The sequence below is a fragment of the Segatella maculosa DSM 19339 = JCM 15638 genome, assembly GCF_000382385.1.
GTDB lineage: Bacteria > Bacteroidota > Bacteroidia > Bacteroidales > Bacteroidaceae > Prevotella > Prevotella maculosa.
The window spans coordinates 1-57671 of sequence record NZ_KB908331.1 but is presented as its reverse complement, the minus strand read 5'-3'; the positions used below and the strand labels follow the sequence as shown (position 1 = coordinate 57671).

Sequence of the window (57671 nt, the reverse complement as noted above, 5' to 3'; positions counted from 1 at the left end):
CTTATGCAGAAAACTGCCGACCGTAGCAACAGCCACACGTGCGAAAATAATTCAGTTACCTATTTTTTCTCCGTCGTTACCTGTGGCAAAATTGGGTAACGCTCTGGTAACTGAACTTTTGCTTAAATCTGCATATTATTACCCTTTTTGAAAAGAGCACTTCCATGCAAATCATTCCGTTTCCTATTCATTATCAGTCAGTTTACACCAACTTCGATATTTCTTCATTTTCGTTGATTAGTTGCCGCACAATATGACTGATTTCACCACCCAATATGGCCCATATTGCGCGGTGAAATGGCCGAGATTGCAATGCAAGGTGCAAGTCGTTGGTTATCAACGTGAATAATGTAGGGACATACGGCTCGTGCGTCCACTCCAACAACCCTGCGCCTACGCTTGCAATTCCACTTGAACGGACGCACGAGCCGTGCACCCCTACGTCACCGTCTCTACCTTGTTGCATGGTAAAATGATTCATGTTGGAAACCGACTTCATATACCTTATAAAACGATATAAAACAACAAGCGTAAGAAACACTAAACGATAAAGTCGTCTCAACAGGTGGATTAAAATAAAAAGCGGGAACTCTTAAATAAGAATTCCTGCTTCGGGTGGAGGGTGGGACTCGAACCCACGACATTCAGAACCACAATCTGACGCTCTAACCAACTGAACTACATCCACCATTTTAAGTGATTTGCTATTGTTGTTTAGCGGGTGCAAAGATAAAAGAAAAGTTTGTAATTGCCAAACTTTTCTCTTACTTTTTTGTCATTTTTATTTGGCTGGAGTCTGAGGCATTTGCGGAACCTGCTGGCTTGCACCAAATCCCTGTGTATTGGTCGGATTTGTGGTCTGTGTTTCAGTAGCGCTTCTCTCCATGACACTTTGCTCTGTTGATGCTTGTGGAGCCACATAAGCGCATGCTATGCTGAGGATTACCATTGCAATAGCCACTCCCCATGTTGTTTTTTCCACCACATTGGTTGTCTTGCGAACGCCCATAATGGCATTAGATGATGAAAAGTTTGAAGCCAAGCCTCCCCCTTTTGATTCTTGAATCAGCACGACGAGTATCATCAAGATGGCCGCCAAGACAATCAATACTACGAATAATGTGTAAGTCATTTCTTTATTATTTGTTTTTATTGTTTATAATCAATTTCTCTAAGAAACGTATTTGGTCTGCAAAGTAAGCATTTTTTTTTGGATTATTCAAATTTAAACGCTTAATAATTTCCAAAGCTTTCTCATACCGTCCCTGTTTAATATAAATGCGCGCCAGCGTCTCTGTGAAATAGTCTTTATCTTCCTCGGTTTCTGCTTCGGTGTTTGAATGGTCTATGGCTTCTGCTGCGGGAGCCTCTTCCTCTAAGTCCTCTACTTTATAGCTTGTCGGATAGTTCCTTTCCTGCTCGTCTTCGTCATCAGTCTGTAGGTTAAAGCCTCCGTCTTCCATGAAACTGTTGATCAGTGTCGTCGTACGATCCTGCTCCTTGTGCTGCTTTTGTTCCAATTCTTCTTTCTCGAGCCTGAGCAAATAAGACACATAGTCAACAGTGGCATCTGCAGGAGTGGGATGATGTTGCTTTTCCACGGGCTCTCCGTCGGTACCTTCAGGAATTGAATCAAGAAACGTGTCGATAAGGTCTGTCGTTCGGTCTTCATGCTCGCTTGTCACTTCATGCAGCTGCTGCCGGGTTTGTGTCGCCTTTTCTGCATACACTTTATAATGGGCAGCTTCTATCATGTTGAAGAGAATGTGACGGTCGGTAATGCATATTGCAGTCTTCCTCAATTCTTCATCAAACGCAGGGTCATGCAGGATATAAAGGTTTTGCAATAACAGAATGCGTGCCGTCTGATAATAAGGATGGAGCGCAACAAGACTGCGAAGCTCGTAAAGAGTTTCACGGTCCATGTATTCGGGGTGCTGTATGAGGCGCTTTATATCCATTCGTTTACCAGTTGGCTACGGTTGCATTGAAAATCTGGTCTACAAGGTCTTTTGTCATTTGCATGACAAGTTCTTCCTGAACCGAGTTCAGACTCCTTGTCGTCTCGTAGGAAGCAGTTGCAGTGAATTGCTTTTCGAAGTCTTCCGCATGGTTCTTGGTGTTCGTGAACCTGACATTCACCGTCATTGAAAGTTCGGTTTGTGCCGAAGTTCCTTCACTTGTAACCGCCTTGTTACGCTGCGTGTATTGTGTAATTTCACCTTCAATCTTCATGTCACCGTTCCGTTTCACCTGAATCAACTTCGTATGGTCAGCAAACTGGTCTTTCAAACGATTGTTGAAAAGCGGTCCCATCGGTCCCCACACATAGCTTGACCGGATTGGAAAGTCGGCAATCTGTATCGTTTTCGTCTTACTGTAGTCGACACTTGCGCCATTGAACTTGTAGCCTTTGAAGCTACACGACGCAAGCAAGACAAGCGGACAAGCGAGCAATATCAATTTCAGTCTCTTCATTTGCTAAGAATTATCGGGAAAAGTAATTATTCCAGCCCATATTGTTTGATGCGTCGATAGAGTGTCCGGTCCGAAATGCCCAGTTCCTGCGCAGCCTTCTTGCGGTTCCCCCCGTTACGTTCCAAGGCTTTCTCAACCATCTGTCTGCCCAAATCATTCAGATTCAGACTTTCCGGTTCGCGTATTTCCTCGGCAAAGGCATCATAAGCCGCCGCTTGGGGTTGCCGACCGGCAGAGTTGAGAATGGCATACGGACTTTCATCTGCCCTGCGCACAATCGCCGTTTCCTGCGGTGTGGCAAATCCCTGTGCACCAGACAAGGCACGCGCCTCGTCAAGCTGCTTCTTGAGCACATTCATGTCGCGTTTCAAGTCGCTGACATTACCCCTCAACTCATATAATATCTTATACAGTATCTCGCGTTCCGTCTCATAAGAGTGCTCGCCGGGTTTGCCTATGATGGCCAACTGCGTGCTCTCCGTGTCTTTAGGAATAAAATGCAACAGTTCGCGGGCATCTATCTCGCGCTTCTCACTGAGCACGGACATCTGTTCCGTGATATTCTTCAGTTGCCTCACGTTGCCTGGCCACTTGTATTGCAGCAGCAATTGCTTGGCCTCATCGTTCAGCGTAATCTTCGGCAAATGGTATTTCTCAGCCATCTGCATGGCAAACAGTCTGAACAAGAGAACGATGTCTTCGCCTCTGTCTCTGAGTGGAGGCATCTGGATAGGAATCGTGTTCAGGCGATAGAACAAATCCTCACGGAACCTACCCTCACTGATGGCCTTGCGCATGTTCACATTCGTTGCTGCCACGATGCGCACGTCCGTCTTCATGATCTTTTGCCCGCCCACACGGATATACTCACCCGTTTCCAACACACGCAACAGCCTTGCCTGCGTGGCAAGCGGCAGTTCGCCCACCTCGTCAAGGAATATCGTTCCCTTGTTTGCCGTTCCGAAGTAGCCCTCGCTCTCGCCCACGGCACCCGTGAACGACCCTTTCTCATGGCCGAACAGTTCGCTGTCAATCGTTCCTTCAGGGATAGAGCCACAGTTGATGGCAAAGTATTTCTCGCGGCGGCGCGGCGAGTTGTCGTGAATGACGCGAGGGATAATCTCTTTGCCGACACCACTTTCGCCCACAATCAACACCGACAAGTCCGTAGGAGCCACTTGCAGCGCGATGTCCAAGGCCCTGTTCAACCCGTCACAATTACCTACGATATTGTAGCGTTGTTTTATTCTTTGCAGTTCAGATGTATTCATTGAGTGGCAAAATTACATATTTTATTCCACAAATGCAAATAGACCTTGCAAACACTTTGGTTCACAAGGTCTATTTTTTACTTTTTTACCTTTTTTCCCTTTCCCCTTTATGGTCAACCATCTCGCAGCTCCCCCTCCCTCGGGAGGGGTCGGGGGTGGGCTTTCTCCCCCTCCTTCAGAGGGGTTGGGGGGGTGAGCCCTTCAATTCCCGTGCTGCCCAATCCCTCCTTTACTCTTTTTCTTCTCTTCCTTCCGCTTCGGATTATCCACCTCCACCTCGATCTTTTTCAGTGCCTCGGTGATGGCCGACTTCCAGCGTACGATGACGCGGGGGCGTTTCAGCACGGCGGCCGTCACATCTTCCTCCTTATCCACCATTTTTGAGGGAATGGTGGTGCGCAAGGAAAATATGTCGCCCAAGTCGAGCGATCCACCCATTTTTACCACTTCAACGATGATGTTGCGTAGCGTTATCAACACGTTGCGCACGTCGCCCTCGCTTAACGATGTTTCGCGCACGATGCGTTCCACGAGCCATGTGGCTGAGAACTTCATCGGAGCTTTCTGCATGGCATTGAATGCCTTTTGCCCTTTCTTGGGGCCAATCCTGTGGATAGTCTCCACTACTTTGAAAATCAGCATAATTGTTTGATATTTAGTTTATTAATTAGAGCCTCCCTTCTCCGTTTGGCTCCGTTGATTTTTTTCTTATAATAAGGAAATCGCATTCCTTATATCAAGGCCTTTCTGTTCCTTATATCAAGACAATCGTATTGATTATATCAAGACTTCGGTGTTGATATAATGAAGACCGTCGTGTTGATATAAGGAATACAGCGGTCTTCATATAATGAATGTTTCTCTGCTGCTTTTGGGAAAGCTACAAGATAGCCAATACCGATGATATGACTTATCTGATAACATCATTGCACAGAACTGATTTGTCATCATATTCATTCAAACGGTTGCACATAGTACGCAAGCCCACGGTAAAGTGTCATAATATATAAACGGTCTTCCGGACCTCCATTTATCATCATCAGCCATACCCTATCATCAGTATTCATGAATGGGCTTGATGACGGTATGATATAGCCATAGCTCTGAACGATTAATTTTCCATTATAATAATATGGCATTCTCGGCACAAAGAAATAGTCGTCTTTGTTGTCAGGGTTTTTGTTTTCATACAATATCTTATTACCTCCTTTGAAATCATCCAAACCGGAAGCATGATTACGCCAATCATAGCTGTCGTATCCCGATTGCATTTCGGTAGCCGTGACATGATACTTGTCCATGAACTTGGCTCGCTTCATAAACCACAGGCCGCCTTGATAGAGGTGCCCCATAGTTGTCCACAAGGTATCTCTTTTACCCATGAAGCCTTTGTGCTTGATATACCACACCATCTCGTTAACATTGAGTAGGCTGGCTGCGCTGTGGCTGGCCTGTGTCATTCCACCATCATTCACGGTGTTATACCAGCGCAATGGGTCGGCTGTCTGACTTTGGGGGCAATCCGTGGTGTTGGCTGTATTGGGTTCGGTGGGTTGCTTAGGGTCGGCACTGTCGAACTCATGGTTCCACCAATAGTTTTGCTGTGCGTCCCACATATAGAACCGTGGATGAGCATAGTTGTTCAGGTTGAGATTGGCTGTCATGTCATAATAGTTGTTTTCTTCATAGTTGAATGAAGAGAGCTTTTTGGTGATGGAGCCGCCAGCACCTGTTGCGGGGTCTACAATCCAATAGCGCACGGTGAGCTCATGCACGCCGGGAGCTATCACCATGTAAGCACCGTTCTTGGCTCGGTCTGCAGAAGTAGTCAGCGGGAAACCATTTGTATAATCTCCACTTCCTCCTAAGCTTATTGTAACGATCTTGCTACTTCCCGTACCCGTGAGTTTTTTCGTAATAGGGTCGAGCGTGTAGTTGCCGGCAATATTGTTGTTGGAGGTAACTTCTATTCGTTGGACATAACAACTCGTTAATGCCGCATTGCTGTTGTAGGGCTGAAAGACGAGGTAGGCTGTTTTGTGGTCTATCCAAAAAGGGAATATATTTCTCATTTTGTTGGCAGTGGCAAGTCCACAGTCGCCAGCCACACCGAGATGCTTGGTTGAATTGGGTGTGTCCTGTGCCTGTGCATTGTCTATAGTCACTTGGTCGTTGGTTCCGTTCTTCCCGGGGTAAAACACAGTGTAACTTGTTCCAGTAAAGTTGCCTGGAAGTTGGAACTTAAAGAAGTCCGTCGTATTCTTGTTCACTGCGCTTGTGCCTGTTCGCCATATGCCACCGTCGTCTTTCACAAAGATATTGTCTCCCTGTTCCCAAAAGAAGTTGCCTGTGTTATAGTCGAGTGAGGTACGGGTCTTAGATTGTTCCGTGCCGATATCTTCCTTTCCTGCTACAAAGACGGCATAAGTATCTGTTTCTTTCTTTTGATTATTGTTTTGGGCAGTGTCTTCGCTTGCGCAACTCACCGATAATAGCAGCGTGGCTGCCAGCCCAACAAATGTCTTGATAGTTTTCATCTTCTTTTCCTTTCTGCTTTTAATGCTTTAATAACGCTCTATGCCCCAAGAGTTCTCTTCTGTTTCGGCGGAGTTATCCTCTTCTTCGTCCTCTTCATCAAAATCAAACCAACCCTGCTTGGCTGAGCTGGGGCCTGTGCCGTGATGTCCTGGGTTATGTTGGCCGCTGGCTGGTTGCAACAATTGTTCTTGCGGCATAACAATGACTTTAATTGCAGGTCGTATATAGGCCTGTTTCCTGAATTGTTTTCTATTCATATCTATATTGTTTTTGAGTGAAAATCCGTTGTTGTTTTCCTCTTGCACGGCTTGGCAAAAGGGCATAAAAACACGAACAAAGGGAACTCCGAGAAGCCCTTTGTTTATTGGGGTTGCGCGCTCTTCGCGCGCGCGTACGTGAAGACGTTTAAACGCCAGGTGCGCTAAGTGTGTGTGTGTGTGTGTGTGTGTGTGTGTGTGTGTTAGCAAATTATTTGGATTAACCAAATAATAAGCGTTAAAAGATGCAGAGAAATCAAAGTTTCTTTGCATCGTGCTTATAACCTTATTATCATCAAATGCTAACATCATAACGCCGGCAAAGGTAAAACTAATTCTTCAAACAGCCAAACTTTTCCTCAAAAAAAGCCTCCCCCAACCCCTCCGAAGGAGGGGAGTACGAACTTGCGGGAAGCCTCTCCCCTCCTTTGGAGGGGTCGGGGGAGGCCTCTCATCCCTCCCTTTGGAGGGACTGAGGTAGATGTTAAGGCGGGTGTTATAGCAGCGGACTCAGCAGTCTGACAATACTCTCCCAAAGCCGAAGGAGGAACGAGCGGTGAGTGAAGTCGCGTATCTCTTCGATATCGACACAGTTCTGTTCGTCACGCAGATAAATGGCTTTGATGCGCAAGGCCATGTCTTCATCGTAAAAGAAGATGTTGCACTCGAAGTTGTTCTCAAAGCTGCGGAAGTCGATGTTGGTGCTACCGCAAGTGCACAAATGGTCGTCGCTGACCATCAGTTTCGAGTGATTGAACCCGGCCTTATAGAGGAATACCTTGGCTCCGGCCTCTACAATTTCGCCCAAATACGACTTGCATGCCCATTCCACGAGTTTGGCATCACCATGCATCGGTATCATCAACCGCACATCGACCCCCGACAATGCTGCCGTACGAATGGCAAAGAGAATGGGTTCGGTCGGCAGGAAATAAGGGCTCTCCATATATACATAGTGCTTTGCTTCGAGCAGGATACGCACATAGCCCTGCATGATGTCGGGCCAAGGCTGGATAGGACTGCTCGTGACAATTTGGGCAAGGCAATTGTTTTCCTTGACGTGAGTGTTCTCGGGATAATAACGAGGGTCGGACAGCAGGGTACGGTCAACAAAATACCAGTCGATGAGGAATGCACGTTGCAAGGAATAGACTACCCCACCCGTGATGCGCATGTGAGTATCGCGCCACGGCCGACCTTTCACACCTTTTATATAACGCATGGCGATATTCATGCCGCCGATGAAGCCCGTCTCTCCGTCGATGATACAAAGCTTCCGATGATTGCGATAGTTCACTTTGCCCGTCAATGCCGGGAATCGTACAGGAATGAAGGGCCTGACTTCGACACCCTCGCGTTTCATTCGGTTGAAGAACTTATCGCGGACATTCCAGCAACCCACGTCGTCATAGATGACCCTCACTTCAACGCCTTGCCTCACCTTGTCTATCAAGGCATCGGCAACAAGCATTCCGAGTGCGTCGTCGTCGATGATGTAGGTGTCGATATGAATATGATGCCGTGCACTTCCGATGGCATGGAGTAGTGCAAGGAAGAAATCACTTCCCTCGGTATAGATTTCAACGTCGTTGTCCTTGAACGGTAACGCCATGCTCTGATTGGCAAAAAGGTGCATCAGCTGACGGCCCTTCTCGGGCAGGTGCAGATTGCGTTGTTCGGCAAATTCGAGCATGCTTCGCTTGGTCAGTTCGTCCAGACTACGTTGACTGATGAAGCGTTCCTTGCGAAAATTCTGCCCGAAGAAAAAGTAGACGATAATGCCAATGACCGGAATAAAGCACAGCACCATAACCCAAGCAACCGTCTTTGCCGGCTGCCTGTTGTCCATCAGTACGGCTATCATGGCCAGTACAACAGTAGCAATATAGAACGTTATTATGATCCAATGAATGTAAAACATCTACTTGAAGCCAATCATTTTGTGGGTTTGAAGACTCAAACGCCATTTGGGGTGTGATATAATATAATGTATACAAGCCTGCGTAACGGCTTTATTCTGTACATCGTCGCCCGTGTCGCAAGGTTGTAGGTAATAATAGTCGGCCTCGATACCGAAGTCGTCTACGGGCTTTCGGCCGTCAAAGATACATTTCAATTCATTGCACCTTGTCACGACCGGCCGTACTTTCGGCGACACAGTAAGCCAATCGAGACCGGGTGGCGGCTGCTTGGTCCCATTGCTTTCCATAGCCACGCAGAAGCCTTCTGCATGCAAACTATCGATGAGCTTTTTGTCTGCTTGCAATGCAGGTTCACCGCCTGTGAGCACGACAAAAGCAGCCTGTTTCCATTGACGGATAGCAGCAACGATATCTTCGACCGACATTTCGCGGTATGCATCGAAGTCGGTATCGCAGAAAGAGCACTTCAGGTTACAACCGCTGAAACGGATAAACACTGCGGCCCGACCGGTATTCCTACCCTCCCCTTGCAATGAATAGAATATTTCGTTGACTCTATACATCTTCCTCATATGTAGCGATATTACCGTCGCTTTCCTGCACCGTCGCCTTGTAACAAGTCGGTATCTGCTCGGTAATCCAGCGGGCGATATTCTCGGCCGTAGGGTTAAAGGGTAGCACTTTGTTGAGGTCTGCATGGTCGAGCCGCCCATGTATGAGCCGCTTCACCTCCGAAAAGTCGGCCACCATGCCATCTTCATTCAGCTCACGTGCTTTGCAGTACACCGTGATGTGCCAGTTGTGCCCATGCACATTCGTGCATTTGCTCTTATAGGAGAGCTTCAGGTGATGTGAGGCCGATACCTCAAAACTCTTTTGTATGTAATACATATCCAAATCTTTCAAGTGGTTTATACGATAATATTATTGCCCAACCGCTTTGCCAAGTCGTTGCGCATGGCCGTCATTTCCTTGTATTCGGCCATGAGTTGCAGTAAATCGTCGGGCGAGGCCTTGGCTATCTGCTGTTTCAACAAGCGCAGATGCTTCTCGGCATATTCCATTTTGAAGTCGAGCATCAGGTGTTCGATGCGGTTGCGCAGACTTTCGTCGTCGTTCGTCATTTGCTGACTCTCTGAAAGTTTGAACCTTTCTTCGGTCATATTGACAGCCAATTGACTAACATGAATGTCTTGATGGTGCACGAAGTAAGGCTCAGCGCGGAACGAGCGGTCGCGCCCTCGCTCTACAGCCTCCTGCAAGATCTCATTATAGACCGGAGTCTCAAATGCCAAACCATCGGCCGAGAGGAAGTAATCGATATATTCGGCAATCGACAGCTGAATGGGCTCCCCGCCGTCGTTGCCGATATGGTTAAAGACAACACGGTCGCCGTATTTGATGACCATCTGCACCATGAGATGCTCGACCTTTGATTCCACATGGGCTTGCCCCACAGGCTGACCGACTTGATGTGCCTGTTGATTTGGGACGACCTGCTGAGGCGACATTGAGCCAGTGGCCTTCCTTTCGCGTATCATCGTGTTCATTTGATTGATGAGCGTGGCTTCGTTGATACCCATACGTTGCGAACAATCGTGCAGATAGGTGTCGCGCAGAATAGGGTTCTGCACCATCGAAATACTCGTGACAATCGAATTGATAGCCTCCGAGCGTTTCAGCGGGTCGGTCTCGTTGTCGAGCAACAAAGCCGTCTTGAAACGAATAAAATCGGTGGCATGCTCTTCGATGTAGCTTTTGAACGCTTCTACCGTGTGTTTGCGGGCGAAACTATCAGGGTCGTCATTGTCGGGCAGGAGCAACACTTTCAGGTTCATGCCCTCCATGAGCAGCATGTCCGTTCCGCGAAGGGCGGCATGAATGCCTGCAGCATCGCCGTCGTAGATCAGGGTGATGTTGCCGGTGAAACGGTGGAGCGTATGGATTTGGTGAATACTCAAGGCCGTCCCGGAGTTGGCCACAACGTTCTCAATACCGCACTGGTGCATGGAAATCACGTCAGTGTAGCCCTCGACCATATAGACGCGGTCTTCCTTCGCAATGGCCTTCTTGGCCTGATAGATGCCATAAAGCTCGTGGTCCTTGTGATAGATATCGCTGTCGGGCGAGTTGACATACTTCTGATTGACGCCTTTCGTGCGCGAATCGAGCACCCGCCCGCCGAAGCCCACCACCTTGCCGCTGATACCAATCCACGGAAAAATGACGCGCCCCGAATAGCGGTCTATCATTTCCCCGCCGTCGTTTCGATAGCAAATTCCGGTCTTGAGCAAGAATTCGTCCTGATAACCCTTCTGCCGGGCCGTACGACCGAGGGCGAGGCGGTCGGTCAGATCGAAGCCCAATCTGAACTTGCGGATAATATCGTCGCGGAAACCACGCGTGCGGAAATACTGCATTCCCACCGCCACACCGTCGACGTGATGATGCAACACGTCCTCGAAATAGCTTGCGGCCCACTCGTTCACGATGAACATACTCTCGCGCAGGCTCTGCTCCTGCTTTTCTTCATCGGTCAACTCGCGCTCTTTTATCTCTATATGATACTTGCCGGCCAGCCACCGCAGCGCCTCGGGATAAGTCATCTGCTCGTGCTCCATGATGAAACCGATAGGATTTCCGCCCTTTCCGCACCCAAAACAATGGCACGTGCCACGAGCCGGAGACACATAAAACGACGGCGTTTTCTCGTTGTGGAACGGACACAAGCCCTTATAGTTGCTGCCGCTCTTGCGCAGCGTAACAAACTCCGACACCACATCAACGATGTTCGCAGCCTCCTTGATTCGTTCAACTGTCAATCTGTCTATCATAGATAGGGCAAAAGTAATAAAAATCGGCGAAACAACAAAGCGCACCCGCATAAAAATGCTTCCGTCCATTCCGTTCACCCGGCTGTATAGGACACTCGTCGGGAACGGAGCGAAATAAAAAAACTGCCGGACGTTTCGCTCGCCGGGCTGTATAAGACGCTCCACCCGACAGTACAGGACGCCCATCGGGAACGGAGTGAAATAAAAAAACTTCCGGACGTTCCGCCAACCCACGCACGCTCGGCTCATGCACGCAACCGCTCTTTCTGATGACATTTCTTTTACAAACACCCTCTCATAGCTCGCTTTTTCTCAACCGAGGCCTACTTTGGCCCGAAATACGCGAGTTTTGCGACCCTTTTTGCAAGTTATTGTGAGCCAAAAGATTGTGTCATTTTTACCGAAAAGTATAATCGTTTTACTTGAAAAGTACGATCGTTTTTCATAAAAAGTACTATCATTTTTAGTAAAAAGTACGTATGTTTCATCTAAAAAGTACGTACCTTTTATAAAAAAGTATATACCTTTTGCCTAAAATATATATACTTTTTGCCTAAAACGTATATACTTTTTACCAAAAACCACTGTTCCTTATGAAAAAAATCGACGAAACGGCCAAAAAAAGGTCATTTTCCTCCTTCTGTTTTTCTATTTGGCGACACCCAAAAGTGTTAAAATCAGGGAAGAAAAATGGACAAATAACATTTGTTACCAACAAAGACTTAGGCACGATTTTTGCGACACGATGGACGAAAGCAACGAATAGGTTAGCGAACGAATGGCAACGAATGAACTAAAATGATAAACAAATGAGAGCAAATATCAAGCGCAACGGACAGCGAAGGGTGGTTATCGTAGGTGGCGGACTGGGTGGTCTGAAGTTGGCCTCGAGCCTTCGCGATACCGATTATCAGGTGGTTTTGGTGGACAAGAACAACTATAACCAGTTTCCGCCTCTGATTTATCAGGTGGCATCTGCGGGTTTGGAACCGAGCAACATCGCATTTCCTTTCAGAAGATTGTTCCAAGATCGGAAGAATTTCTTCTTCAGAATGGCCGAAGTTCAGCGTATCGATGTCAAGGAAAAAGCTATCCTTACGTCGATCGGGACCATTCATTACGACGATTTGGTGCTGGCGGAAGGTGCCACGACGAACTTCTTTGGTAACAAAAATATCGAGGCTTCGGCACTCTCGATGAAGACTGTCGGCGAGGCGATGCGGCTGCGTAACACGATTCTCCAAAATCTCGAACGTGCCGAGACCGAAGACGACGAGGTAAAGCGGCAGAGGCTATTGACCATAGCTATCGTCGGGGGCGGTCCGTCGGGGGTGGAAATCGCCGGAGCCTTAGCAGAAATGAGGCGCACGATTATTCCGCGCGACTATCCCGACCTGAATGCTTCCGAAATGCATATCTATCTCATCAATGCCGGTCCGCGCCTGTTGGGTGCGATGGACGAGAAATCGTCCCGTAAGGCCGAGAAAGCTTTGAAAGAACTTGGCGTGGAAATCATAGCCGACTGCAGAGTGACGGACTATCAAAACCATAGCCTGATATTGGAAGACGGGGATTTTATTCATGCAGAGACCGTGATATGGGTCAGCGGAATAAAGGCAAACCGGATAGAGGGCATTCCCGTCGAGAGTATCGGGCACGGTGGGCGCATCTTAACCGACAGTTTTAATCGAGTCAAGGGCATGACAAACGTGTATGCCATAGGCGACCAATGTTTAGTTGAAGGTGATAAAGCCTACCCGCAGGGGCATCCGCAGTTGGCACAAGTGGCCTTGCAGCAAGCCGCGAATGTGGCAAGAAACCTGATTGCTGCTGGGCGGGGTCGTTCAGCGCGTCCGTTCGTTTATCGTAATCCGGGCACAATGGCCACAATCGGACGCAAAAAAGCCGTCGTAGAGATCGGGAAATTGAAGTTTGGCGGTTTCTTCGCGTGGCTTCTTTGGCTGGTCGTTCATCTTCGCTCTATCCTTGGGGTGAGAAACAAGACGGTTGTTTTCTTGAATTGGATGTGGAACTATTTTAACTACAAGCAGAGTCTCCGCCTGATATTAAAGGCCGAGAGTTGAACTTTCCAACTTGCTTGCTCTTAAAAAGGAAGAAAATACAAACAGACCTTGCGAACACTTTGGTTCACAAGGTCTGTCTTTTTACCCTTTCACTCCCTTACTCTTTTTACGCTTCTACCCTTTTACGCTTTTACACTTTCAAGCTCGCAGCCCCTTTCCCTCGGGAGGAGGCCACAAGTGGGCTTTCTATTTCTTCTCCTCGGGTGCCTTGTCAATCAGGTCCATGAACTGGTCGAGCTTGGGCGTGATGATGATTTGGGTACGGCGGTTGCGCTGTTTACCCACTTCCGTGTTGTTGGAAGCTACAGGATTATACTCTCCACGGCCCCCGGCAGTGAGGCGTTTCGGGGCAACGCCGAAGCGGTCTTGCAGATACTGAACGACCGAAGAGGCGCGCAGAGCCGAGAGATCCCAGTTGTTGCGAATGTTCTTCATCGACGGCGCGGCGGTATTGACGGGCACATTGTCGGTGTTGCCCTCGATGAGCACGTCGTAATCCTTGTAATCCATAATGATCTTGGCAATCTTGCGGAGCGTCTCTTCGGCGCGATCGTTGATTTCGTAACTGCCACTCTTGTAGAGCATGTTATCGGCCAGCGAGATGTAAACAACGCCCTTGAGCACCCGCACGTCGACCTCTTTCATCTCCTCTCGGCTCAACGAGCGCGTGAGGTTGTTGGTCAAGACCATGTTCAGTGAGTCGCTCTTGCTCTTCACCTCCACCAGATGACGGATATACTGGTTGCTCTCGTTGATTTGGTCGACCAGTTTCGAGATGTTGACGTTATTGGCATTGGCGTTCGAGAGACTCTTGTCGAGCGAGCGTTGCAGGGCAGCCGCATTCCTCTTTTGCTGTGCAAGCTGGTCTTCGAGGCTGGCCACACGCGCCTTGCTGGCAGCAAGCTGTTCCTTAACATTCTGATAGTTGGCCGTCAGTTCACGGTTCTCGTTTTGGCAGTTCTCCAAATCCTTCTTGCTGGCACAACCGCTCATCAGCAGCGTGCCGGCAACCATTGTTAGCAAAAATACGTTTTTCTTCATATTCTTTCCGTTTTAGTGTTGTTGACAATGTGATAATCGATGCAAATATACACCATAGACGGTGAAAAGCGAAATATGTTGAGTGGCTTTAGTGTTATTTAACTGACATTATCACGTCCGTCTCAGAGGTTTAATCCAAAACAATTTCATGGAGAAACGCGACGATTTGAAATTAATTTACTACTTTTGCAAACAATCAAATAGTTTGAAGTATGGAAAGAATCAAGATGACAACTCCCTTGGTGGAGATGGACGGCGACGAGATGACGCGCATTCTGTGGAAGATGATCAAAGATGAACTGATTGTTCCGTTCGTTGACCTGAAGACCGAATATTATGACCTCGGCCTGCCCAACCGCGATAAGACGGAGGACCGCGTGACCACCGCCTCAGCCTTGGCAGCTATGAAGTACGGCGTGGCCGTGAAATGCGCCACGATTACGCCCAATGCCCAACGCATGGACGAATACCGGCTGCATAAGATGTGGAAAAGTCCGAACGGGACAATCCGCAGTATTATGGACGGCACGGTGTTCCGCACACCTATTACCATTCCGAGTATCAAGCCCGCCGTGAAGAACTGGCAGAGACCCATCACTATCGCCCGCCATGCCTACGGCGACGTTTACAAGGGCGTGGAAATGAAAGTGGACGAGCCAGGAAAGGCCAAACTCGTTTTCGAAGGACAAAGTGGCAACACGCAGGAGATAGAAATACACGACTTTAACGGCGCGGGCATCATTCAAGGCATGCACAACACCGACAAGAGCATCCGTTCGTTTGCCCACAGCTGCTTCAAATATGCATTGGACAGTCGACAAGACCTGTGGTTCGCTACCAAAGATACCATCAGCAAAACCTACGACGCAACATTCCGCCAAATCTTCGAAGACATCTATGAGAATGAATATCGCGCTGCCTTCGAACAGGTAGGCATTACCTATTTCTACACACTCATCGACGATGCTGTGGCCCGTGTCATTCGCAGCAAGGGCGGCTTCGTCTGGGCCTGCAAGAACTACGACGGCGATGTCATGAGTGATATGCTTAGCACGGCCTTCGGTTCACTGGCCATGATGACCTCGGTACTGGTCAGTCCCGACGGCAAATACGAATATGAGGCGGCCCATGGCACCGTGACGCGCCACTACTATAAATACCTCCGAGGCGAAGAGACGAGTACCAACCCCATGGCTACCATTTTTGCATGGAGCGGAGCACTGCGCAAGCGCGGCGAACTCGACGGGAACGCTGCCCTGCAACAATTCGCCGACCGGTTGGAGCAAGCCTGCCTCGGCACACTCAACGACGGCATTGCTACCAAAGACCTCACGGGCCTCATGGAAGGTGTAGAGCCGCAATCGGTGAACAGCCTTGCATTCATTCGCGAAATCAGACGCCGCTTGGAGCAAGCATAACTCCCACTCCCCCACTCTTTTAATTTGCTTCCCCTCTAACGTGCCAGACATTCCCCTCTCATTTAACCCAAATCGACAGATCTTTAGTTTAGTTAAAAAGTATCAAAGAGTAGCTCTTTTTCTTTGTTTTATTTGGAAGTATGCAAACTATCATATATCTTTGCACTGTGTTTTTCATGGTATTAGATTATTAAGGTTAAGAAGATTGGTTGTCGTGAGACAATCAATTTTTTTGTTATTCATTTTCTTATTCTTCATACCCATACCTTAAATTCCGAAATCAATGGATATTCGTTTTGTATAGGTTTTCATCCATACGGACTGGGCTTTTTGTCGGTAGAAACAAACCGAAAAGCAAGGTTTTTTGCACGTGTTTTTTACAGCCACGATCCTTGATTTTTAATTTCAGTTATTTTACCTACTTGTACGTTGTCAAATAAAAGTGCACAACTGGGACCTCAATTAAGTTTGGGGGTTTAGTATGAATTATATTGAGACCTCTGCAAAAGTCTTTTTACACCCAAAAGCTACTATTGATAATCAATGAGTTATATTTATGATTTCGCTATCTATATGAGGTTTTGCAGAGGTCTCATATTAATAAAAAAGTATATTTGCACAATGACAACAAAAAAGAATCTTTCAGCAGGTTCTCAGCAGAGAGCATCAGAATCCTTGTTAAAGGATATTCGTCGCAACACGAAACGAATTTTCACTTCAGAACAAAAGGTTTTAATTGTGATGGAAGGAATCCGTGGTGAACAGAGCATCGCAGAGCTCTGCCGTAAATATGGCATATCAGATAGCACTTATTACAAATGGAATAAGGAATTTATTGAGGCAGGCAAAGCTCGCCTTGATGGTGACATCGTCCGTGAAGCAACAAGTGATGAGGTGAAGGAACTTCGTCAGGAAAATATTCGCTTAAAGGAAGCCCTTGCCGATTTGGTAGTGAGATATGACGTTGTAAAAAAAAGCTTGAAACTCATCGAATAAGCCCTATGCATGAATTGTATATACGTTATAGTGCGGAAGAGAAAGAGAGCATCATTCTAACAATAAAGCGTTCAGAGTTAAGTATTGTTCAGGCCCTCAAACGTTTAGGTATTCCAAGGCGTACTTTTTATAACTGGTATCAGAAATATGCCACTGGGGGAGTGAATGCTCTTAGAGAAACGCCTTATAGGAGGCAGACGACATGGAACCGCATCCCCGACAATATTCGACAAATAGTGGTTGAGCTTTCTTTAGAGCATCCTGAGCTCACTCCAAGGGAGTTGTCCGTCCTTTTATTGGAGGAAAGTCAGATATTCGTTTCAGAATCAAGCTTTTATCGTATTCTGCATGAAAGAGGTCTATTGGAACGTATGGAGCATGATTTCGTCCTTGCGGCCGATGAGTTCCATCATAAGACTAAATTTGCCAATGAGATGTGGCAGACCGATTTTACCTATTTCAAAGTCAAGGGTTGGGGCTGGTATTATCTCTCTACGGTAATCGATGACTACAGCAGATATATTATCCATTGGGAGCTATGCTCGAGCATGACCTCTGAAGATGTATCCAGAACAATAGACAAAGCAATTGAGAAGGCAGGAGTTACACTTCAGAATCCTCCTTGCTTACTATCTGACAATGGTCCATGTTATATTGCTTCCTCTCTCAAGGAGTATCTCGGTAAGGTATATAACATCAAGCATATTCATGGCAAGCCCTTGCATCCGCAGACACAAGGAAAGATAGAACAATATCACAGATCGATGAAAAATGTGATAAAACTAAATCATTATTTCTGTCCCTCTGAATTAGAAAAGGCTATTGATGAGTGGGTGAAATACTATAATGAGAGAAGATTTCATGAATCGTTGGATAATCTTACACCGAGAGACGTATATTTAGGGCAAGGGGAGAAAATCAAAAAGATAAGAGAAATAATAAAGCAAAATTCAATCAACAAAAGAATTTCTGAGAATAAAGGAATGATATTACAGCATAAATAACTACATTTGCAGTTGTGCACTTTTATTTGACAACGTACAACAGTTCTTTTCATTTGGATGCACTTATTGAGAACAGACTATCTTTTTATTTCAAAAACATTTTTTTATATGAAAAATATCATTCGATTACCACTAATCATTATATTGGAAATATTGTTTATGACTGGCTGTGCTCAAACTGTCCCGTCAGATGTAACGCCATTCACGATTAAGAAACCATATATATCTTTACCTGTCATGATTGGAAACACAAAGGTAAAGACACAGATGTTATTTGATATAGGATGGGGAGGAAGTGACATTACTTTTGATAAAACATTTATAGAAGTTCATCCAACGATTCTTAAAGGAAAAAAGGTAGACTTCACTTACACTCAGCAAGGTGACCATAAAAAATATCTCCAAGAATATTATAGTGACAGTTGCAAAGTCTCTAACGATTTTCATCAGTGGTCATATCCCAGAGTTATTGTGATTGAGGGCGAGAAAGAAAGACATGGATTTGATGCCTACGGTGGCTTGCCAGGGAATGACCACGAGAATGTTTGGGAACTAAACTTTGAGCATAACTATTTAAGAGTGTGTCCATCTGATAGTTTTCAGATACCAAGTGGTAGCATCGTCGCATCTTTGAAATACATACAAGACAGTAAACGAGTTGATTTTCAGAAATATATTACTCGACTTCCTATCACCATTACGCTACCTAATGGCACTTCTATCAAATATGATGACGAGTGGATTATTGATACAGGTGCTCCATATGATATATATTTACCCTCGACAATGACGAAGACAGCCAACGAATTAGAAAAATATAAGGAAGAAGCATCATGGATGTATAATCGCCATTTTTGGATTACAAAAGTGCAATATGGTAAATCTAACTATTTGGATTCTGTGCGCGTTTACGTGTTAAACGACAAGGAACTTCCTGTAAAAGGAATGATTGGTTTGAACTTTTTGAAGCACTTCAATGTTTTCTTTGATTTAAAGAAAAATAAACTTTATCTTCAGCCCCAACCTAATTTTGAGCGTATTATACAAGGAAGGAAAGAATGGTTTGGAGAAAGAACTATCAAGAGGAATGGTAAGACTTACATTTCAGAGCTACCAAATATCAAGGCAAACCCATTAAGAAATGCAGGAATGCAAATAGGTGACCAACTCATATCCTTTGATAAAAAGAAGGATAGTGATGGATACATGACTCATATTGTATATATTAGAGAAGGGAAGAAGTGCTCTAAAACAGTAAAACTTATTCCAATAATAACAATTGATTAAAAAGACAACATGAAATCCTATCTTACAGAGTCAATTGTCAAACAGCAATTATTGCGTTTAGATAAAATTATTTTCGAGGTTACAGATGCTTGCAATTTCAATGTAAATATTGTGGTTATGGTAAAATATATAACAATGTGGATGAGCGACTAAATAAAAAAATGACTTTAGATAAAGCCATTAGATTGCTTACCTACTTTTTTGAATTGTGGCAAACAAATGATACTAGCATTAGCAGAAATATTTTTATATCCTTTTATGGAGGTGAGCCCCTTTTAAATATGCCATTTATAAGGAATATAATCTCATTTATTGAGAACACGCACCCACAAGGACTTGTTTTTCATTATTCCATGACAACTAACGCAGTATTATTGAATAAATATGTAGATTATCTGTATAACAAGAACATTAGGCTCCTGATAAGCCTTGATGGAAACAAGCGAAACAACTCTTATCGCCTAGACAAGATGGGGAATAGTGTATTTGATAAGATAGTCAAAAATGCAACATACTTGAAACACAACTATCCTAAATATTTTAACAATAAAGTCAACTTTAATGCTGTTTTACATGATAGAAATTCTGTATATGAGATTAATGAATTTATATACAAACAATTTGGGAAAAAGCCATCTATAAGTGAACTGAATACCGTGGGGGTTGTACCCCCTCCCTTTGGGAGGGTCGGGGTAAGTTTCCGGGCCGCCGAAACTTCCCTATTTTCGGGTATCCCGATGGCACTAAATTTATATACGTATTCCCGTAAATTTTAATACGTATTAAAATAAATTTATATACGGTTGAAAATTTATGGGAATACGGGAAGAAATTTTGGGGCATACGGGAGGAGATTTACGAGCATACGGGAGGAGATAAATTTCCTTGCGGGAAGAAATAAATTTTCTCCCGTATGAAAATAAATTTCTTTGCGGGAGAAAAAATATTTTCTTGCGGGAAGAAATTTCATTCTTCCCGACACTTGTTTCAACTCTCCCGGAGAGAGGGGCTGTGACTACCTCGAAAAAAGGGAGAACGGGAGGGGGAAAATTAATTCATAATTATGGTTAGCGCGCAAGCTTAAGCTCCCTCTCTTTGGGAGGGTTGGGTGTCTAAAGCCTACGGAATGTACGTGGCGTTGGTTTCTTGCGTATATCTACGTAGACAGGGTAGGTATTACATGCCAATCCTGCCCTTTCAGAAACGAAACCTCGATGGGGCTTGCCCGTCAATATTTAAAATCCATCTATAAACATCTTTTCTATTCGATGTTTAGCCCATAAAAGAAAAAGAGACGCAGCGGGAAAGATGCGTCTCCTATTACATTTTATTTATTCCATTATTTATTCTCGGCATCAATGGCCTTGATTTTTTGTTTGACAAGCTCCATGTCGTCCTTGAGTTTCTGTACCTTGTGATTCATTTCTTCAATCAGACTATTTCCCTTTTTGCTGCTTGCATTCAAGAAACCAAGATTGTTTTCATAGGTATTGATTTCTTGTTTCATTCCCTCATATCGACGCATCAAGCGGGCACGTTCATTGTCAAGTGCTTCCTCGCCTCGTTTTGCAACATTCTTCAAGTTGTTCTTGAAATTATCAAGGCGTTTCTTTGCGACGGAGATATGCAAGTCATTATAGAGTTTGTCGAGAATCTCATGATATTCTTGATAGAGTTTGTCTTTCTCTTTATAGGGAACATGCCCCACAGTATTATATTCTTCGACCAACGATTGTACTTTTGCTTGTAAATCGTCGGCGACTCCTGTTGCAAGTTCTTTCAGTTGGGCGATGATGTTTTTCTTTTTGTCAAGATTGGCATGCTCTTCATTGCGCGTTCCGCCGTTGGTGGCATTACGTGCCTCAAAAAACTTGTTGCAGGCCGTAAGAAATTTGTCCCACAATTCATCGCCCACCTTTTTAGGAACGGCGCCAATGGTCTTCCATTCCTTCTGCAAAGCAATCATCTTGTCGGAAGTAGTCTTCCAATCTGTGCTGTCCATCAGGGCTTCTGCCTGCTCCACAAGTGCCTGCTTCTTAGCAATATTCTCATTAAAAACCTGTTTCATGTTTTTGAAGAAGGCAGCCTTTTGCGCGAAGAAACTGTCGCATGCAGCACGGAAACGCTCGAATATTTTTACGTTCATTTTCTGCGGCGCAAAGCCTATCTTCTTCCATTCGGCCTGTATCCCGATGATTTCCTTTGTTTGTTTTTCCCAATCACTTGCATGCGTATACTCGCCTTGCACAATCGCCTCTACCTGTTCGCAGAGTTCGGTCTTGCGCTTCAGGTTTTCTTCTTCTTTAGCGCGAAGTTCCTCAAAGTGTTGCTGATGTCGCTTATTGATGATGGTCGAGGCGGCCTTAAAACGCGCCCATATTTCTTCTCTTAACTCTTTGGCTACAGGCCCCGTTTCACGATATTGCTGGTGCAGTTCTTGCAGCTGATGGAAAGCACTGATGACATCGTTTTCTGTCGCCAGTTTTTCCGCAGCTTCACACAACTGCGTCTTGATGCTCAAGTTCTTTTTGAAATCATATTCGCGGGCTTCACGGTTGAGGTGAAGCTGGTCATAGAACTGCTCCACATAGAGCTGATAGTTGCGCCACAACTCGTTGGCCTTGTCTGCCGGAACGCTTTTTATATCTTTCCATTGCTGCTGCAGCTCCTTGAATGCATTATAGTTCTTGTTGGCTTCCTCGGGCGAGATTGCCATATTCTTGATTGTCTCGATGATATCGAGCTTCTTCTGCAGGTTCTCTTGCTTCTCGGCCTCTTGCTCCAAGAATAGTTTTGCCCTTCGTTCTTTGATGACTCCCATCTCGGCTTTGAACACTTCTTCGTCCTCATCGGGTGTCAACACATACTTGTCCGGATCGCCTCCCGATTCAAGATAAGCCTTTTGCTTACTCTCTCGTTCGGCGATATGTAGCTTGTAGAACGTCGTTTTCAAGTAGTCGAGCTCTTCTTTGGTAGGATTTTCCCCGTTGCCTACGATTTCTTTCAGGCGTTCTACAATCTCAGCTTTGCTTTTGTAGTTTCGGGGTTTGGCATTGCTTTCCGAGACATCACATGCTTCCACGGGAGCTTCTGTCAGTTGTTCTTCACTTAATTTTCCCTCCATGAGGGCATTTTCTTGAGCGTCCATTATTTCATTGGTTTAGTTTCTATTTCCGGTTTTTCATTGCATCATTGCAATATTTAACGTTATGCAAACTTAGATAAAAAAAACGGGAAATCCTAATTAAAACATATATTTTTTCTTATTCCGGACCTATAGCAAGCGTTTATAGCGCAAAATCCACCAAGATGCTCCCGAAACGACAACAGAGATAATCAATGCAATGGCAAAACCGAAAGGACTTGACTCCATGCCATTGACGAGGTTCATGCCGAACAGACTAGAAATGAGCGTAGGAAACATCATGATGATGCTCACGGAAGTCAGCGTACGCATCACGGTGTTCATGTTGTTGTTGATGATGCTCGAATAGGTTTCCATTGTCGACTCGAGAATATCCGAGTAAATGCTTGTCGTTTCTCTGGCCTGCGTCATCTCAATGCTCACGTCTTCGATGAGGTCGGCATCGAGTTCGTCCACCTGCAGTTTGAACTTCAGCTTTTGCAATAGGTTCTCATTGCCACGGATAGAGGTAATGAAGTAAGTAAGCGAATCCTGTAAGCGGCTTAGTCCGATCAGGCTTTCGTTGTTGACGCCTTGGTCAAGGTTATGCTTGGCCTTTTCGATGAGCGCACTGATTTGTTTCAGGCGTTTCAGATACCAAACAGCACTCGACAGGAACAGTCGAAAGATGAGGTCGACATAGTCGGTGAAGCCTTCACGCCGCTTCTGCTGATAACTCACGAAGTCTATCATCATATTCGTTTCGTAGTAGCACACCGTGATGGTGACGTCGCGCTTGTGAATGATACCCAACGGGACCGTAGTATAGGGCGTACGTGAGCGCACTTCCTTGACATAAGGGATACGCAAGATGATGAGCATCCAGCCGTCGTCGTATTCATAGCGGGCGCGCTCGTCGGTATCGCTGATGTCTGAAAGGAAATAGTCGGGGATATGGAAGGTGTCTTCCAAATACTCTTGGTCCTCGTCCGTAGGGCATGTGACCTGTATCCAGCAGTTGGGTTGCCATTCCTTGATGGCACTCAGATTCTCGTTGATGTTCCAATAGTTTCTCATTGTCGCTAATCTCCGTTAATTAATAAGGTGTGGGGATTAGCTTCCGGCTAAACCTCACGCCTGCAAAGCAAATGTTTCCGCGTGATAATCGTCCATATGCTGATTATATTCTGATTTAACGCTGCAAAGATAAGCATTTCTGTTTAATTATATTCAAACATGCGGGAGAAAGTTTGGCATGAGATAAAAAAATGCGGGCCTCCCTGTGAGGGAAGGCCCGACATTTCTTATTGTTCGATGATTACATTCTATTTCGAGAACGGCTTCATACCAGTGTTGCAACAATCTCTTCACGCGTACCGGGAAGCAGGTCAATGACGGGTATCTCGGGCATCGTGTAGCAACCCGGCTGCAGGCGCATCGAAGCACGTGCCACGTTGACGAGCACCTGAGCCGTGAGTGCGGGGTTGTTGATGCTCATGTTGAACTCCAATCGCTGGTTCTGCGTCTGCCCTGAAACACCTTTGCGAACGAGGTTCACACCATGGCCCATATCGCGCACGTCGTCGACAGAAGCAACGGCGAACACGTGCGTTTCATCGTGTGCGAAATAGGGGTCGGCCTTGATGGCAGCGGTCACGTCTTCGAGCTTTGCTCCGTCTTCAAGCTCCACATATACCATGCGCCGATGAATGCCTTCGCCCAGTGGTATGGTCACGGAAAGGGCATTCCTGACGCCCTCCTTGCTGCGCACGCACACCGAATGCCCCATTGACATGCCCGGACCAAAGTTCGTATAGGTGAGCCCTTTCGGCGCAAGACTTTCCATTAGCACGCGCACCACAGAGTCGGAACCCGGGTCCCAGCCGGCTGAAATCACGCTAACGGTATGGGTCTTCTTATTGTTCTCCATCTGCTTCGTGCGATAGTCGAGGATAGAGGTATGGATATCGAAGCTGTCGACGGTGTTGATGCCCAGCGCAGTAATCTTCGCAGCGTATTCGGGACAGCTGCGGGTCGGTGTAGCGAGTATGGCTACGTCAACGTCTTTCAGTTTCTCAATGTCGTCGACAACGGCATAAGCTGCCAGTTCTGCAGGCTTATCCTTATCTCCTTGGCGACGGACAACGCCTGCAATTTCAAAGTCACGAGAGGCTTCCAGCGCCTCAATGGTGTAGCGGCCGATATTTCCATAGCCCACTACGGCTGCTCTGATTTTCTTCATTTTGCTTATATTTATCGTTAAGTTTGATAACTGTTTGTTTGATGAAGCAAAATTACATCATTCTGTCGAATATGCTCTTTCTTTCACCCTTCTTTTAATCTATTTTTATCATTCAATTGAGACAGGCGTCGTCTAAAGTAGGATTACATGCGATGTAAAGTAGGACTACATCGCATCTAAAGTAGGACTACATGTGATGTAAAGTAGGACTACACCGGACATGTCTTATATAGGTCCAAGAGGTATTGTCAATAAAGCAATATCAAACCTGCGAGCGCGGCGCAACCGATCATCAGAATCGGATTGATTTTCATGACTTTCGTGCCGATGAAAGTGGCAAGGAAGATAACGATGCTCACCCAAAAGGTCCAAGGGTCGTCGGGGGTTGAGAAGTTCTCGGGCGTCATAAGCAGAAGTGTAGCGGCTGCCAACAGACCCACCACTGCCGGACGCAAGCCCGCGAAGACGCTCTGCACGGTGTCGGTGTGCATGTATTTCATAAACATCTTACTGATGAGTATCATCAAGATGAACGTAGGAAGCACCAGAGCAAAAGTGGCCGTGGCCGAACCGAGCACGGAGACTGCTGTGGAATAGCCGGCATTGTGCACGGCAGTATAGCCGCAATAGGTGGCCGTGTTGATGCCTACGGGCCCGGGAGTCATCTGGCTGATAGCGATGACGTTGGTGAATTCGCTGATGGTGAGCCAATGGAAGCGCGTAACCACCATGCCTTGTATCAGCGATATCATGGCATAGCCGCCACCGAAGCCGAAGAGACCGATTTCAAAGAATGCGATGAAGAGTTGCAGAAAAACCATAACGGGGTGTTTATTCGGTTGATTTCATGTATTTCCCATAGACGAAACCGCCCACTCCGGCCGCTATAATCACCCAGATGGGATTCACGCCGAGCAACCATATCGCTAAGGCTCCGCCGATTGGAATCCAGCAATTGGCCTTATTGATGTGCGCACTCTTGGCCAAAGAAAAGGTAGGAGCGGCTATCAAGGCCACCACGGCCGGCCGAATGCCTGCAAACATAGCGGCAATGATACGGTTATCTTGGAAACGATGGAAGAACATCGCAATGAGCAGAATGATGATGAAGGAAGGCAGGGCGGTCCCCAAAGCCGTGCAAACGGCCCCGCGGGTCTTACGAATCTTGTAGCCGATAAAGGTGCTGATGTTGATAGCAAAGACGCCGGGACAGCTCTGTGCAATGGCAAGCAAGTCGAGAAACTCTTCTTTATCGACCCACTGATACTTGCGGACAACGTCTTCTTCAATCATGGAAATCATGGCATAGCCACCCCCGAAGGTGACTATGCCAATCTTGAAGAATGTTTTGAACAAGGTTAGATACATTCCTACTCTCGTGTTACAATTACTTGTTTGTCTTTTCTTCAACCCATCTGCGTGCATTGACAAAGGCCTCTATCCACGGTGTCACCTCATCTTGCTTGCGGTTGAGCGGATAATAGGCGTTCTGCCAAGGGAAGATGGCCCGCTCGGGGTGCGGCATCATTGCCAAATGGCGACCGTCTTTAGAGCAAATGGCGGCCACATTGTAGTCCGACCCGTTCGGATTACCGGGGTATTCGGCATAGTTGTACTTGGCAACGACGTTGTAATGGTCCTCCGGTTCGGGCAGATAGAAGCGGCCTTCACCATGTGCAACCCATATTCCAAGCTTGCTTCCACTGAGACTATGCAACATCACGCTTGGGTTCTGCGGGATAGTCAGACCAAGGAACGCACTCTCGAACTTCTTTGAGTTGTTGTGGCAGAGATGGCTCCGGTGTTTGTGTTCCGGATTGATGAGGTTGAGCTCGACCATCAGCTGACAACCGTTGCAGATACCAAGACTTAGCGTATCTTCGCGTGCATAGAACCTGTCGAGCGCCTCTTTTGCTTTCGGATTATACAAGAACGCGCCTGCCCACCCCTTTGCACTGCCGAGTACATCGCTATTGGAGAAGCCGCCACAGAACACGATGAAGTTCACATCTTCAAGCGTTTCGCGTCCGCTAATGAGGTCAGTCATCATGACATCCTTAACATCAAAGCCTGCCAAATAAAGCGTATAAGCCATTTCTCGCTCTCCATTGGTTCCTTTTTCGCGTATGATTGCAGCCTTTACGCCTGAAGGTCGACGCTGGCCTACAGTCAAACCATAGCTTTCCAAAGTGCCTTTGAAGTTGCTGTTGAACTGCAATTCAATCGCTTGCTTCTTGTAGTTGGTGAAGCGTTTCTTTGCCATTCCATTGAAACTCTGGTCGCGATCGAGCAGATATGAAGTCTTGAACCATGTGTCGCGCAGTGCATCGATGTCGAATTCATGCACAATCTCATCCTTCTTTACGGTTATCTTGCGATTGTTTGGCGTAGGATAACCAATCTTTGCAAAGCCTATTCCCTCATTGTCGAGATATTCAAAGAGTTCTGCCTTGTGTGTATCACTCACCTGAATAACGACACCTGGGTTCTCTGCAAACAGCATTTTAACGAGGTCATTGCCTGCAATATCGTGCAAATTGATGTTTAACCCGCCCGCTTTATTGGCGAAAGTCATCTCTAATAAGGTTGTAATCAAACCACCTGCACTAATGTCATGGCCTGCCATTACCCACCCGCGACGGATTAACTCCTGTATAGTGTTGAAGCAATCTACGAAGTATTCGGGGTTCTTTACTGTCGGAACGTCGCTGCCTACCTTGCCCAAACTCTGTGCAAAGGCGCTACCTCCGAGATGTTGCTCGTCAAAACTGAAGTCAATATGATAGAGACTGGAGTTCTTGTCATTGATAATTACAGGGCTTACTACCTTTTTTACGTCGCTCACTTCACCTCCTGCACTGACGATTACAGTGCCCGGCGCAATGATTTTCTCACCATTTGGATATTGTTGTGACAGCGAAAGCGAGTCTTTTCCAGTCGGAACATTCACATGGATAGCGCAACAGAAGTCACTTAATGCCTTAACTCCTTCGTATAGGCGTGCATCTTCACCCTTTTGTGAACGGCAGGGCCACATCCAGTTGGCACTTAAACTGACACTGTCTAAGCCTTCTGCCAATGGCGCCCACACGAGATTGGTCAGCGATTCGGCTACAGAGAGCACGCTTCCGGCCTTTGGATCGGCCAATCCTGCTTGTGGAGCATGCCCCATAGCAGTAGCAATCCCCTTCTCTCCACGGTAATCCAAAGCCACAACTCCACAGTCGGAAAGTGGCAATTGAATTTCACCTTGTCCCTGTTGGCGGGCAATCTTTCCCGTAACTGACCGGTCAACCTTGTTCGTTAACCAGTCTTTGCAGGCCACAGCTTCTAATTGAAGCACGCGATTCAGATAGCTGTCGAGTTGGTCTTCGTTATACTTGACATCCTCATAGCTGCGTTCTACGGTCTCATCTACCATGACTGTCTTCGGCGTATGACCAAACATCTGTGCCACATCTAAGTCGAATGGTTTCACACCATCAGCCTGCTTGAAACAGAAATGTGCATCACCTGTCGTCTCACCGACCACATACATCGGTGCACGTTCACGCTCGGCAATCCTTTGAACATGGTCTAAATACTTCTCATCTATGAGCAATCCCATGCGTTCCTGGCTTTCATTGGCAATGATTTCCTTTGCCGAAAGGGTCTTGTCTCCAATCGGAAGCTTGGACATGTCTATCTCTCCACCGCATTCTTCGACCAATTCTGAAAGGCAATTCAAGTGGCCTGCGCTGCCATGGTCATGAATACTAACAACAGGATTTTCGTCTTCTTCAACCAAAGCACGCACGAGGTTATAAGCTCGTTTCTGCATTTCGGGGTTGGCACGCTGTATGGCATTCAGTTCAATTCCGTTGCTGTAGCGACCTGTATCCACAGAAGAAACGCTGCCACCACCTAAACCTATGCGGTAATTGTCACCGCCTACAACGACAATCTTATTGCCTTTCTGTGGCTCTTTCTTCAGACAATCGCGCTTCTTTCCATAGCCCACACCGCCTGCAAGCATAATAACTTTGTCGTAAGCATACTTTTCTTGGTTCTCCTGATGCTCGAAAGTGAGCACCGATCCGCAAATCAACGGCTGACCAAACTTGTTTCCAAAGTCGCTCGCTCCATTGGAAGCCTTGATCAATATCTGTTCAGGGCTCTGGTAAAGCCACTTTCTAACAGGCATGATGTCTTCCCAATCGCGCTCCATATCGAGTTTTCCTTGTTCGTCTTTCAGACGCGGATAGGCCGTCATATAGCAGGCAGTTCCGGCTATTGGCCATGAACCTGTACCACCACCCATGCGGTCACGTATCTCACCCCCGGTCCCTGTGGCTGCTCCATTGAATGGTTCTACAGTCGTAGGGAAGTTATGTGTTTCGGCTTTCAGCGAGATAACGCTCTCTATTTCCTTGACTTTGAAATAGTCACTTGTGCTTTGGTCGGCCGGTGCAAACTGCTCAATGACCGGCCCTTGGGCAAAAGCTACGTTGTCTTTATAGGCAGAAAGAATCTTATTGGGGTTCTCCTTAGTGGTCTTTTTAATCATGTTAAAAAGCGAAGACTCCTTTTCTTTGCCATCAATCACAAACTGACCACCGAATATTTTGTGCCGACAATGCTCTGAATTTATCTGTGCAAAGCCGAATATTTCAGAGTCCGTGAGCGGTCTTCCATTCTCTTTTTCCAGCTTATGCAGGTATGCCATCTCGTCTTTACTCAATGCAAGCCCCTCTTCCTCATTGTATTTTTCAAGGTCGTCCACGTATTTAATGGGCTCAGGCTCATGGTTCACCGTGAAGATATCCTGCCCGATGCCCCGATACATGCGCTGCAACATAGGGTCATATTCAGCGTCTTCTGAGTCAACGGGGAAATATTCCTCGATACGCAGAATGCCGTTAAGACTCATGTTTTGCGTAATCTCAACGGCATTCGTGCTCCATGGCGTAATCATTTCGCGGCGCGGACCTACGAAGAAACCCGTAAGTTCTTGGGCCTCTTCAAGCGTTGCATCGCCATAAAGCCAGCTAAGTCTGCTGATTTCATCGGAGTTGGGCTGATGGTCGACTTCCGTCGCAATCACACTCTTTGATTGAGTTCTGAAAAAAAGGATCATACTGTTCTATATATTATAAGGTGAGTGGTATATTCCGATATGCAAAGTTAGTGGAATTCGCCCATAAATCAAAATAAAACCAAGGTTTTTATTGAGGCGGTTCTATAAAAGAGCGATGTCATAAAGCATGCTTTGTAAGATATTCTGTAAATATTATTGGTCTGTTTTTAACACTTTGTGACTACACCAAATAGAAATAAAAAACCGTTTTCAGCACTTGTACGCAGCTATTCCGAGGCTTCGAAGTTCTCGTTTCAGCCACATTGTTTCGCAATCTCAGTCACTTTATCGTGCAATGTGACCGACCTTACCTCGCATAATGGTGCAGATGGCATCATCATTTGACGCAGATGGCGTGACTTTTTGCGTGGTTTTCCGTCAGATTTTGCCTTGGATTTTACAGCATTCTGGTTATCAACGAATTGCAAACTTCTGAAATACAGCGCATATTTGTAGCGAGTGAAAGTCCTTGTTCAAATACACAAATTTGACGAGGCCATTTGTAAAGTTTTTTAGAAAAATATAACTTATACGCTAATATGTGCAACCATACAGGGTCGTCAGGCTACTTTTGTTAATTCAGAAAAGGAATAGGGCCAGACAAAATGAAGGGTCTCCCACATTCAAAAGAATAAAATAACCGGTGATTTAGCCTGCAACTCCGGCTGTTTCTCCTTGTGATTGCACTGTCGAAAGGCTCTCTATCTCTTTCAATACGCCTTTCAATAAATAGGTTGCATTTTGATTTCGTGCCACGCCGGGCGTAATTTTATAGGAATAGGTGACTGCCGTTCCGAGTTCAATCTCAAAGCAATAGTTGCTGAAACGGCTGGGATATTCGTTTGCAAGCTTTGAAAGTTCAAGGTCGTGTGTGGCGATAAGGCCCGTAACGGGCAGCTTACAGATGTTTTCCAAGAAGAGTTTTGAGCCGTTAAGCTTGTCGAGTGAATTCGTTCCTTTCAGTATTTCGTCGAGGATAATGAGTGTAGACGGACTGTCGGCGGGCTTCCCTTGCGCATAAACAGGGTGTTTGCAGAAGTGTATGAGCTGTTGTAATCGGCGCAATTCTGCATTGAAATACGAGATGCCTCCTGCCAAATCATCGGTCGTACGCATGCTGCTGAATAGGTTAAATGACGAGGTTCGCATGCTTTTGGCAAACACCGGGGCACCGTTTCTGGCCAAGATATAGTTGATACCAATGGTTCTTAGGAACGTACTTTTACCCGCCATGTTAGCCCCGGTCACGATGGTATAGCTGCCATTTTCAATCGAAAAGTCGTTCTTAACGGCTTTTGTTCCGAGGAAAGGATGGCTGATTTCCTTTGCTTCAAGATAGACATTATGGTCTGTAGTGACTTCTGCTGTAGTGGTTTCCGGGTGATTATAGGCGAAACGTCCCCACGAAACGAGGGCATCAATATGGCTTAATGCCTTGACTTGAGCGGCAATTTGTGTTTTAAAATCATGTTCCCAACGTAGGTATTCGCGTATAAGGAAATAGTCGTTCAGCCCAAACGTGTCGATAATCATCAGTCCTAAGATGTTTCCTCTGCGGTCAAGTCGGTCGATAATGCTTGTCAATAGCGCAGCTTGTTGCTGTGCATTGCGCAGTGTATCGGCCTCTTTCTGTAGGGAAAGTGGCAGGTCGTGCAGGCTGACACACTGCTTGATAAGTTGCCGAAAACCCTCTGCTTCACGGTGAATTTTGGCCGTTCGCTTGGCAATGTGTCGGGTTGCGGCATTGCAAATAAGGTAAACGATGAAGAATTGCAGGGTGGCATAGAAGACAGGGACATTGCCTTCGATGAGTCCGAAGAGTGAAAGAATGATGAGTAAAGGCAGCAGGCAGAGCATCAGAGAGGCCACGATAAGCGACCAACGCGTGGAAAGCCATCGTGGACACGAGGCTTCCGAGCATTCGTTTTGCAAGGAAAGCATAGCCAAGGTGTCGATGGTTCGCCCTTCTCCCAAGGCCTGGAAGCTATCCATGAAGCCGACTTTGTGGCTCATATAGTGGATTTCCTCGGGCTGAAACTGTATCTCTTTGAATGAAAGATTGCGTGCCAACAAGGCCTTACCGCCTGTGGTCACCGTGCGGTTGAGGCGTGCAAAGAGTGAACTTGGCCCGAAAACATCGAGATCAAAGGTAAAAGGATGATGATAATCCATGAACTCTTGTCCGCTGTCAAAGGCTGAATAGTTGCCCTCAATAGCTTCTAATTCGTGCGTATAGACGGCAAGTAGCTGCTCTGTTTGCTTGATGTTGCTTGCATTTTTGTTGTCGAAAAAGCGTGTAAACAGGTATGCTGAAAGGCAAACTACAGCCATCAGAAGGCCTGATTTGCTCCATGCCGTCATGGCAAAAACGCCAATTGAGGCGATGATTAGCATGAAAAGGGCTATTTCGCCCATGATGAAATAGCGGTTATGTCGTTTCAGTCGGCCGATAACGGCGGTCATCTTGACCTGCTGTTCAAGGTAATGTCTCTGATTTTTCATTGTCTTTGATTGGTGAAATTGGGTCGGGTGTGTACTTCTCCACAGCCTCATGGGCTTTCTTCATGACTTTGCCCGGCACTTTACTGCGCTTTCCCAAGAACCAGAGGAAATCCATTCCTGAAGGTGAAGAGGGGCCTCTGAGTGGGTCATTGCCCCAGAGTGTGTGCAGGTTTACAGGGCTGTTGCTCATGATGCTGGGTGCTTTTGCCGTGATAACAACCGTGTTGATGGTGATAGCTTTAGGCAGAAGCAACACCGTATCCTTGATGTTTGTCAGGTTAACCGTGCGGTTTACGTAGCGACTATGCGAGAAAGTAACGCTCCGCGAGGCTTGGTCTGCAACGGAATAACGGCCTTGTCGGTCGGTCATATACATCTTATTAGTGTTCGTGTAGACTTTTACGCCCGCTAAAGGTTGGCGAGTTTCCATGTCAAGAACCACGCCGTTGCGCTGTGCTATGGCTGGCGTCGCAGTCATGGCCGCCATCATTGTCAGAAAGAAAAGCTTTTTCTTCATTCGTTCTCCGTATTGTTTCTGCGATGGGTTTGCATGATTGCAAAGTTATAGAATAAATACAGAAGCGCATAAACGTCTTCCGAGCTTTATGTTTTCTTATTCTTTTTTTGAATTTTGGCGACAAAGGGGCAGAAAGGTACATGGATTTATATGCCTTTTTAACGTTTAATCGTCCCCGTAGTCTTGATATATGGATTTTTATCGTAACTTTGTCGCCGAAAAATTAAAACCAATATGAAAAAGAACACGAAAACGATTGAACGAAATCCGCTCTATGTAATGATGAGCAAATTCCTTGGACTGTATCTTGTCGTGGGCTTCTTGCTCAGGATTGTCTTGATGGTGCTGTCTCCCGATGACGCTTCTTATACTTTCGGAAGCATTCTTCGGCTTCTGAGTATAGGCGTCTTGTCTGATTTTGGAACGGGACTTCTGCTCTTCATTCCGCTGCTCTTCGTCTATTTGGGCTTGAACGAGTGGAAGTATTCCAAGGTCGGCGGTTGGCTCATTGAGCTTCTTCTTTTGGCAGGACTGCTTTATACGCTGTGCTGTCATTCTATTTTTGATGAATACGGAGGCGGTGCGCCCCTCATTGCAAAGGCGTTCCTGAGTTGGAAACTCTTCAGTTTCACACTGCGTTTCCTGCTTCCACGGCTACGAGATACTTGGCGCAAGGTCACACTCTACGCCACATGGGGACTTTATGTCTTTTTGTTTCTTTTCATCTCGATGGGTGAAGTCATCTTTTGGCAGGAGTTCGGCGTGCGCTATAACTTCATTGCCGTGGACTATCTGGTCTATACCAACGAGGTGATAGGCAACATCTTGGAGTCCTATGCCGTCGTTCCGCTTCTCATCGGCGTGCTCGTTGCCACGGTGGGGATTGTCTTTTGGAACTCCAGAAAGACGCGTTTCCGGCTGACCAAGCTCTATACGCCGCGTCTACTGGCCGTGCATCTGGGCTGCTATGCGGTCCTTGCCTTGCTCGGTTATCTCATCGTTTGGGCAACCCACGCTCTGCAGAGCGACAATCAGTATGTCACACAGCTTGAACAAAATGGCATCTGCGACTTCTGTATCGCCTTTCAAAGCAACAAATTGGACTATGATAAGTTCTATCCCATGCTACCCGAGGCCGAGGCCCGGGCCATTTACCGTCGTGAGGCGGGCTTGGACAGCAATGGGCGCAAGACAATCGGCGACAGTCTTGCAAGCAACCGGCCCAATATCGTGCTGATCACGGTGGAGAGCCTGAGCGCAGACTTCCTCACGCGCTATGGGAACAAGCAGAATCTCACGCCCACGCTCGACAGCCTGATGGACAAAAGCCTTGTATTCGACCGGCTTTACGCCGTAGGAAACCGCACGGTGCGTGGCTTGGAGGCCCTGTCGCTCTGCATTCCGCCAAGTTCAGGCGAAAGCATCATCAAGCGCAAGCAGAACAACATGGGCAATCTTTCCGTGGGTATGGTGCTGAAGCGGCTCGGCTATCATGTGCAATTCTTCTACGGCGGCGACAGCTATTTCGACAATATGGGCAACTTCTTCGGCCGCAATGGTTACGAGGTCATTGACCGCAAGCACATTTTGCCCGAAAACATCACGTTTGCTAACATCTGGGGTGTGTGCGACGAAGACATCTTCCACAAGAGTCTCAGTGTCTTTGATGCCGATGCAAAACAGAAAAAGCCTTTCTTTGCGCAGATCATGACCACGAGCAACCACCGTCCCTACACCTATCCGGCGGGAAAGATACATGTCGACGGCGACCCACATACGCGAGAGGCTGCCGTACGCTACACCGACTATGCCATCGGACAGCTGCTCCGCGAGGCAGCGCGCAGGCCGTGGTTTGCCAATACGCTCTTCGTGATCATCGCCGACCATTGTGCCTCAAGCGCAGGTAAGACTTCGTTGCCCATCGACCGCTACCATATCCCCTGCCTCGTGTACGCACCGCAGCTGGTCAAGCCTGCCTATATAGATAAGGTGTGCTCGCAGATAGATGTCATGCCCACGGTGCTCTCACTGCTACATCTGCGCACCGAGGTCGGTTTTACGGGCAAAGACATTCTCACCCCATTGTTCCGCCCCCGCGCCTTCATGGCCACTTATCAAGACTTGGGCTATTATGAGGCCAACCGCCTGACGGTGCTTTCCCCGGTGCGCAATGTTCGACAGTTCACCGTCCGTCCACTCTCCGACGGTACATTCGACGAGCAGCCCGTCAATCAGATTGATGGGGTGTTGCTCCGCAAGGCCGAGGCTAATTATCAATACGTCAACCTTTATCTGAAAGCGCGGTAGCCGTCTGTTTTCGATAATCTCCTCCTCTCTTTTCAATCAGACGGGGAGGTAACCCATATTAGACATTGTGCTCTTTTCAATTAGCGACGTTCCTATTTTTAATTAGGGACGTCGTTTTTTTATTTAGGGTCGTGGGCAATTCGAATTAATGATGTCTCCCCTTTCAATTAGGACTATGTTTCCATTAGCACAATATCCCTTATTAACCCAATTCATTAGTAAGGTTGTTTTCGTGGTTGTCCTTATAATTAACTGGTAATCCGTCATCGCAACGCTGTAGATGCCTCATGGGATGAGTGCCCCACACGGCATCATTTACGTAGCGAAAGCCAAAACTCTTGTAAAGACGTTCTGCCTTGGGGTTTCCTTTGTCAACCAATAAGCCGACAGGCAGATGGAGAGCCGCGGCCTTTTCGCAAGTAGCTTGCAATAAGGAGGTCGCAATACCTTGCCCGCGATAGCCGATGCTAACGGCCAAAGTGTCTATATACAGTTCTCCAGCCTGCGTTTCATCAGCCATATGCGAATGGTCCAAGCCGAAACTATCCCGTGTTTCTTCTAAGAAAGCACGACGCAGGTCACGCAACCGGCTACCGTCATAACTCACACAGCACCCGATAACATCTTCCCCGGCCAGCGCGACCAACGTGTTCTGATAGGAATACTGTGAATCGCGCCGTTTCACAAGTCTTGTCAACATTCGATGAAAGTCATCCAACGTGTGATGAGGGCCTGCGAAATATTGGCAACAATCATGATTCATGGCCAACATCACCAAGGAGGCAATGGTTGATGCCTGATGGGGCGCTGCGTTTTCAATTCTTATTTTGTCCATTTAGCTTTACCTTATAAAATATTCATCAGCGTGTCAATGAGAATTTGACGCTCAATCCGAAGTCACGCGTAGATGTGGGGTAACTATTACTGCTTAACAGTGGCGTGTTGCTCTGAAAGTCATAGTAGAAGCTCATTGTCAGCATGCGAGAAAACGTATAATCCGCCGTGAAGTTTAATCTAAACGCGGAGTTTCCGCTACTCGCATTGCTGGTCACGGTGGCAATATCGCGCGTCAGCGAAGCCTGCTTACGATAGCTGAAATCAAGGTTGAGATTCAAATTATGGTTTACCCCCCCGTGCGTTTTCTCCGTCGTAGGCTGCTGCATATCGGCATTTGCATTCTTCTTATGGCCTTTTGTCTTACGACGGACACCGAGACCAAAGAGATTAAAATCATTCAATCGGTAACCCAACCCGATAACCCAGTCTTTACTCCGAGCCTCGTTCATCTGGACACTCGTCATACTGAGATTCAAGCTTCGCACCATACGGTATTCCAACTTGGCCGTCATACCACTCTTAAAAGTCATGTCAACCCCCAAGAGTGGAGAAAAAGCATCATTAATGCTCACCATTGAAACATTAAACATGCTTGAGGGAATGGGGTTCCCGGTTGTGGCATCATTGATAAACCCAAGCCCGTTCATATATTCCTGATAGCTACTGAACGAAGAATAAGCCCCGACAGTATAGATGCTCTTGTAAGAATGATTGACGTTAAAGCTGCGAAACACATCTCGGAACCATGACAGCTTCACCAATCCACTGTAACGTACAGACCAGTTGGGCAGCAATTTAAGCAATGAAGGGAAAATATCAAGGCTGTTTCCTCCCATATTCGTATAGGCTGAAAGGAAAGCCGGCACCATCACATCGGCACTATACCGTTCAACTGTACCGTTTGCAGCATTAAACGGCCGACCGGCCAAACTTGTTCCTGCAGGGTATGTAGCGTCACGGTACTGACTCTCCACGCGTTGTCGGAAAGCATCAAGCGAGTTGCAGAACCTTTCAAAGGTCTTACTACGATAGCCATTGCCTGCATTACCTATTCCTTCGAATGCACTTCCCAAGGAAATAGTTGTCATAGAGAAAGTCCCGCTTTGCGTCGTAGGCTTCCCGGCATACATATATTGTATGCTTCGGGCCTTGGTTGCAACACGGGTCGCATTCAAATCAACTTTGAAGTCACGGAAAGGCTCCAAGGTTGCCCGTAGTTGAATGTCTTCTGTCAAGGTAGTGGCCACAGGTGTCGCTATGGAGTCGTTCATCAACAGCCAATTTCTGCTGAGTGCCTTGTCAATATACGAGTCGTCAATCATGCCGAATGCGAAATCAAGTCCCGGAGAGAGTAATCCGCCACCGCGAGTCTGCCCGAATGCCTTTCCTATATTAGGCATGAAGCCTGGTAAGGTCATGGCATATTGATTACGATAACTGATATTGACGTTTCTCACCATCATCAGTATACGCGCCATGGTTTGTGCCGTTCGATACCAACCTTGTTTCTCCAATGGTGCTTTCAGATTGACCGTGACTTTTAGTTTTAGTGCAGAGTCAACCTTATTCATTATACGGATTCTGTTATCATCAATTTTCTTAAACCTTAATTTGAATTGATGACCGTCTTCCGTGCGGGCATTTACCACGATTCGTCGGCTTTGCTTAGCATGTTCAAGGATTATTGTCGTGTCGGAACGCAATATGATTTCCCGTTCAAATGCATCTTTGTTCTTAGGTAAAGCCTGCAAATTTCTGTCGTCAGACCGACGATTTTTTCTTGTAGGAGATTGTGAGGTAGATAATCCACTACGATTAAATCGCTCATTGGTTTTCCTCAAAAACGGAATATGATTGTAGAGCCTTTCCAGATTAAAACTGCCATTCAAATTCAAATTCCTATTGTTTGTTATCGTATTTCCAAGGCTGATATGGTTCTCGGTTTCCGTTCCTCTCACCCAAGTATAGTTTGCATTATACTGCGCATCGGTATTTATCCAATCAAAAACAGGGATTAAATTCAGCGGAAGCTGGTAAGAAAGTGTGAATGTCTGTTGATAATCAAGTGGCGTTCCCAGCTGTTTGATGCTCGTCCATACCGAATCTTTCCAAGCTTGATAACGGTCGGCATAAAGCAATTTATTTATAGGTGTGTAGGGTTCCTCTATTTGTGAGCGCGTTGCACTCTGAAAATTCATATGCAAATTGCGTGTCAAATCCCAACGAAGCATGAAATCACGATTCCACAAAAACTGTTCATTGAAAGTCACTGGAAGGCGATTAGCCTCAAGATTTTCCATATCCCGCTCCTGAAGTTCATAGTAACTACGAGTCATCTCCGTGTTGAAACCAACATTCTGTGGCAACCAATTGAAGCCAAACTTCCGAAAAATGTCCCACCATTTCGACTTGTTCCTGATGCCTTTGAATGGTTCCCATGCCCTATAGACTGGTGACCAATTATAGTTTATAGCACCTCGCCAGTTATCCTCATTTTCATAAACGGTGGTTTCACCACTCGTATGACTGTGAGAATGGCTGTAGGAAAACGAGAAATTGGCCGGGTCATAAGGCATAGGGTGCGTCTTTGTCTGAATACCTACCCTCATGTTTGAGAGTGACAGATTGGTATTGACCCGCTTTGTCACAACAATAGACTCAAGGCTATCACGCTCGTTCTTTGCAACCGATTGCAAAGCATCTTTCAATGTCATATCCGTATCTAAAGGATTGTAACGCGGTCGACTTGTTTCATGGCTGACCGAATAATATAAAGGTGCGGAAACCTTAGCCTTATCCGGAAAGAATTTGCCCAGTTCCAAGTTTGTTGTCACACTGTAGAGTGACTGACTTTCCTGCATACGGTCGGCAACCGTACTTTCAAGTCCACCAAAACCATCACTAACATATCTTCCCTGCACGTTCACTGTTCCAAGGTCTGACAATTGAACATTTAGATTTCCGTTGGCAGCCCAGCCTCCTTTATTATTATATTCCTTCAGACGCAACTCATTGACCCATACTTCACCGCTTTTTATGTCGGCAGAAAGGTTTCTCACACCAATGATCATCGTCTTTATTGCACCCAAAGAAGGATTGCCCATCACCGTAATCAGATTGGCCGGATGCGCTCTGTCATAGGCCGTAAACGCTTGTGTAAAGCTCGCATTCCCTTCAGCTTTGGCCATATTACGCTGCTTTTTCAAGTCGGTTAAAAGGCTTAATGGGATATCAACCATATTTTCCTGCGGCCAAACGGCGGCCCGGTCCGATGGCGAATAGAGGTTATATTTGCCCGCCGGAGTAAGTTTCAATGGTATCTGATACTCATAATAGTTATTCTTATAGTCTGAACCGAAGCGTATAAAAACCGCCAACTGGTTATCTGCCAGCTGTGTTGTATTCTGTTCCAATGCATTTGCATGTACGAACATCTGCAAACGTTTATACTGTCTTAAATCAACTGCAGTGTTTTTATACACAGCTTTGCTCTCGCCATGACTCAAGTGATGCACATTAAAGCTCAAAGCCTGTTCGTTACTTTCCACAAGCTGTGGCTGTGTCGGGTCTTGTTCCCTACTAATCCCCGGAGGCAAGACATAATTAACGGGACTTTTATCACCGTTTTCCTCTATACTAACCGAACTGACAGCCACTTTTCCCGAACCGACTCTGCTATCTAAGTTCTGTTCGTAGACACGCCAGTCACCACGCACGAGATCGAGGCTTCCAAAACGCAACACTATCGGGTGCCTAAATCCCGTAAGAAACATACGCATGAAGCGAATACTCGTAAAACCGGAGATTGAACCGACCCGCTTTTCATATTCACTGAGCGGAATACGAAACTGATACCACGTCACTTCCTCGGTCTTCCCATTGCGCAGTTTCACGCTTGCATCACGCTTGTCAACAATATGATTGCTGCCAACCACCATATCTTCGGGACGCAATGAAACATGGTATTGGTAATATTTCTCGTATTCATTAAGTGTATAGTCCTGATTGATATCCTCCACATCTGGCATTGTCTTGTATGATGTGTCGTAACGTTCATTACTTGACTCACTATCCGGCGAGTTACCTTGCGGATTATTGATATATTTATAACGCCGAAGAATATCGGCTCTCATCTGATCATAGTCAGAACCTCGGAAATAATGGTAATCATCATTTGCAGGATCTCGATAGATGGAATCCCACACCGCCGCACTCACTCTTCCCTGAACGGAAGTGAGGAAGCTCTGATAGGAGCGAAAAGCACGTTCTTCTTCATCATTGAGTCCATTGAAGCCCACATCTTGCAAAGCACGTGCATTCTTGGTAGTAGCAAAAGCATAGGTGACCGTGCTCGAAGTCGGTATCTTTCCCCATTGTGTTGTCGTATAACGCTGCGAACCATCTACAGACATACCACTTTCATAGAACTTCTTTCCGTCACGAAGCACGTCTTCAGACACTTCGCCAAAGTTCAGATAGAAGTCTCCTCCATACTCATGTGCATTGGGCTTCCGCTTGGAATAGATAAAAGGATCCAGCAACCAAAATTCAACATACTCAATGTTAGCCTGCTCAAAGTCATTGGTGTCAAGCTTTCTCATCAATCCTCCCCAATGTTTCACAGGATTAGAAAGCAAACCGTCACGATTAAGGTCGGGATTAAAGTTATAAGGGCCACGCTCATTAGGGTAATAAGCAAGATTAAGAATACTCAATGTTGAAGAAGAACCATTGTAATTATTCAAATCTTTCTTGGGAAAGAGCTCACGTGTTGCCACTTCACGCACATAATGGTTGGAAAGTTGTTCCAAGTCATTCTTCAAATGAGCAGGCGTAAGCGAACTACTGCGACGCGTAAACAGCGGATCTATATTATACCATGCTAACAAAGAACGATTGAAACCACTTGCCAATGTAGTCTTATCTCTGCTTTCCGGAAACATGGAAGGCACGCTGGATATGATCCATGACGTAGGTGTAGAGACATCAATCTTGCCGGTGGTGTTCTCGAAATCATCAAGATAAGAAGCATTATCTTGTGTTCCGGTGTTGCTTCCCGCAATAAGTTGGGCAAATTCGCCTGTAAAACTTATCTGTGAAGGCTGTGTCAAATGCAGGAAAGGCAACTTATCCAACATGTCCGTAAGCCATTGACTCTCTTTCTTCCAATTGATATTCAATCCCCAAAGCGTATTATTAAGTGGCTCAGATCCCATCTTAACCTTATTGGTGAGCGGCTGTTCCGACAAATGCTGCAGCGTTCCGCTCAATTGAAAGTTGCGCGAGAAGTCGTATTCCCAATTCATACCCAGCATCGTCTTGCGCTGCATGCCATAATCGTTGTTGCTTTCAAGCGACACATTGACTGCCGTTCCGGCATCAAGAATGCTCTGATTGAGTATAGTTACCTCGCCTGCGCTGTAATCCACACTGTAGTCTGTCCCCTCCGTCAGCCGCATACCACCTGCAGTTACGACCACTGAGCCTTGTGGAATGTTGTAGGCTCCAAGTGAAATAACGTTGGCTGAAGAACCTTTGAAGCGACCAACAAGATTAAACTTATCCTTTTCTGCAATTTGTCCGGCTATAGTTTTCGTGCTGTCATAGAGTTCTGTGAAAATATATTTACGGGCTACAGCCGCTGTTACCCCTTTATCGACAAGCGCACGATACAAATCGCGCCCGAAAGGTTCCGCTACAGGAAAGAACACCCTCCCGTTATTCACGGTATAGCCTTCCACATAGTCAAAATAGCCATTGCTGTTTGGGCGGTTGTTATTGTCAAGACGGTCTGCTCCGAGGAGTTTGATAATCGGCTGTTGCCTTACTTTCGGTTCCGGGATGTAGCTGAGATAAACTCCGGTCGTGTCACTCTGATACTTGACATCAAGACGAAACTTCTCTTTCTCTACTGTATCGCCGAGTCGATACACGTTCTTCATCATCAAGTTCCAGTTGCCTTGCGAGGGATTATTACTGGTGTTCTTCAACGATTTCACAAACAAAGCCTCTTTCACATCAGTGCGGTCGCCCGCAAACTCTCCCACTTGATAGGTTACCCCTCCATAAGTATATTCATAAGCCACAGCCACAACCTGATCTGTATTGATACTTGTGATGAGACTGACATAGCCCAAAGCCTGATTGACTGAATATTCGGAAGCATTCAACAGACGCGCACTCTCCAACTTCTCATAATCGGCACCACCTGTCAGTCCGGCACCATCAAGTATCGTCGAGGTTTGATTTATATCACGGGCCATTCCATAGGCTCCCGTCATTGCGGCGTACTCGGTGTTGGCGGCATTGGCAGGCACCACCATGCCCGATGTGCTCCAAAGATGTGTATTGCTCACCCTAACGTTCTCGCCAAGGTCTGTCAGTGCCACGATATTGCGCGTGTTGCTGGTCGTTCCAGTCTTGTTGGTCACCCAAACTTCCACACGATTGATGCGAATTCCCGTCGTAAGATTGGGCAATTGCCGCATGGTAGAGGCATAACGGTCGCGAAAATACTGTGAAAGGAAGAAGTGGCGATTCTCTTCGTAGTCGGTCGCCCTGAGATCAAAAGGCGTAAGCCGTACCCCACCCCGCCCGGAAACGCTTTTCGACGAGCTTTTCTTCTGTGATGCGACGAGTTGCATCTTGAGTTTGCCAAACTGCAAATCGGTTCTCAGGCCGAATAACGACGTGGCACCACTGATAAGTGACGAGTTTGAAGGAAAAGAAACATTGCCTGCCTCGACAAGCTTCACGATTTCGTCTTCCTTTCCTTCATACTTCAGCTTCAGGTTCTGTGCATCGAAGTCAAAGGTAGCATCGGTGTTGTAGTTCAAGTTCATGTTTACCTTGTCGCCGACCTTACCGTTGACATTGAGATTGATTTTTTCATCAAAGTTCATCGTTGTGGTGCGGCGCCGGTTGATGGTCAATGCCGGATTATCCACATTCTTCATTGTGGCCCCGAACTTCAATTCGGCCGTTCCCTGCGTTCGGATACGCACGCCGCCCGGCCCGAACAATTTCTCGGCAGGACCAAGTTCGAAGTGCATATCGCTGAAATCAAACTTCTCTTTGCCTTTGGTTTCGTAGATTTCCGTGTTCTTACTGCGGAAAAAAGCATGCTGCTGCTGCCGCCCGCTCCAGTCTAAATACTCCTTGGGCGACATCATGATGGGCGCAGTAAGATAGGTTCCGCCAAGCCGTTTGCCAAGAAAATAACTGTTGAGCGTGTCGTTATAGAACACTTGCCGGCGCAGATTGAGCGGCATTTGAAGGTCGAGCGTACTGCTGTCGAGGTCGTGCCACGTCACCGGCAACGTGCGTTGGACGCGCCAAAGCGGCTTTTTCGGCGACGAAACGGTGTCTTTTTCAGGCTTTCGAGGCTGTTCTTGCCCCCCCGAACGCCCTTGCGAACCGACGACTTCATGCTGATAAAAGGGCATACTAAAGGCATAGCTGATGACAAATGCCATCAGAAAGCCCAATAATGCGTATGCCTTTTTCCCACTCAATGAACGAAATTCGTGCTTATTTTAACTGCTTCAAAGCCTCTTTCACCACTTGCTCTACCGGCAAATTGGCTTGCTTCTCGAGAATGGCCACAACGACCTTGGCCGTCGGCGCAGGCGAAAAGCCAAGCATGGTCAATGCGGCCACGGCCTCATCTTTCACGGCATTGTTCACGATGGCGCCCACCTTTCCGCTGCCCACGTGCAACTCGTCGGCTATACCGGCCGCCATGATTTTGTCTTTCAGGTCAACGATGATGCGTTGCGCCGTTTTCAGCCCGATGCCTTTCACCGATTTGATCATCTTATCGTCGCCGTTGGCGATAGCATTGCAAAGTTCGGCCGGGCTCATCGACGAAAGCATCATGCGAGCCGTATTGGCTCCCACGCCCGAAACCGTGATAAGCAGCCGATAAAGCGCCCGTTCCTGCTTGCCGGCAAAGCCATAAAGCGTGAAACTATCGTCGCGTCCGCCCGTCATGATGGCCTCGTGCACATAGAGTTTCACCTCCTTTTTACCTTGAATGCCACTGTAAGTGGTCAGCGATATATTGAGTGCATAGCCCACACCTGCGGCTTCGACAACGGCCAAAGCCGGTGTAAGTTCGGTCAGTTCCCCTTTGATATATTCTATCATACTGTTCTGTTTCGTTCTTTAATCTTCTTTTTAATATAATTTCATAACGCATGTGAACACCGATTTATTGTGCGATGGCGATGTTAAGTAGACGCCCGTCATTCATCGCCACACTGCTTCGGGGCTGTAGGGACGCGCGGCCTGTACGTCCGTCCGAGATAGATTGAAAGCACATATACACGTTTGTTTGAGCAGACGCACGCGTCGTGCATCCCTGTATTCATTCAAGCGGTTCAGAATAGCAGTCACAGATTATCGTAAGCCGTAAAATTTTCTCCCGTATGCCCGCAAATTTTCTCCCGCAAGAAAATTTATTTCTTCCCGTATATAAATTTATTTTCTCCCGCAAAGAAATATTTTTTCTCCCGCAAAGAAATTTATTTTCATACGGGAGAAAATTTATTTCTTCCCGCAAAGAAATTTAACCTCTCTCGCAAGGGCGTTTATTTGGGTTCCCAATCTCAGCCATTTTACACGGCAATCTCAGCCATATTGAACGGCGAAATGGCTGAGATTACAAGACAAAACGGCTGGAATCAGGCTGCAAAAAGGCTCAGACGACCTCGCCGATGCCCGCTCCCGTTTAGTTAATATAGACTAAAAGGAACCGTCGCCATTCGTCTTTCAGCAAACTTTAGCTATCTTTACATACACAAAAAATAATGAGTAGCATCAATCATTCCAAACGGAAAGTCTTTTTATTTTAATATACCTCCAGCACTATGGCCCTTCGCAAGAACATTATTTTCGCATTGCTTTCGCTCTTTTTCATGCCCGCTGTTGCGCAAGTGAAACAGATAAAAAATCCCTACGGTTATCTTTACTGCCACATGAGCCGAAAAGGCGAATGGACGGCCTTTGCCTTGAGCAGAGACGGCATCAATTGGCACGACCTCAACAATGGCAATGAGGTTTATGATACGCGGCGTTTTTCGGAAATAGAGGGCGGAGCGCGTGATGCTTATATCAACCGAGCGGCCGATGGGAAAGGGTTTGTGATGGTAACTACTGATATGTGCAACCGAAAGAGCCGTCAGTGGCTGAACTATGGCATCAACTTGTTGCGCTCAAACGACCTTATTCACTGGTCGGCCGTTACGTTTGACTTCCGAAAGGGGCCCGAAATCTTCTGTGATAAGACTTCGCCCGACTTCTATAAAGACTATCGCAGCATACACAGAGTGTGGGCTCCGCAGGTTGTATGGGATAAAAACCACGTCTGGGAAGATGGGAAACGAGGCGGATATTTCATCTATTACTCGTTGCTGAATAAGAATGAAGACAAATACGACCGCGTATTCTACTCCTATGCCGACCGTTCTTTCACCCGCATCACCAAACCTAAACTGCTTTTCGATTGGGGTTATGCCACGATTGATGCCGATATTGTGTGGGTAGAGGCTGACAGAAAATGGCACATGATGATTAAAAAGGAAGGAGGCAAGCGGGGTATCTTCACTACGCAAGCCTCACATCTGACAGGACCTTGGCCTGCACCCGACGAAAACGACTATGTCAGCTTCGAAGGCAACAAGCAATGTGAGGGAGCATCAGCCTTCCGGATTGCAGGAGAAAAGGGATGGCGCGTTGGCTACGTGGAATATTCCTCCTCACCAACCAAATATCGCATCTGTCGAGCTGATGAAAAGCTGCAAAACTTCCATTCGCCGCAGGATATCAAAGGCGTTGCCGACCCGCAACATGGCTCTTTCCTTGCATTAACAAAGAAAGAATACGAGCGGTTGGAAAACTATTGGAACAACAAGAAGAACTGATTGAACACAGCACATAGATGCTTATACAATATATTATAGTCGGAGTCATTATATGCATTGCGGTTGCTTTTGTTGCCGTGAAAGCCTATCGGTCTGTGAAACAGAATATCAGATGTAAGGACTACAAGTGTGCGGGCTGTGCATTCTACGATAAATGCAAGAAAACGCAAAAAAGATAACGGCCTATTTCCGACTTCTATAATTGACGACCTGCTCGATATACTGCTCATGTTGCTCATCATGCATCTTGGCGAGCCTTTGTTTGATGACGAAGCCCATGAAAAGCCTGACAAGGCCGAAGAGAAGTGCCCCGCCGATAGCGAACAATATTGCCGCATAGCGCCCAAATGGGAGTTTGCTTACGGGAAACAGCGATGCAATGAAAATCGGAGTAACCACAAAGATGCCTAAAAGCGTCAGGTGACTTTTCTCGCTTCCCATGCTGTCGAGAACGGATTGTTTGTCGAACAAATAGGACAGCAGCGACTCCTTGGTCACACCGTAGTCTTTCATTTGCGGAAAGTCCGGCGCATCTCCCCACGTGTCGATTATTCTATAAACCATTTGCTGCAGGTCGTCAACCTTCCGTGCAGGCTCATTCAGTCTAAAACTCATCTTTCTCTATGGTCTGATTTCACTTCATATCAATAAAAAAGGAAAGCAGTGCTCTGATAAGCCGGGTTTTGTATCCGTCAAAAGAAACGGAGCCCTGTCATTTATCTAATCCGCAAGTCGCCCTGCGGCTTAAGCATTCTACCCTTCGCAGCGATTAAAGAAATCGTTCAGGCGGACAACCTTCTATCTGCGATATACATGAACTTGCAGCCTCCAGCAGACACGGCCCGACGATCACCCGCCGGCCGGTGGTCTCTTACACCACCTTCTCACCCTTACCATGAAGCGAATAACAGGATTATCCGGTCAAACGCTTGGCATGGCGGTTATTTTCTTCTGTCTGAACCTACTGTTGCCAATAGCTTCCATTTTCAGAAGTGGAGCGTCCTATGCTGCCCGGACTTTCCTCTCGCACGTTAAATCATGCCAGCGACAGTGCCTGAGCACTGCTTTCCGTGTGCAAAGATAGCAGAAAAAGCGTGGCTGACAAAACAATTGGGTGGTTTTTATCTTTCTATGGGCATATCAAAAGCAAGTTGAAAGATAAGTAGAGCCTATTTGGCGCTATGTGTTTTCGTCAATATAGTTTATGATTTCTTCCAAGTTATCGGGCTGGAACCATCGGGTTTTCAGGTCGCGTTTGAACCAAGTGAGTTGTTTCCGCATGTATTGCCGCGTGTTCGACTGTATCTGCCGAATGGTTTCTTCCAACGTGAGCAAGCCATCGAGATAAAGAAAGGTTTCTTTGTAGCCCACGGTGTTGAGGGCATTGCATTCACGATAGGGATAAACACGCTTGCATTCGTCAATCAGACCGTGGCCGAACATGGTCGTGACACGTGCGTTGATTCTTTCATAAAGTTCGCTTCGGTCTCTATTGAGTCCTATCTTCAGTATTTTGAACGGTCGTTCTTTGTTCTTCTGTGTGCGAAACGACGTATAGGTCTTTCCCGTCATGTAGCATATTTCAAGTGCATGTACCACGCGACGGGGGTTCTTTCGGTCTACAATATGATAGTGTTCGGGGTCTAAGACTTTGAGTTCTTCAACGAGACGGGGCAGTCCTTCTTCGGCTAACTTCCTTTTCAGCAGTTCGCGTGTCTCGGAGTCTACGGTCGGAATATCGTCGATTCCATTGCATACGGCATCAATATACATCATGCTTCCGCCTGTCAGCAGCAGGATATCGTGCCCTTGATGAAACAGTGTTTCGATGAGTTGCAACGCTTCCTCTTCATATTTTGCCGCACTGTAATCATCTTTTACCGTGCGGGTTCCTACAAAGTAGTGAGTGACCTCGCGTTGTTGTTCTTGGGTCGGAGCTGCAGTCCCAACGGGAATCTCAGCATAGATTTGTCGTGAATCGGCATTGATGATGGGCGAATTCACGTGCCGGGCCGCCTTGATGCAAAGTTCCGTCTTCCCTACCCCCGTAGGTCCAAGGACAACAACGAGCGTCTTCATTATCTGATGATGCCCCGTTGGGAAGCCTCAACAAAATCAATGATGTATTGGATTTCGGGCGTTACTTTAAGGTTTTTCTTGATTTCCTCGATACCTTCTTTCAGTATGCCTTTCGAGTAGAGTAATCTGTAGGCCTCATGAATGGTATCAATCAGTTCATTACTGAAGCCACGGCGGCGAAGTCCTACCAAGTTGACACCACAATACTTCGTTGGGTCTTTGCCGGCAATGATATATGGTGGAATATCCTGACTGAAACGGCAACCTCCTTGTATCATGACATAACCGCCAATTCGGCAAAACTGGTGGGTCAAAACAGCCGCACTGATTATGGCATTGTCGTCTATGTTGACCTCACCTGCAAATTTAGTTGAGTTTCCGATGATACAATTACTCCCCAACACGCAGTCGTGGGCTATGTGCATGTTCTCCATCAGAAGGTTGTTGTCGCCGATGAGGGTCGAACCTTTGGAAGCCGTGCCACGAGAAATCGTCACATTTTCACGGATACTGTTGTTATTTCCGATTTGACAAGTGGTGACTTCTCCCCTGAATTTCAAATCCTGCGGCTTTGTAGAGATGCTTGCACCGGGGAATATCTCGTTCCCGTTGCCGATGCGTGCACCGATATTGATGGTCACACTGTTTTGAAACACGTTGTCATTTCCGATAACCGTGTCACGATCGATATAGCAGAAAGGGCCGATGATATTGTTTTCACCAATTTTAGCCTCGGGATGAACAAAGGCAAGCGGGCTGATTTGATTCATATCTACCTGAATAGGATTATTTGTTTTTTACAATCTGTGCTGTGAATGTCGCTTCTGACACGACCTGATCACCGACAAACATATAGCCTTTCATGGAACTGATGCCATGACGCACTGGAGCCAACAACTCTACTCTGAACAAAAGCGTGTCACCGGGAACGACCTTTTGGCGGAACTTCACGTCATCTATCTTCAAGAAGTAGGTAGAATAGCGCTCCGGCTCTTCTAATTGGCCAAGAACCAAAAGGCCGCCACATTGTGCCATGGCCTCTATCTGAAGCACCCCCGGCATCACGGGTTCGTTGGGAAAGTGACCTTGAAAGAAAGGTTCGTTGGCCGTTACGTTCTTCACGCCTACTATGCTCGTCGGTCCCATTGCCGTTATCTTGTCAACCAGCTGCATGGGATAACGATGAGGGAGCAATTCACGAATGCGTTTGTTATCCATGATGGGCACTTCGTTGGGATCGTAAATCGGAGCCTGCACCTCGTGTTTACGAATTTCCTTTCTCATCAGTCTGGCAAACTTGTTGTTGATAGTGTGTCCCGGCCGGGTTGCGACAATCCTTCCCTTGATAGGCTTACCGATGAGGGCCATATCGCCGATGATGTCGAGCAATTTATGGCGCGTGCATTCGTTTTCCCACATCAAAGGCTTATGCTGAATGTATCCGATCTTCGTGGCATCCATGCGCGGCACCTTCAGCACATCGGCCAATTGATCCAATTGTTCTTGGCTCACCTCACGTTCATAGATGACGATAGCATTGTCAAGGTCTCCTCCTTTGATGAGGTTGGCCTCCAACAGTGGCATGATGTCGCGCACAAAGACAAATGTCCTTGCGGCCGCTATCTCCGTATCGAAGGTTGTCATGTCCTCAAGTGTGGCAAACTGACTGTTGATGAACTTGGAGTTGAACGAACACATGGCCGTGAGACTGAACTGATCGTCGGGGAGAATCGTGATGACCGACCCCGTGTTCTCGTCTTTCACCTCTATTTTATGCCGAATGATGTAATAATCTTTTGTCGCATTCTGCTCGACAAGACCTATTTCCTTGATTTTTTCTATATACATGGCGGCCGAACCGTCAAGGATGGGGAACTCTGGTCCATTGACTTGTATCAGACAGTTGTCTATGCCCGAGGCATAGAGTGCCGCCATTCCGTGTTCTATTGTCGAGACACGGACATCGCCTTTGGCAAGAACCGTTCCGCGTTGCGTGTCGACAACGTTCTCAGCCACGGCATCAATGATGGGCTGGTCTTCGATATCGATGCGTTGGATTTTATATCCTGTATTCTCAGGTGCAGGATTGAAGGTCACCGTGAGGTTCAGTCCCGTGTGCAATCCTTTCCCAAAGAGAGAGAAACTTCCTTTCAGTGTTGTCTGCTTTTTAGCTTCCATATCCTATGATCTTTGTTTCTTGATTTCTTCGATTTCTTTTTTAAGGGCATTCAGCTCCTTATACATTTCCGGCAAACGCTGGAACAGAGCCTGCGATTTGAAGTAAGGGAGCTTCTCCATTGGGGGAGTCCCGATCAGGGCCTGATTGCTTTTGAGACTTCCCGGAACCCCGCTTTGTGCACCAAGGAACACCTTATCGCCAATCTCGATATGGCCGGCAACGCCAACCTGACCGCCAAACATGCACCACTTGCCGATCTTTGTGCTTCCGGCAACGCCCACTTGGGCCGACATCACCGTGTTTTCGCCTACCTCTACATTGTGTCCTATCTGCACGAGATTGTCCAACTTCACGCCTTTATGGATTTTAGTGCTACCCATTGTCGAACGGTCTATGCAACTATTGGCCCCGATTTCCACGTTATCGCCAATCTCAACAGTCCCTATTTGCGGTATCTTGTCATATCCGTCGCCATTCGGTGCAAAGCCAAAACCATCGGCCCCAATCACGCTCCCTGCATGAATAGTCACGCAATTGCCTATCTTCACGCCCACATACAAGGTCACATTCGGATAGATGATGCAGTCGTTGCCCACCGTCACTTGCTCACTGATGACAACATTCGGATAAATCTGACAACCGTCGCCGATGACAACACCGTCGCCGATATAGGCAAACGGCCCGACATACACGTCCTTACCGAGCTTTGCCGAGGCCGAAATAAAAGCCAAACTGTCGATTCCTGTCTTCTTTTGACGCATACCATTCTCATACAATTGCAGGAGTTTTGCCACGCAATCACGTGCATTTGCCACCTTGATAATAGTTGTATGAACCGGCTTTTCGATAGTTATACTCTCGTCAACAAGCACGATTGTCGACTTTGTTTCATAAAGATAGTGAATATATTTAGGGTTGGCAAGGAATGAAATGGCACCGGCAACGCCTTCTTCTATCTTGGCAAAAGCGTTCACGGTTGCATTCTCATCGCCCTCGATATGTCCTTGAATAAGCCGGGCAATCTGCTTTGCTGTAAATTCCATATCTATGTCTTGTTCTGAAATATTTTGCAAATATAGCAAAATTAATCCATAACGGAGCAGATATGGCCAATATTTTGAAGTATCTGTAAAACTTTTCTCTGCATAAGGGTTCATTATTTAATATAAAGGTGTATCTTTTTGGAGACATATTTCATATTTTCTTCCCGAAAAACTTGCAAAGGGGGTGCAAGATTTTGTATCTTTGTAGAAGACAGGCTGCACTCGGCAATCCGAAAACAAGCTTTCATTGCACTCGCTTGCACTGTCTTTGTAAACGGATAACACTTAATCATCTTATCAAAATGGAAAATAACAACACGCAAAGGGTGGGAACGACCGCCCGAAACAACCGCACCATGAACCGAAAAGGTCCCTTCATTCGCTTCGACATCGCAATGCTCAACTCGCTTGACATGACACTCGTGCGTCAGAAATACGGCATCGAGGGCTGGGGAATCGTACTCTACATCATGAAATGTCTCTTGGAACGCCACACCGACTGCCGCGCTCCGCTTTCCATCGTGCCCGAAATCGCATACATCTGCCACAAGAGCAAACGTACCATTCTGCAGCTCATTCGCGACTTCCCCGCTTTGTTTGAGATCGAACCCGACGGACAAACTTTCACGAGCCCTTATCTTTTGCAATTATTTGTTAAATGTTCCGCGAAAAATGAAAAGTCAAATAGAAGTTTAAATAAATTAACAAATGAGACCATTGATAATCAACCTGTTAACGTTCCTAAGAACAATGAACAAGAACAAGAACAAAAAAAGACGACGAAAAGAGTAGAAAAAGTCGTCGACGACGCCGACGCTGGCAAGTTGATGGAAAGGGATACCGAGACCAAACCCTCTGATACCTCCCCCAACCCCTCCGAAGGAGGGGAGCAAAAACCGCATGCAAACTCGGTATTCCTCCAAATATCGCCACAAACGTTTCCTCGAATACAAGCACAAAAGCGGCTTGCACGCCCAATATTCCTCCAAATATCGTCACGAAGGAACCCTCGAATACAGGCATGCAAGCGGCTTGCACACTCAAAATCCCTCCATATAACACCACAAACGAGCCTTCGACTACGAGTGCAAAAGTGGCTTGCACGCTCGACGCCCCTCGCTGTATTCACGGCGAGGGCAGACACTATGCAACATTCGCCAGGCCCGCAAGCTCGGGCTCCCTCCCTTTGGGAGGGTCGGGGTAGGTATTGGGAGAGACTCGGGGTAAGTTTTTGGAGGGGCAGGCTAGGTTTCTTGGAGGACCGGGAGCGAGTGTCCCGGCTTGCAATATCAGCCTTTTTGCAACGTAATCCCAGCCATTCTGTGCGGTAATATAGCTGAGATTGCACGGTAAAATGGCAGAGATGGCATCGCAAGGTAAGAAAACGTGGGATTTATGCCCAATAATCCGGCACAAAATATTAACTTTGTAAGCTGAGAACAAGATACGAATGGAACAGCAAAGTATATTTCAACGCCCACTATGGGTTTCGCTTTTCGCACTCACGGCGGCCATTGCATGGGGCTGGGCCTATCCGCTGATCAAGCTGGGGTTTGCCGAATTCATGATAACGGCCGACATGACTGCCAGCAAGATGCTTTTTGCCGGCATTCGTTTCGGTCTGTCGGGCCTGATTATCCTTGCGATAGCCCGCCTGACGCGCAGGGATTTCAGCGTCAAGGCGGCCGGCAGCTGGTGGTATATCGCCCTTTTCTGCATGATGAACACCACGTTGCACTATGCCTTCTTCTACATCGGACTGTCGCACAGTCAAGGCTCTCGGGCGGCTATTCTCAACTCGATGAGCGTGTTCTCGGTAGTCATTCTGGCCTGTATCTTCTTCAAAAGCGACAAGATGACATGGCAGAAGCTCATGGGCGTGGGCATCGGCTTCGTGGGTATCCTCTGTTTGAACTTGGGAAATGCCGACAGCGGACGGTTCACATGGCTGGGTGACGGTATGATTATTCTGAATGCGCTCTGCGGAGCCACGGCCTCTCTGCTGACCCGTGGGCTGGGTAAGCGTGTCGATGTGTTTGTCGGGACGGGCTACAGTCTGGCCGTCGGCGGCGCACTGCTGATTATTCCGGCCTTGTTGTGGGGTGGCACGTTGCCCCGGACCACGCTACTGGGCATGCTCTACCTGCTGTTGCTGATAGCCATCAGCACGTTGGGCTTCACCCTCTACAACAAGCTCCTCACTTGCAATCCCGTGGGCAAAGTGGCCATTTATAATTCCCTGATTCCCATTGTGGGAGCTGTGACCTCATGTCTGTGTCTTCACGAACCCTTCTATTGGAAATATGCCATTGCAGGCCTGCTTGCCGCCGCCGGTATTTATATCATTGCTTCGCCTGCAAATGGAAAGAGAAGATAAAATAGACAAAGGAAGCGGAGATTCCGTTTCCAAAGCGTTAACATATAGATGAGTTATGAATTGCAAACTATTGATTGTAGGGGCTTTATTGTGTGATGTGATGGCAATGGAAGCCCAAACTGCGGACGTTGCAGACTCGCTTACAATGGAAAAGATGATGCACAGTCTGCCCGAAGTGATGATTAAAGGCTCTCGCCCCATTGTCAAGGCCGAGCGAGGAATGCTGTCCTACAACATGCCGCAGCTCTTGAAACAGCTTCCGGCCGACAATGCATACGAAGCACTGACGCGCATTCCCGGCATCAGTGATGCCGACGGAAGTCTTAAATTCTCAGGCAACGGAGTGACACTCATCATAAACGGACAGGCCACAACGCTGACACAGGAGCAATTGACCGACCGTTTGAAAGCATTGCCTGCCAAGGAAGTGGTCAAGGCAGAAGTGATGCTTTCGGCTCCTGCACGATATCATGTGCGTGGCATGGCCATTAACATCGTCACAAAAGCGCACGCCGGCGAGCGTCTGTTGTCGGGACAGATTGCCGGAAGCTGGCAGCAAAGCAGATACGGAATGGGATTTGGCAAAGGATATCTGAATATACAGCGCGGAAAGTTCGGCATGGATGTGCAGTATTCTTTCCGTGATGGCAGTTCGTATAGCGAAGTCTCCCATGAGGCCAATCACCCATTGGTCGGTAACCGCATTGCTTATTACGACAAGACATGGAACAAGTCGTTCGGTATTGCACACAACTATCGATTAGGTATGAACTATGCTTTTACCAAGAACCACAGGCTTGACCTTTCTTACACAGGGACATGGAGCAAGTACAATGCCAACAATCATACCACGGGAACGGGCGTCGCAGAACAACATTCTGACAGTCATACCTATATTCACAATGTGGACGCAGACTATTCACTGCCCTTCGGATTGCGGCTCAATGCTTCGTATACATATTATCGAATGCCCCAAGAACAGTTACTTGACGGAATGCTGCTCACGGGAGGAGGTCTTTCGGGCACAAGTCGTAATCTTGCTACCCACAGCCGGCAGACCATCCGTAAGTGGGCGTTTGCGGCCGACCAAAATCATTCTTTGAGCCATGGTTGGGGACTGTCGTATGGCCTCAAAGCGCAGTTTGCAACCAATAACAGCTTTCAGACTACACTCGACAAGCTGGGCAATGTGGTGCCGGGTGCATCGAGTAGTGTAGACATCTCCGAGCGGATATGGAACGTGTATGCAGGATTTAGTAAACAGCTTACCAAGCACTTGAGTCTTGAAGCCTCGCTTGCTGCCGAGCAATACCACTCTTTACAATGGAACGAATGGCATATTTATCCTTCGCTGAATGCGCTGTGGAACATCAATGACGACCATATTCTGAACCTGTCATTCAGTTCCAACACCGAGTTTCCCAGTTATTGGTCAACCATGAGCAGTATCTTCTATCCGTCTACTTACTCTGAGATATGGGGTAATCCCAACCTGAAGCCCTATTCCTACTATAATGTTAACCTCATGTGGCAATTCAAACGGCGCTACACGCTCATGGCCTTTGCCAGTTTGAAGCCGGATTATTCCGTTCAACTGCCCTACCAGACCACCGACCGTATGGCCGTCATCATGAAAGAAACCAATTTCGACTTCGACCGTACGTTCGGACTACAGGCCTCGGCCATGTTCACTATAGGCAAGTGGCTAAGCGGTAATGCGTTTATCGTTGGGCAATGCAAGCACGATAAGAGTAGCCATTTCTTCGACTTGCCGTTCGACCGCAAGAAATTCAGCGCTATACTCGGGAGCACTACTTCCATCAAACTATGCCATACACAAGACCTGCGCCTCATACTGAATCCTTTCTTTCAGACGAAAGCAATACAGGGGGTGTATGACATCAGTCCCGTATTCATGCTGAATGCCGACTTGCGCTGGGCTTCGGCCAATGACAAGTGGAACCTACGCATTAATGGCAGCAACATCTTTAACCATCAGTTTGACACGCGCTCCGTGCAGGGCAATCAGGACTACCGCATGAAAGTCGGACAACGATGGGCGTCGGGCACCATCACGATTATCTATAAATTCGGCGGTTACAAGGAGAAGAAGGTAAAAGGCGTTGATACTTCTCGAATGGGACACTGATAAGATTAGGCTCTTTCCTAAGAAATTCAAAAAAAGAAGCTTTATTGTTGTTCTCTTGGAATTTATTGTTACCTTTGTCCATTGATAAAACAAATCGTAATTCATATGGCAAAGAAAATAACAGAGAAAGTAACTTGGGTCGGCAAGATTGATTGGGAATTGGTGAGTTTCCATGGCGATGAACTCTCCACCTATCATGGCTCAAGCTACAATGCGTTTCTTATTCGTGACAAGAAAACCGTGTTGATGGACACGGTTTGGCAACCCTATGACAAGGAGTTTGTTGCCCGTTTGAAACGAGAGATTGATTTGAAGGAGATTGACTACATCGTGATGAATCACAATGAAATCGATCATAGTGGTGCACTTCCCGAACTGATGCGTGAGATTCCTGACACACCCATCTACTGCACGAAGAAAGGTGAGGCCATTCTTCGTGGGCACTATCATCAGGATTGGAACTATGTGACGGTTAAGACTGGCGATACACTTGAAATCGGCGAGTCGACATTGACTTTCATTGAGGCTCCCATGCTGCATTGGCCCGACACGATGTTCAGCTACCTTTCAGGCGATGAGATATTGTTCTCTAACGACGTCTTCGGTCAGCATTTTGCATCGGAGTCTCTCTACAATGACCTTGTGAAGCAGAACGACCTGCTGTGGGAGGCCGAGAAGTATTATGCCAACATCATCAATCTCTACAGTCCGATGGCCAATCGCAAGGTAAAGGAAGTCATCGGTATGAACCTTCCCATCAAGATGATTTGCCCGAGCCACGGCGTGATGTGGAAAGAGAACCCGATGCAGATTGTGGAGAAATATCTGGCATGGTCGAGCGACTACAAGGAAAATCAGATTACGATTGTCTACGATACGATGTGGCAGTCGACCCGCAAGATGGCCGAGGCCATCACCGACGGTATTCTGGCCGAAGATAACACCGTCACCGTGAAGCTCTTCAATGCAGCGAAAGAAGACAAGAACGATATTCTGACCGAGATGTTCCAGTCGAAAGCCGTGCTCGTGGGTTCGCCCACCATCAACTACGGCTATTCTTACGCCATTGCCGGCATTCTCGAGATGGCCCGCGGCCTGAAGTTCAAAGACAAGAAAGGAGCAGCTTTCGGCTCTTACGGGTGGAGCGGCGATGCACCGAAGCTCATCAGCACGCATTTGCAGGAAGCCGGCTTCGAACTTGTCAACGAAGGCTTCAAGACCCTTTGGGTGCCCGACGAAGACGCGCTCGCCGCTTGTCGGGAATATGGAAAAGCGTTTGCTATCGCAACGAAATAGATTATTAATATTAAACAAAAACGATTATGAAAAAGTATGTATGTGACGTTTGTGGGTATATCTATGACCCCGCAGTAGGAGATCCCGACGGTGGCATTGCCCCCGGTACGGCATTCGAAGACATTCCCGATGATTGGGTTTGCCCCACTTGCGGCGTAACCAAGGACGACTTCAGCGAAGTTGAAGAATAACGCCTCCCTTTCGCGGAAGCATCTTTTCGCGGAAAATAAGTGAGGACGTCCTCACACCTTGCACACAGCCCCGACCAGCAAAGGCCGGGGCTCTGTTATGTGAATTGCAGATTATGGCATTATTATTCCACATTCAACAACACCGTGTTATCCCCTCTCGCACATAAGTTGCTCGGAGTAGGCGCACATTACGCTCACCTACCCTGGGCTACAAAGGATATAACAGGGTTAAAAGTCCGTCACAATAGTATGCAACATGATGCACGGAAGTAGGATTCGTAATTTGTACGTTGTCAAACAAAAGTGCACAACTGGAACCTCAATTAAGTTTGGGATTTTAGTATGAATTATATTAATAAAAAAGTATATTTGCACAATGACAACAAAAAAGAATCTTTCAGCAGGTTCTCAGCAGAGAACATCAGAATCCTTGTTAAAGGATATCCGTTGTAACACGAAACGAATTTTCACTTCAGAACAAAAGGTTTTAATTGTGATGGAAGGAATCCGTGGCGAACATAGTATTGCCGAGCTCTGCCGTAAATATGGTATATCAGATAGCACTTACTACAAATGGAATAAGGAATTTATTGAGGCAGGCAAAGCTCGCCTTGATGGTGATACCATTCGTGAAGCAACAAGTGATGAGGTGAAGGAAC

General features: G+C 46.8%; 42 protein-coding genes, 1 tRNA gene and 1 other RNA gene. 12 read left to right on the top strand and 32 right to left on the bottom strand.

Annotated features, from left to right (window positions below; genetic code table 11):
* Positions 1 to 202: 202 nt before the first annotated feature.
* The 13 genes from H164_RS15590 to dnaG form a co-directional block, all read right to left on the bottom strand.
* Positions 203 to 481, bottom strand: coding sequence for a hypothetical protein (locus H164_RS15590; protein WP_169336423.1), 279 nt, complete (start codon positions 479 to 481; stop codon positions 203 to 205).
* A 132-nt stretch (positions 482 to 613) separates the two neighbouring features.
* Positions 614 to 689, bottom strand: a tRNA-His gene (locus H164_RS0110555).
* Positions 690 to 781: 92 nt separating this feature from the next.
* Positions 782 to 1132, bottom strand: a complete 351-nt coding sequence (gene secG, locus H164_RS0110550; protein WP_008563737.1) for a preprotein translocase subunit SecG — start codon at positions 1130 to 1132, stop codon at positions 782 to 784.
* A gap of 7 nt (positions 1133 to 1139) precedes the next feature.
* Positions 1140 to 1961, bottom strand: coding sequence for a tetratricopeptide repeat protein (locus tag H164_RS0110545; RefSeq protein WP_019968586.1), 822 nt, complete (start codon positions 1959 to 1961; stop codon positions 1140 to 1142).
* Positions 1962 to 1965: 4 nt separating this feature from the next.
* Positions 1966 to 2478 (bottom strand): LptE family protein, encoded by a 513-nt coding sequence (locus H164_RS0110540; protein ID WP_019968585.1) that lies wholly within the window; start codon positions 2476 to 2478, stop codon positions 1966 to 1968.
* A 26-nt stretch (positions 2479 to 2504) separates the two neighbouring features.
* On the bottom strand, positions 2505 to 3749 hold the full coding sequence (locus H164_RS0110535; protein WP_019968584.1) for a sigma-54 interaction domain-containing protein: 1245 nt from the start codon (positions 3747 to 3749) through the stop codon (positions 2505 to 2507).
* A 201-nt stretch (positions 3750 to 3950) separates the two neighbouring features.
* Entirely contained in the window at positions 3951 to 4391 is a 441-nt protein-coding gene (locus H164_RS0110530) for an HU family DNA-binding protein (RefSeq protein WP_019968583.1), read from the bottom strand.
* A 311-nt stretch (positions 4392 to 4702) separates the two neighbouring features.
* Positions 4703 to 6286: a hypothetical protein gene (locus tag H164_RS14565; protein ID WP_019968582.1), complete on the bottom strand. Its 1584-nt coding sequence runs from the start codon at positions 6284 to 6286 to the stop codon at positions 4703 to 4705.
* Positions 6287 to 6313: 27 nt separating this feature from the next.
* A complete protein-coding gene (locus H164_RS15935; protein ID WP_248616201.1) occupies positions 6314 to 6856 on the bottom strand; it encodes a hypothetical protein in 543 nt (180 codons plus the stop codon).
* Positions 6857 to 7040: 184 nt separating this feature from the next.
* Positions 7041 to 8465: a cardiolipin synthase gene (cls, locus tag H164_RS0110515; protein ID WP_019968580.1), complete on the bottom strand. Its 1425-nt coding sequence runs from the start codon at positions 8463 to 8465 to the stop codon at positions 7041 to 7043.
* Positions 8466 to 9038 (bottom strand): 7-carboxy-7-deazaguanine synthase QueE, encoded by a 573-nt coding sequence (locus H164_RS0110510; protein WP_025830406.1) that lies wholly within the window; start codon positions 9036 to 9038, stop codon positions 8466 to 8468.
* Complete coding sequence (queD, locus tag H164_RS0110505) at positions 9022 to 9357, bottom strand: 6-carboxytetrahydropterin synthase QueD (protein ID WP_019968578.1); 336 nt, start codon at positions 9355 to 9357, stop codon at positions 9022 to 9024. The genes H164_RS0110510 and queD overlap by 17 nt, the downstream gene beginning before the upstream one ends.
* Before the next feature lie 20 nt (positions 9358 to 9377).
* Entirely contained in the window at positions 9378 to 11300 is a 1923-nt protein-coding gene (gene dnaG / locus H164_RS0110500) for a DNA primase (protein ID WP_019968577.1), read from the bottom strand.
* A gap of 809 nt (positions 11301 to 12109) precedes the next feature.
* Between dnaG and H164_RS0110490 the strand changes: the two genes are divergently transcribed.
* A complete protein-coding gene (locus H164_RS0110490; protein WP_019968575.1) occupies positions 12110 to 13384 on the top strand; it encodes an NAD(P)/FAD-dependent oxidoreductase in 1275 nt (424 codons plus the stop codon).
* Positions 13385 to 13570: 186 nt separating this feature from the next.
* Here H164_RS0110490 and H164_RS0110485 read toward each other — a convergent pair whose 3' ends face one another.
* Positions 13571 to 14425, bottom strand: coding sequence for an OmpA family protein (locus H164_RS0110485; RefSeq protein ID WP_025830407.1), 855 nt, complete (start codon positions 14423 to 14425; stop codon positions 13571 to 13573).
* Between the two features lie 212 nt (positions 14426 to 14637).
* Between H164_RS0110485 and H164_RS0110480 the strand changes: the two genes are divergently transcribed.
* From H164_RS0110480 to H164_RS14560, 4 genes are all read left to right on the top strand, one after another.
* Positions 14638 to 15843: an NADP-dependent isocitrate dehydrogenase gene (locus H164_RS0110480; protein WP_019968573.1), complete on the top strand. Its 1206-nt coding sequence runs from the start codon at positions 14638 to 14640 to the stop codon at positions 15841 to 15843.
* A gap of 621 nt (positions 15844 to 16464) precedes the next feature.
* Positions 16465 to 17843, top strand: a protein-coding gene (locus tag H164_RS0110470) for an IS3 family transposase (protein ID WP_406675591.1) whose coding sequence is annotated in 2 segments (ribosomal slippage) — positions 16465 to 16810 and positions 16810 to 17843 — 1380 coding nt in all. Because the reading frame shifts where the segments join, the coding sequence is not laid out codon by codon here.
* 108 nt (positions 17844 to 17951) lie between these two features.
* On the top strand, positions 17952 to 19130 hold the full coding sequence (locus H164_RS0110465; protein WP_154652150.1) for a hypothetical protein: 1179 nt from the start codon (positions 17952 to 17954) through the stop codon (positions 19128 to 19130).
* An 89-nt stretch (positions 19131 to 19219) separates the two neighbouring features.
* Positions 19220 to 19906 (top strand): radical SAM peptide maturase, encoded by a 687-nt coding sequence (locus tag H164_RS14560; RefSeq protein WP_019968569.1) that lies wholly within the window; start codon positions 19220 to 19222, stop codon positions 19904 to 19906.
* Positions 19907 to 20469: 563 nt separating this feature from the next.
* On the opposite strand, the gene H164_RS0110455 is transcribed toward H164_RS14560, so the two are convergent.
* The 8 genes from H164_RS0110455 to H164_RS0110420 form a co-directional block, all read right to left on the bottom strand.
* Positions 20470 to 22278 carry a DUF349 domain-containing protein gene (locus H164_RS0110455; RefSeq protein ID WP_019968568.1) on the bottom strand — a complete coding sequence of 603 codons (1809 nt, stop codon included), beginning with the start codon at positions 22276 to 22278 and terminating at the stop codon, positions 20470 to 20472.
* 126 nt (positions 22279 to 22404) lie between these two features.
* The gene (locus H164_RS0110450) at positions 22405 to 23331 is read right to left on the bottom strand and encodes a magnesium transporter CorA family protein (RefSeq protein ID WP_008563700.1); all 927 of its coding nucleotides are present in this window, start codon (positions 23329 to 23331) and stop codon (positions 22405 to 22407) included.
* Positions 23332 to 23596: 265 nt separating this feature from the next.
* Entirely contained in the window at positions 23597 to 24496 is a 900-nt protein-coding gene (locus tag H164_RS0110445) for a diaminopimelate dehydrogenase (RefSeq protein ID WP_019968567.1), read from the bottom strand.
* Positions 24497 to 24744: 248 nt separating this feature from the next.
* Complete coding sequence (locus tag H164_RS0110440) at positions 24745 to 25317, bottom strand: chromate transporter (RefSeq protein ID WP_019968566.1); 573 nt, start codon at positions 25315 to 25317, stop codon at positions 24745 to 24747.
* A 10-nt stretch (positions 25318 to 25327) separates the two neighbouring features.
* Positions 25328 to 25864 carry a chromate transporter gene (locus H164_RS0110435; protein ID WP_019968565.1) on the bottom strand — a complete coding sequence of 179 codons (537 nt, stop codon included), beginning with the start codon at positions 25862 to 25864 and terminating at the stop codon, positions 25328 to 25330.
* A gap of 19 nt (positions 25865 to 25883) precedes the next feature.
* A complete protein-coding gene (gene purL / locus H164_RS0110430; RefSeq protein WP_025830265.1) occupies positions 25884 to 29612 on the bottom strand; it encodes a phosphoribosylformylglycinamidine synthase in 3729 nt (1242 codons plus the stop codon).
* 648 nt (positions 29613 to 30260) lie between these two features.
* Positions 30261 to 32114 carry a MutS-related protein gene (locus H164_RS0110425; protein WP_019968563.1) on the bottom strand — a complete coding sequence of 618 codons (1854 nt, stop codon included), beginning with the start codon at positions 32112 to 32114 and terminating at the stop codon, positions 30261 to 30263.
* The gene (locus tag H164_RS0110420) at positions 32089 to 32631 is read right to left on the bottom strand and encodes a carboxypeptidase-like regulatory domain-containing protein (protein WP_019968562.1); all 543 of its coding nucleotides are present in this window, start codon (positions 32629 to 32631) and stop codon (positions 32089 to 32091) included. Before H164_RS0110420 ends, H164_RS0110425 begins: the two co-directional genes overlap by 26 nt.
* A gap of 234 nt (positions 32632 to 32865) precedes the next feature.
* Between H164_RS0110420 and H164_RS0110415 the strand changes: the two genes are divergently transcribed.
* A complete protein-coding gene (locus H164_RS0110415) occupies positions 32866 to 34938 on the top strand; it encodes an LTA synthase family protein (RefSeq protein WP_019968561.1) in 2073 nt (690 codons plus the stop codon).
* Between the two features lie 202 nt (positions 34939 to 35140).
* On the opposite strand, the gene H164_RS0110410 is transcribed toward H164_RS0110415, so the two are convergent.
* From H164_RS0110410 to ruvA, 3 genes are read right to left on the bottom strand one after another with little or no spacing between them, the layout of a single operon-like run.
* Positions 35141 to 35773, bottom strand: a complete 633-nt coding sequence (locus H164_RS0110410) for a GNAT family N-acetyltransferase (protein WP_019968560.1) — start codon at positions 35771 to 35773, stop codon at positions 35141 to 35143.
* 25 nt (positions 35774 to 35798) lie between these two features.
* Positions 35799 to 43250, bottom strand: coding sequence for a T9SS outer membrane translocon Sov/SprA (gene sov / locus H164_RS0110405; protein WP_036887894.1), 7452 nt, complete (start codon positions 43248 to 43250; stop codon positions 35799 to 35801).
* 55 nt (positions 43251 to 43305) lie between these two features.
* A complete protein-coding gene (gene ruvA, locus H164_RS0110400; RefSeq protein ID WP_019968558.1) occupies positions 43306 to 43923 on the bottom strand; it encodes a Holliday junction branch migration protein RuvA in 618 nt (205 codons plus the stop codon).
* Positions 43924 to 44645: 722 nt separating this feature from the next.
* Between ruvA and H164_RS0110395 the strand changes: the two genes are divergently transcribed.
* Complete coding sequence (locus tag H164_RS0110395; RefSeq protein WP_019968557.1) at positions 44646 to 45698, top strand: glycoside hydrolase family 43 protein; 1053 nt, start codon at positions 44646 to 44648, stop codon at positions 45696 to 45698.
* Between the two features lie 183 nt (positions 45699 to 45881).
* Here H164_RS0110395 and H164_RS0110390 read toward each other — a convergent pair whose 3' ends face one another.
* The 7 genes from H164_RS0110390 to H164_RS15585 all read right to left on the bottom strand — a co-directional run bounded on the left by H164_RS0110390 (position 45882) and on the right by H164_RS15585 (position 51646).
* The gene (locus H164_RS0110390) at positions 45882 to 46313 is read right to left on the bottom strand and encodes a hypothetical protein (protein ID WP_019968556.1); all 432 of its coding nucleotides are present in this window, start codon (positions 46311 to 46313) and stop codon (positions 45882 to 45884) included.
* Positions 46314 to 46354: 41 nt separating this feature from the next.
* Positions 46355 to 46763: RNase P RNA component class A (gene rnpB, locus H164_RS14925), an RNA gene on the bottom strand.
* Positions 46764 to 46877: 114 nt separating this feature from the next.
* Positions 46878 to 47777 (bottom strand): tRNA (adenosine(37)-N6)-dimethylallyltransferase MiaA, encoded by a 900-nt coding sequence (gene miaA / locus H164_RS0110385; RefSeq protein ID WP_019968555.1) that lies wholly within the window; start codon positions 47775 to 47777, stop codon positions 46878 to 46880.
* Positions 47777 to 48547, bottom strand: coding sequence for an acyl-ACP--UDP-N-acetylglucosamine O-acyltransferase (gene lpxA / locus H164_RS0110380; RefSeq protein WP_019968554.1), 771 nt, complete (start codon positions 48545 to 48547; stop codon positions 47777 to 47779). The genes miaA and lpxA overlap by 1 nt, the downstream gene beginning before the upstream one ends.
* Positions 48548 to 48563: 16 nt before the next feature.
* A complete protein-coding gene (locus H164_RS0110375) occupies positions 48564 to 49955 on the bottom strand; it encodes a bifunctional UDP-3-O-[3-hydroxymyristoyl] N-acetylglucosamine deacetylase/3-hydroxyacyl-ACP dehydratase (protein WP_008563690.1) in 1392 nt (463 codons plus the stop codon).
* A 3-nt stretch (positions 49956 to 49958) separates the two neighbouring features.
* Positions 49959 to 50999: a UDP-3-O-(3-hydroxymyristoyl)glucosamine N-acyltransferase gene (lpxD, locus tag H164_RS0110370; RefSeq protein WP_025830263.1), complete on the bottom strand. Its 1041-nt coding sequence runs from the start codon at positions 50997 to 50999 to the stop codon at positions 49959 to 49961.
* Between the two features lie 113 nt (positions 51000 to 51112).
* Positions 51113 to 51646 carry a hypothetical protein gene (locus H164_RS15585; RefSeq protein WP_154652149.1) on the bottom strand — a complete coding sequence of 178 codons (534 nt, stop codon included), beginning with the start codon at positions 51644 to 51646 and terminating at the stop codon, positions 51113 to 51115.
* Between the two features lie 803 nt (positions 51647 to 52449).
* Here H164_RS15585 and H164_RS0110355 point away from each other — a divergent pair.
* From H164_RS0110355 to H164_RS15580, 5 genes are all read left to right on the top strand, one after another.
* On the top strand, positions 52450 to 53376 hold the full coding sequence (locus tag H164_RS0110355; RefSeq protein WP_019968550.1) for a DMT family transporter: 927 nt from the start codon (positions 52450 to 52452) through the stop codon (positions 53374 to 53376).
* A gap of 55 nt (positions 53377 to 53431) precedes the next feature.
* The gene (locus tag H164_RS0110350) at positions 53432 to 55525 is read left to right on the top strand and encodes an outer membrane beta-barrel protein (protein ID WP_025830262.1); all 2094 of its coding nucleotides are present in this window, start codon (positions 53432 to 53434) and stop codon (positions 55523 to 55525) included.
* A gap of 105 nt (positions 55526 to 55630) precedes the next feature.
* The gene (locus H164_RS0110345; RefSeq protein WP_019968548.1) at positions 55631 to 56821 is read left to right on the top strand and encodes an anaerobic nitric oxide reductase flavorubredoxin; all 1191 of its coding nucleotides are present in this window, start codon (positions 55631 to 55633) and stop codon (positions 56819 to 56821) included.
* Between the two features lie 26 nt (positions 56822 to 56847).
* Entirely contained in the window at positions 56848 to 57012 is a 165-nt protein-coding gene (gene rd, locus H164_RS15195; protein WP_008563683.1) for a rubredoxin, read from the top strand.
* Positions 57013 to 57388: 376 nt separating this feature from the next.
* On the top strand, positions 57389 to 57671 hold a 283-nt coding region (locus tag H164_RS15580; protein ID WP_026356342.1), incomplete at its 3' end, for a transposase.

What these genes read in the sequence shown, in the direction of transcription:
- H164_RS15590 (WP_169336423.1), bottom strand. Translation starts at nt 481, where the DNA reads ATGAATCATTTTACCATGCAACAAGGTAGAGACGGTGACGTAGGGGTG.
- secG (WP_008563737.1), bottom strand. Translation starts at nt 1,132, where the DNA reads ATGACTTACACATTATTCGTAGTATTGATTGTCTTGGCGGCCATCTTG.
- H164_RS0110545 (WP_019968586.1), bottom strand. Translation starts at nt 1,961, where the DNA reads ATGGATATAAAGCGCCTCATACAGCACCCCGAATACATGGACCGTGAA.
- H164_RS0110540 (WP_019968585.1), bottom strand. Translation starts at nt 2,478, where the DNA reads ATGAAGAGACTGAAATTGATATTGCTCGCTTGTCCGCTTGTCTTGCTT.
- H164_RS0110535 (WP_019968584.1), bottom strand. Translation starts at nt 3,749, where the DNA reads ATGAATACATCTGAACTGCAAAGAATAAAACAACGCTACAATATCGTA.
- H164_RS0110530 (WP_019968583.1), bottom strand. Translation starts at nt 4,391, where the DNA reads ATGCTGATTTTCAAAGTAGTGGAGACTATCCACAGGATTGGCCCCAAG.
- H164_RS14565 (WP_019968582.1), bottom strand. Translation starts at nt 6,286, where the DNA reads ATGAAAACTATCAAGACATTTGTTGGGCTGGCAGCCACGCTGCTATTA.
- H164_RS15935 (WP_248616201.1), bottom strand. Translation starts at nt 6,856, where the DNA reads ATGATGTTAGCATTTGATGATAATAAGGTTATAAGCACGATGCAAAGA.
- cls (WP_019968580.1), bottom strand. Translation starts at nt 8,465, where the DNA reads ATGTTTTACATTCATTGGATCATAATAACGTTCTATATTGCTACTGTT.
- H164_RS0110510 (WP_025830406.1), bottom strand. Translation starts at nt 9,038, where the DNA reads ATGAGGAAGATGTATAGAGTCAACGAAATATTCTATTCATTGCAAGGG.
- queD (WP_019968578.1), bottom strand. Translation starts at nt 9,357, where the DNA reads ATGTATTACATACAAAAGAGTTTTGAGGTATCGGCCTCACATCACCTG.
- dnaG (WP_019968577.1), bottom strand. Translation starts at nt 11,300, where the DNA reads ATGATAGACAGATTGACAGTTGAACGAATCAAGGAGGCTGCGAACATC.
- H164_RS0110490 (WP_019968575.1), top strand. Translation starts at nt 12,110, where the DNA reads ATGAGAGCAAATATCAAGCGCAACGGACAGCGAAGGGTGGTTATCGTA.
- H164_RS0110485 (WP_025830407.1), bottom strand. Translation starts at nt 14,425, where the DNA reads ATGAAGAAAAACGTATTTTTGCTAACAATGGTTGCCGGCACGCTGCTG.
- H164_RS0110480 (WP_019968573.1), top strand. Translation starts at nt 14,638, where the DNA reads ATGGAAAGAATCAAGATGACAACTCCCTTGGTGGAGATGGACGGCGAC.
- H164_RS0110465 (WP_154652150.1), top strand. Translation starts at nt 17,952, where the DNA reads ATGAAAAATATCATTCGATTACCACTAATCATTATATTGGAAATATTG.
- H164_RS0110455 (WP_019968568.1), bottom strand. Translation starts at nt 22,278, where the DNA reads ATGGACGCTCAAGAAAATGCCCTCATGGAGGGAAAATTAAGTGAAGAA.
- H164_RS0110450 (WP_008563700.1), bottom strand. Translation starts at nt 23,331, where the DNA reads ATGAGAAACTATTGGAACATCAACGAGAATCTGAGTGCCATCAAGGAA.
- H164_RS0110445 (WP_019968567.1), bottom strand. Translation starts at nt 24,496, where the DNA reads ATGAAGAAAATCAGAGCAGCCGTAGTGGGCTATGGAAATATCGGCCGC.
- H164_RS0110440 (WP_019968566.1), bottom strand. Translation starts at nt 25,317, where the DNA reads ATGGTTTTTCTGCAACTCTTCATCGCATTCTTTGAAATCGGTCTCTTC.
- H164_RS0110435 (WP_019968565.1), bottom strand. Translation starts at nt 25,864, where the DNA reads ATGTATCTAACCTTGTTCAAAACATTCTTCAAGATTGGCATAGTCACC.
- purL (WP_025830265.1), bottom strand. Translation starts at nt 29,612, where the DNA reads ATGATCCTTTTTTTCAGAACTCAATCAAAGAGTGTGATTGCGACGGAA.
- H164_RS0110425 (WP_019968563.1), bottom strand. Translation starts at nt 32,114, where the DNA reads ATGAAAAATCAGAGACATTACCTTGAACAGCAGGTCAAGATGACCGCC.
- H164_RS0110420 (WP_019968562.1), bottom strand. Translation starts at nt 32,631, where the DNA reads ATGAAGAAAAAGCTTTTCTTTCTGACAATGATGGCGGCCATGACTGCG.
- H164_RS0110415 (WP_019968561.1), top strand. Translation starts at nt 32,866, where the DNA reads ATGAAAAAGAACACGAAAACGATTGAACGAAATCCGCTCTATGTAATG.
- H164_RS0110410 (WP_019968560.1), bottom strand. Translation starts at nt 35,773, where the DNA reads ATGGACAAAATAAGAATTGAAAACGCAGCGCCCCATCAGGCATCAACC.
- sov (WP_036887894.1), bottom strand. Translation starts at nt 43,250, where the DNA reads ATGGCATTTGTCATCAGCTATGCCTTTAGTATGCCCTTTTATCAGCAT.
- ruvA (WP_019968558.1), bottom strand. Translation starts at nt 43,923, where the DNA reads ATGATAGAATATATCAAAGGGGAACTGACCGAACTTACACCGGCTTTG.
- H164_RS0110395 (WP_019968557.1), top strand. Translation starts at nt 44,646, where the DNA reads ATGGCCCTTCGCAAGAACATTATTTTCGCATTGCTTTCGCTCTTTTTC.
- H164_RS0110390 (WP_019968556.1), bottom strand. Translation starts at nt 46,313, where the DNA reads ATGAGTTTTAGACTGAATGAGCCTGCACGGAAGGTTGACGACCTGCAG.
- miaA (WP_019968555.1), bottom strand. Translation starts at nt 47,777, where the DNA reads ATGAAGACGCTCGTTGTTGTCCTTGGACCTACGGGGGTAGGGAAGACG.
- lpxA (WP_019968554.1), bottom strand. Translation starts at nt 48,547, where the DNA reads ATGAATCAAATCAGCCCGCTTGCCTTTGTTCATCCCGAGGCTAAAATT.
- H164_RS0110375 (WP_008563690.1), bottom strand. Translation starts at nt 49,955, where the DNA reads ATGGAAGCTAAAAAGCAGACAACACTGAAAGGAAGTTTCTCTCTCTTT.
- lpxD (WP_025830263.1), bottom strand. Translation starts at nt 50,999, where the DNA reads ATGGAATTTACAGCAAAGCAGATTGCCCGGCTTATTCAAGGACATATC.
- H164_RS0110355 (WP_019968550.1), top strand. Translation starts at nt 52,450, where the DNA reads ATGGAACAGCAAAGTATATTTCAACGCCCACTATGGGTTTCGCTTTTC.
- H164_RS0110350 (WP_025830262.1), top strand. Translation starts at nt 53,432, where the DNA reads ATGAATTGCAAACTATTGATTGTAGGGGCTTTATTGTGTGATGTGATG.
- H164_RS0110345 (WP_019968548.1), top strand. Translation starts at nt 55,631, where the DNA reads ATGGCAAAGAAAATAACAGAGAAAGTAACTTGGGTCGGCAAGATTGAT.
- rd (WP_008563683.1), top strand. Translation starts at nt 56,848, where the DNA reads ATGAAAAAGTATGTATGTGACGTTTGTGGGTATATCTATGACCCCGCA.